Origin of the sequence: Streptomyces blattellae, from assembly GCF_009709555.1 — a bacterium.
Lineage (GTDB): Bacteria > Actinomycetota > Actinomycetes > Streptomycetales > Streptomycetaceae > Streptomyces > Streptomyces blattellae.
The window spans coordinates 1-57,671 of the sequence record NZ_WJBG01000154.1 but is presented as its reverse complement, the minus strand read 5'-3'; the positions used below and the strand labels follow the sequence as shown (position 1 = coordinate 57,671).

Genomic DNA, 57,671 nt, shown 5'->3' with positions numbered 1-57,671 from the left:
CCCCAGGCACCGCTCGCCGCCAAACACACCCGGCGTCCCCCGACCCGCGATCGCGTTCCCCAACCCCGACCCACCGCCCGAGCGACCCGAGAGGTCGGCCCACCTGGGCCCCGCTTTCCTCCCGGCCGCTCGCTCGCTCCCCTCGCGTGCTGGAGCGAGCCGAGTCAAGGGTGGCCCGGAGGGCCATCGCCGAAGGCGACGCGCAGCGCCCTTTACTCGGCTCGCGGAAGCACGACACTGGTGAAGAAGCGAGTGGCCGACGGTCACCTTGTCATCGCCGTCAACCGTGCCCGGACCGTCTTGCCGACGTCCGCGCGCAGGAACCACTCCAGCTCGGCGGCGAGTTGGGCCACGACCAGCAGCCCCCGGCCGCCCTCCCCGTCGGGCTCCTCACGGATCTCCGGAAACGCGCGCACCGGGTCCGACACGTCGATAACCAACCCGCCATCCTCCAACACAGCCAGCCGCAGCCACAGTTGATGCCCTACGACCTTGGCGTGCCGTGCGGCGTTGGCGACGAGTTCGGAGGTGACGAGGACGGCGTCGCCGATGTCACCGGGCCAGTTCCACATCGTCAGCAGACGGCGGACGTGGAGGCGGGCGAGGCGGACGCTGGGGAGGGTCATGGGGTAACCCATGGACCAGTCGTGCATGGGGGTGCCTTCCGTGGGACGGGCTTCTCAATCACGGTGACGACACTGCAAATCGAGCTGCAATCGAAACTGCTCAGAAATTTCTGAGCAGTCAGAAATGGACTATGCCCGCATCTGCACAAGCAGCTGCACGGGTCGTACACGCCGTGTCACACTCGGCACGCAAGGTCAAACGACACGTACAACAGCACGCGGACGGTGCACATGGCAGCAAAGCGCGGGCGGACCGGCCAGCGGCTCGAACTTGGCCTTCAACTGCGCCAGTTGCGGGAGAGCTGCGGCCTCGGTGATCGCGGAGGCGGGCTCACCCGGAAGCAGGCGGTACAAGGGCTGCGCGTCTCCGAAGCCACGCTGCTGAGGATCGAGACCGGGGCGTTGAACTTCCGGAACGTCGGTGATCTGCGCAAGTTGTTGGACAAGTACGGCGTCAACGACGAGGACGTCATCGAGTCGCTGATCAACCTCAATCGGGAGTCCGGCCATCAGGACTGGCTGACGCAGTTCCGTGGCCTCATGCCGACCGGGATGCCGTCGTTCGTGGGCCTTGAGCCGGAGGCTCGCAGCATGCGGGCGTATCACCCCACCCTGGTGTATGGCCTGCTTCAGACGCAGCGCTATGCCCATGCCCTCCTTGAAGCGCACAAGCCCGTCGAGGAGCACACCTCCGAGTTCGTCCGCAGTAGCGTGGAGCTACGAATGAAGCGCCAGGAAGTGCTCACCAGGGAGGACCCCGTCAAGCTCCGAGTGATCCTGGGAGAGGCAGCACTCCGGTATCCGGTCGGAGGCGCCGAGGTGATGCACGAGCAGTTCGAGAAACTCGTGACGATGTCGTCCTGGGACCACGTCACCGTCCAGGTGCTGCCTTTCCGGCCCGGTTACCGCTCCGCCAACGACTTTGCGATCCTCGACCTCGGCGACGATCTCCCGCCGCGTGTCCAGATCGACAGCGCCTGGGGCGCGACGCACACCTCGGACAAGCGCCGTGAAGTCGACCGCTTCGTCCGCCGGTTCGACGCCATGACAGCATCGGCGCTGCCACCTGAGGACACGCCCGGCTTCCTGCACCGACTAGAACGAGAGCTGTAGCCATGCCCACGCATCCCACTGCCCCCGAACTCGCGCCGGACTACGCCTGGTTCAAGTCGTCGTACAGCGACGGCACCGGCCAGAACTGCGTCGAAGTCGCCCACCTCGCCCCCGCCATCGCCATCCGCGACTCCAAGAACCCCACCGGCCCCGCCCTCTTTCTCCCCCTCACGGCGTGGACCGCGTTCATCACCAACCTCCGCGCCTGACTTCCGGCTCCGCGCGCCAATTGGCAGGTTTGAGCCAGCCTCCCGTGCCCCCTTGCTGGGAGCCCGTGGCCCAAACGTGCCAATCACTCACGCTCGCACGGTTCAGACCTTCTTCAGCACCAGCTCCGCGTTCCGGTCCCCCGGCTCCCCCGCCTGGGTCGTGCTGGCGCCCGGGGCGTTGAAGGAGAGTTCGCGGTAGAGCGCGGCCAGGCCGGTCTGGGAGAGGTCGGTGAAGTCCGTGCGGTGCGGGGCCGCGGATTCGATGAGGGTGGTGAACAGGGACAGTGTGCCGTCCTTGTTGTCCACCACCTCGACGACCCGGGCGAGTTGGGGGAAGTCCACGTGGGAGGCGGTGGAGATCTCCCAGAAGGAGTGGCCGCCCGATGCGGTGTGCGGGGTGATGACGTTCCGGTGGATGTGGCCGTTCACCCAGGCGACGACGTTGGTGTGGCGGCCGAGTACGGCGAGGACGTCCTCGCCGCCGTGCCGGCGGTCGTTCGGGCGGGCCGGATCGGGGCGCAGGTTGGTCATCGTGCCGCTGGTGTGGTGGCTGAAGACGAGCGCGTAGGAACCCTTGTTCTGCCGCAGCGTCCGCTCCAGCCACCTCAACTGGCTCGCTCCGACGGACCCGTTGTAGTGGCCGCCCGCGTCGGTGGTGTCGAGGCTGATGCCGATGACGTCGTCGGAGATGCGGAAGCTGTAGTACTGGGTGCCCGCCTCGACGTTCGCCGCGGAGTAGCCGTGCCCGGCCGGGCCCACGCCCTGGTACGCCGGGTCCAGGTGGGCCTCGACGTACTCGGCGGCGGTGAACGGGGCGCGGTTGTCGTCCGGGGTGACCGAGCGCAGGTCGCGGGAGTGCGCCCGCAGCAGATCGCGGAACCAGGTCCCCTTGGGGTCCGTGTCGCCCTTGAGCGTGTCCTGGAGCTTCTTCGCCTCGGACGCCGACAGGCTCATCAGCTTCTTGCCGCCGACGGCGAACTCGGCGAGGTAGGAGTCGCCGTGGCCGTATGTGCCCAGCGGCATGGCGTCGTGGTTGCCGACGGTGGAGTACCAGGGGATGGTGAGGCCGGGGCTGTTCATCTCGCGGATCGCGGCGGCCAGAAAGCCCTCGATGTGCGGGAAGCCGAGCTGCTTGTCGGCGTCGCGGGCGGTGGAGTCCGGCTGCCAGTACTGCTTGAGGCCGCTGTTCTGGACGCCCTCGTAGTGCCGCGGGTCACCGGAGTCGGGGGTGACCCGGCCGCCGCTCATGATCGTCAGGAACCACTCCAGCTCGGACTTGGCATTGTTGTCCGTGTTGTCGCCGGTGGTCATGGCGAAGTGCAGCGGGGAGCCGGTGACGGGGGCTCCCCGCAGCGCGTTGACCCGCTCCACCAGCGAGATCGCCCCCGGCACGGTCAGCGCCTCCTGCGGCCGCCAGGCGTGCACGTCCGTCGAGCGGAGGAACTCCAGGCGCAGCGGGTGCTGGCTGTCGATCAGATGCAGATCGGTGAGCTGTACGAACGCGGCAAGCGCGGTACGGCGGCCCGCGCGCCCCGACTTCGGCGCGGCCAGCTCGCTGCGGACGACCCGCTGCCAGCCGGGGCCGGACCCCAGTCGCCGGTAGCCGGAGGAGGTGCGGGGGGCGGCGACCTGGGCGAGCGTGGTGCCGTGCGTGTAGGGCGCCAGGGGTGCGGCGGTGACCGGCTCGCCGGCGGTGGCGCGCGCTTCGGCGGTGGTGGCGGGGGCGGTGGCGGTGGCGGTGGCGGTGGCGGCCTGGCTGTCGGTGGGCCGCAGGGCGTAGCCGAGACCCGCGGACAGGGACACCGCCCCGGTGGCGGCGAGCAGCGTACGACGGTGGACCCCCAGCGCGGAGCTGGCGACAGAGCGTATCCGCGACATGCGCGTGTCTCCCCGAGTGCGAACGCGTCGACAGTGGTCACGGACCGTCGCTGACGCGAACTGTCCGCTCGTACTGGATCGTTGGCAGCAGGGGTGACCTGCACGTGAACGAGACCGCAACGCGCGGCGCCGATCGCCGTACGTCGATCTTGGACTACCCCGCGCGTACTCGTCCGCTCGGCGAACGGCCGGGACGCGGTCACTCAGCGTTCATCTTCGGGGGTACTGAGCTGGTCCCGGTCCTGCGGAACCCGCCCCGCCACCGGCCGCTCCCGCCACAGCCGCAGGCCGATGTCGACGAGGCCGACGCGGGTCAGGTCGGATACGGCGGCCAGGTCGTGCCAGGCGGCCAGGTCCGTGGAGCCGCCGATCTCGGGGCGCAGTTCGCCGCCGATGACACGGCCCTCGTAGACGAGGCGGACGCCGTGGTGGTCCACGGAGCGGCCGAGGCGGCGGGGGATGGTGGCGTGCCGGGAGTGCACGCCGAGCAGTCCGGTGACCTCGATCCGGTATCCGGTCTCCTCCTCGACCTCCCGCAGGACCGTGTCGTAGGGATCCTCGCCGTGCCACATGCCGCCGCCGGGCAGGGTCCACTCGGGTATGCCGTCCCCTTCGCGTTTGCCGCAGGCGAGCAGGAGCCGTCCGTCGCGAACGCACATGGCGTAGGCCGCCACCCTCAACCTCTCGCGCATGCAGGGACATTAGTCGTCGGGAAGGAGGGCTGAGGGGCAGCAGCCCGAACAGGGGGTGACATCGCCGCGTTCGGGAGGTATGACCCTAAAGATCATCGCGGGTTTTCCCCACACATGCATATCGTTTCGGTCAACACTCCCCGAACAACAGTCCCTTGCGTAAAGCTGTGCGATCGTCCGGGTTCGCATTCCGGACCGACGTGACCGGGGTTGATCGGCCCGGTCGCGCCACAACCGTTCCTTTAGCTACAAGGGATGCCGATGACCCTCACCCCCCAGCGCGATCCGATATCGGGTGCAAGGCGTATGGCCCGAACAGCCGTGACCGCGGGTCTCGTCGCCGCGCTCTCCGCGGCCGGGCCGATACCCATGGCCATGTCCGCCGACCAGGCCGCGCCCGCGGCCGACGCCACCGTCAAGTCCGCTCACGACAAGCTCGGTTCGGACGACGCCGATCTGCTCGCCGAGGCGAAGGCCGACGGCGACAAGACCGTCACCATGATGGTGGCCACGGCCCCCGGCAGGACCGAGCAGGTCGCCGAGCAGCTCGACTCCGTCAAGGGCGGCCTGGTGGGCCGTACGTACGACAAGCTCGGCTACGTCCGTGCCACCGTCCCCACCGCGAAGGCCGACTCGGCCATCGCCGACGCCACGAAGCTGTCCTCCGTGCACGGCATCGACCTGCGCGAGGAGATACCGCTCGACGACCCGACGCCCAGCGCGGACACCGCCAAGGGCGGGACGGCCACGGGCACTTACCCGGCCCCCGGCAAGAACACCCCCGCCGAGAACCCGTACAACCCGTCCCACGAGACGGGCGCCGTCGACTTCGTGGACGAGAACCCGGAGGCGGACGGCCGCGGTGTCACCATCGGCGTCCTGGACTCGGGCGTGGACCTGGCCCACCCGGCACTGCAGAAGACCACCACCGGCGAACGCAAGATCACCGACTGGGTGACCGCGACCGACCCGGTCGTGGACGGCGACCGGACCTGGCGCCGGATGGACACCTCGGTGTCCGGGCCGACCTTCACCTACGGCGGCACGACCTGGACGGCGCCCGCGGGTTCGTATCGGATCAGCACGTTCCTGGAGTCGTCCACCACCGGCGGCGACGCGGACGGCGACGCGAACCGGGACGGCGACACGACCGACTCCTGGGGCGTCCTCTACGACGCCGCGGCCGGCACGGTCCGCGTCGACCTGAACAACAATCACGACTTCGGTGACGACGCGCCGATGAAGCCGTACAAGGACGGCTTCCAGATCGGGTACTTCGGCACCGACGACCCGGCCACCGAGGTCGCCGAGCGCCAGCCGTTCGTCGTCGAGATCCGCAAGGACGTCGTCTACAACGGGGCCGGCGCGAAGGCCGACTTCGTCAACATCGGCGTCATCGAGTCCGAGCACGGCACGCACGTCGCCGGCATCACCGCCGCCAACGGCCTGTTCGGCGGCGAGATGGACGGTGCCGCCCCCGGCGCGCAGATCGTCTCCTCCCGCGCCTGCACCTGGTCCGGCACCTGCACCAACATCGCGCTCACCGAGGGCATGATCGACCTGGTCACCCGGCGCGGCGTCGACATCGTCAACATGTCGATCGGCGGCCTGCCCTCCCTCAACGACGGCAACAACGCGCGCGCCGAGCTGTACACGCGGCTCATCGACGAGTACGGCGTGCAGCTGGTGATCTCCGCGGGCAACTCCGGCCCCGGCGCGAACACCATCGGCGACCCGGGCCTGGCCGACAAGGTCATCTCGGTCGGCGCGACCATCTCCAGGGAGACCTGGGCCGCCAACTACGGCTCGCAGGTGCGGAAGTCGTACGCGATGATGCCGTTCTCCTCCCGCGGCCCGCGTGAGGACGGCGGCTTCACCCCGACGCTCTCCGCGCCCGGCGCCGCGATCAACACCATCCAGACCTGGCTGCCGGGCACCCCGGTCGCCGAGGCGGGCTACTCACTGCCGGCCGGCTACGGCATGCTCCAGGGCACCTCGATGGCGTCCCCGCAGGCGGCGGGCGCGTCCGCGCTGCTGCTCAGCGCCGCCGGGCAGGAGGGCATCGACCTCACCCCGGCGAAGCTGCGCACCGCCCTGACCTCGACCGCCGACCACATCCCCGGTGTGCAGGCGTACGAGGAGGGCGCGGGCCTGATCAACGTCGTGGACGCGTGGGAGGCCATCGAGGACGGCGCCACCGCGCACGACTACACGATCAAGGCGCCGGTCGACACCGCGATCGACTTCGCGCTGGAGACCCCCGGCTTCGGCACCGGCCTGTACGACCGTGAGGGCGGCCTGAAGGCCGGGCAGAGGAAGACGTACGACGTCACCGTCACCCGTACGTCCGGCGCGAACCGGGCGCTGCCGCACGAGCTGTCCTTCGAGAACAACGCGGGCGGCACGTTCAGGATCGTCGGCTCCGACGTCGTCAGGCTGCCGCTGAACCAGCCGGTGACCGTCAAGGTCCAGGCCGCGCCGAAGTCCGCGGGCATCAAGAGCGCGATCCTGGAGATCGACGACCCGCGCACCGAGGGCGTCGACAAGCAGGCCATGAGCACCGTCGTGGTCTCGGCGCCGCTGAAGTACAGCTACTCCGCGTCCGGTTCCGTGCAGCGCAACAGCACCACGTCGTACTTCGTGACCGTGCCCGAGGGCGCGAGGTCGCTGGAGGTCGCGATCGGCGGGCTGAAGGGCAAGAGCCAGACCCGGTTCATCGCGATCCACCCGTACGGCGTTCCGGTCGACAACACCTCCACGCCGTTCTGCTACAACAACTACCTCGACGGCAACGGCTGCAAGCCCGACGTGCGCTCGTACGCCGACCCGCAGGCCGGTGTCTGGGAGATCGAGGTCGAGTCGCGCCGTACGTCGCCGCTGCTCGACAACCCGTACACGCTCGACGTCGCCGTCTACGGCGCGGCCTTCGACCCCGAGGTCGTGACCGTGCCCGAGGCCGAGGTCGGCACCCCGGTCGAGGCGTCCTGGACGGCGACCAACAACCTCGCCGCCCTGGACGGCACGCTGGCCGGCGGCCCGCTCGGCTCGTCGAAGACGGCCCGCCCGACCATCGCGGACGGCGTGACCCAGACCAGCACGGTCGAGGTGCCCGAGGGCGCCACGGCGCTGGACGTGGCCATCGGCAACGTCTCCGACACGGCCGCCGACCTGGACCTGGTGGTCCTCGACGCCGACGGCAACGAGGTCGGCAGCTCCGCCGACGGCGACTCGGAGGAGGCCGTCTCGGTGCCGGACCCGGCCGCCGGTACGTACACCGTCCTGGTCATCGGCTACGCGGTGCCGTCCGGCTCCACGGCGTACGACTACCAGGACGTGTTCTTCTCCACCGCCCTCGGCAGCGTCACCGTCGACGAGACGCCGGTGAAGCTCGGTACGGGCGACTCGGCGACCGTCTCCGCGAGCGTCACCGCCGCGGCGGCCGCTCCGGAGGGCCGTGAGTTCTTCGGCCAGGTCCAGCTGGTCAACGCACGCGGCACGGTCGCGGGCGTCGGCAGCGTGAAGATCGAGAAGGTCACGCCGTAGTGCGGTAGCCAGATAGTGCGGTGGTGCGGTACGTGTGACCGGGGCGGGCGGCCTTGATGCTTGGGCGCCCGCCCCTTTCTCATTCGCAGGTGAGGGTGCGGGACTCGGGCAGGGCCCGGGTGATCCAGGCGCGTTCGCGTGCGACGGCCTTCTCCCCGACCGTCCATATGTCGGGCGAGGCGGCATCGCGCGGGATGCCGATCAGGGTGTGGTCGCCCTTGCTCAGGCGGGGGTCGACGTCCTCGCTCATGACGAAGACGATCTCGTCCTCGCCCCTGGCGGGCTTGTAGTAGCGGGTGACGTCCAGGGTCACCCGGTCCTGTGCGGTGCCGGGGACCGGCTCCACGGCGGTGACCGTGCCCTCGACGACGAGACGGGCGCAGGCGAGGTATCCGGCGCCGCTCTGCGACGCGCTCTCCGCCTTCCCCGACGCCTTCCCCGCGTCTTCCGAGGCAGCGCTGTCGCTGCCGGCGCCGCTGTCGCTCGCACTGCCCCCGGACTGCACGACAAGCCACCCCATCCCCGCGAACAGCGCGGCGGCACACGCCACCGCGAGCCCGCCCAGCGCGACCCTGAGCGTCCCGCGCCCCCGGTGCCGTACCGGGGCGGGTTTCCCGGTCCGCTGCTTCGCCGGCTCGGCGGCCAGCGTGTCCCCGATGAACCCCAACTGCTCGCGCAGCAGCGCCAGATCGGCGAGAGCCGACTCGTGCTCGGTCAGGAAGGCGGCGTCCGCGCGGGCCTCGTCCGTGAGCGGCTCGCCGGTGAGCGCCGCCATCAGCGCGTCGGCGCCGTTGTGTTCGGCGGTCATGTCACACCACCTCGTCCTCGTGCAGGCGGGCGCGCAGAGCCCGTACCGCCGTGTGCAGCCTGCTCTTGACCGTGCCTTCCGGGATGCCGAGTTCGTCGGCTATCGAGCGGACGGACAGATCGGCGTAGAAGCGCAGGACCACGACCTGGCGCTGGGAGTCGGGCAGCTCGTCCAGTCCCTGGGCGACGGCGAGGGAGAGCACGCTGGTGTCCTCGCCGGAGGGGTGCGAAGGCTGGCGCAGCGAGGCCAGGCGCTCGCCGAGCCGTTCCTGGCGGCGCTTGGCGCGGTGCCAGTCCATGGCGAGGTTGGAGGCGACGACGGCCGCCCACGCGGAGACGTCGCGCGGCGCCTCGTACCCCTTCGCCGCCCGCTCCAGGAGCCGCAGCCGGACCTGCTGAACCCCGTCCGGCAGGTCCGTCTGCGGCACGCCGCCCAGTGCGAGCACCGCTCGCACCCGGCGTTCCTGAGCCGCGTCCAGAGGATCATCGTGCCCCTGGTCACGGCGGGCCTTTCTGCGCAGCACAAGCCACCCCCCTCACCGCGTTTCCTCTACGACGCCGCAGCGCACGGAAACGTTCGGCGGATCCCCGGGGAAATCGTCCGGGAAATCGTCCGAGGTGTACGTCACACTGCCCGGTGTTCCATTCCTCGGGCATGGAGCGCAAAGAATTGGACAGGCGGACCGGGGTCGGCCGCATGATGGAGACGCCGCAGACACGCAGGTACACGCAGAGGGAGTCGCCGTGAGGGTCGGAATCGTCGGAGCCACCGGGCAGGTCGGCACGGTCATGCGCAGGATCCTCACGGAGCGTGCCTTCCCGGTCACCGAGCTGCGCCTGTTCGCCTCGGCCCGCTCGGCGGGGACGGCCCTGGACGGCGTGACGGTGGAGGACGCGGCGACCGCCGACTACAGCGGCCTGGACATCGTGCTGTTCTCCGCGGGCGGCGCGACCTCCAGGGCGCTGGCCGAGAAGGTCGCCTCCCAGGGCGCGGTCGTGATCGACAACTCCTCGGCCTGGCGCAAGGACCCGGACGTACCACTGGTGGTGTCCGAGGTGAACCCGCACGCGATCGCGGACCGGCCCAAGGGCATCATCGCCAACCCGAACTGCACCACGATGGCCGCGATGCCGGTGCTCAAGCCGCTGCACGCGGAGGCAGGCCTGGAGGCGCTGGTCGTCGCCACCTACCAGGCCGTGTCCGGCTCCGGCCTGGCCGGCGTGGCGGAGCTGCACGGGCAGGCGCAGAAGGTGATCGCCGACGCGGACAAGCTGACGCATGACGGCGGCGCGGTCGACTTCCCGGAGCCCGGTGTCTACAAGCGCCCCATCGCCTTCAACGTGCTGCCCTTCGCCGGCAACCTCGTCGACGACGGTCTGAACGAGACCGACGAGGAGCAGAAGCTGCGCAACGAGTCCCGCAAGATCCTGGAGATCCCCGGGCTCAAGGTCTCCGGCACCTGCGTGCGCGTCCCGGTCTTCTCCGGCCACTCCCTCCAGGTCAACGCCCGTTTCGCCCGCCCGATCAGCGTCGAGCGCGCCACCGAGCTGCTGGCCGACGCCCCCGGCGTGGAGCTCTCCGACATCCCGACCCCCCTCCAGGCGGCCGGCCGGGACCCGTCGTACGTCGGCCGCATCCGCACCGACGAGACCGTCGACAACGGCCTCTCCCTCTTCGTCTCCAGCGACAACCTCCGCAAGGGCGCGGCCCTGAACGCGGTGCAGATCGCGGAGCTGGTGGCGGCGGAGCTGGGCGGCCAGTAACAGCCGCCGGTAAGCCAGCAACACCTGCGCCTGGAGCCCGCGCCTCGGGCCGGTCACCCACGAGCGCCCGGCCCCTTCGCATACGCGAGCACCGGGGCCGTCCGGGACGGGCGCGTGCGGATGACCGGCGGGACTTGGACACGGCGTTCGCCCCGTCCAGCCCGTCCGGCGTTTGAGGACAAGGCCCTTCAGGGCCGAAGCGGGGGCTCGGGGCGCCGCCCCCAGAGACGCGAGCGCGACGGACCCGCGGGGCCCCTGCCGAACCGTCGGAGACATGCGCGCAGGTCCCATGGAAGGATGGCCGAACCGCCGAAGCCACACATATCGAGGAGATGACCGCGTGCCTGGCACAAACCTGACTCGCGAAGAGGCGCAGCAGCGAGCCAAGCTGCTCACCGTTGACTCGTACGAGATCGATCTCGACCTCTCCGGCGCGCAGGAGGGCGGTACCTACCGGTCCGTGACCACGGTGCGCTTCGACGTCACCGAGACCGGCGCGGAGTCCTTCATCGACCTGGTCGCCCCAACCGTCCACGAGGTGACCCTCAACGGCGACCCGCTCGACCCCGCGGAGGTCTTCGCCGACTCCCGGATCGCCCTGCCGGGGCTGCTGGCGGGCCGCAACATCCTCCGTGTGGTCGCCGACTGCGCGTACACCAACACCGGAGAGGGCCTGCACCGGTTCGTCGATCCCGTCGACAACCAGGCCTACCTCTACACCCAGTTCGAGGTGCCGGACGCCCGCCGGGTCTTCGCCTCCTTCGAGCAGCCGGACCTGAAGGCCGTGTTCCAGTTCACCGTCAAGGCGCCGACCGGCTGGACCGTCGTCTCCAACTCTCCGACGCCGGAGCCCAAGGACGACACCTGGGTCTTCGAGCCGACGCCGCGGATCTCGACGTACATCACCGCGCTCGTCGTCGGGCCGTACCACTCCGTCCACAGCGTGTACGAGAAGAACGGGCAGTCCGTCCCGCTCGGCATCTACTGCCGGCCCTCGCTCGCCGAGTTCCTCGACTCGGACGCGATCTTCGAGGTGACCCGGCAGGGCTTCGACTGGTTCCAGGAGAAGTTCGACTACGCGTACCCGTTCAAGAAGTACGACCAGTTGTTCGTGCCGGAGTTCAACGCGGGCGCGATGGAGAACGCGGGCGCGGTGACCATCCGCGACCAGTACGTGTTCCGGTCCAAGGTCACCGACGCCGCGTACGAGATGCGGGCCGAGACGATCCTGCACGAGCTGGCCCACATGTGGTTCGGCGACCTGGTCACCATGGAGTGGTGGAACGACCTGTGGCTGAACGAGTCGTTCGCCACGTACACCTCCATCGCCTGCCAGGCCTACGCGCCCGACTCGCGCTGGCCGCACTCCTGGACGACCTTCGCCAACTCCATGAAGACGTGGGCGTACCGCCAGGACCAGCTGCCCTCGACGCACCCGATCATGGCCGAGATCCGCGACCTCGACGACGTGCTCGTCAACTTCGACGGCATCACGTACGCGAAGGGCGCGAGCGTCCTCAAGCAGCTCGTCGCGTACGTCGGCATGGACGAGTTCTTCCGGGGCGTACAGGCGTACTTCAAGGCGCACGCGTACGGCAACACGCGCCTGTCGGACCTCCTCGGCGCGCTGGAGGAGACCTCCGGGCGCGACCTGAAGACCTGGTCGAAGCTGTGGCTGGAGACGGCCGGCATCAACGTCCTGCGCCCGGAGATCGAGACCGACGCGAACGGCGTCATCACCTCCTTCGCCATCCGCCAGGAGGCCCCGGTGCTCCCGGCGGGCGCCAAGGGCACGCCGGCGCTGCGCCCGCACCGCATCGCCGTCGGCCTGTACGACCTGGACGACGACAGCGGCAAGCTGCTGCGTGACGACCGCGTCGAGCTGGACGTCGACGGCGAACTGACCGCCGTACCGCAGCTGGTGGGCAAGCGCCGCCCGGCCGTGATCCTGCTCAACGACGACGACCTGTCGTACGCGAAGGTCCGGCTGGACGAGCGGTCCCTGTCCTTCGTCACGGACCACCTCGGCGACTTCGAGGCGTCGCTGCCGCGTGCCCTGTGCTGGGCGTCGGCGTGGGACATGACCCGGGACGCGGAACTCGCCACCCGCGACTACCTCTCCCTCGTGCTGTCCGGCATCGGCAAGGAGTCCGACATCGGTGTGGTGCAGTCGCTGCAGCGCCAGGTGAAGCTGGCGATCGACCTGTACGCCGACCCGGCCGCCCGCGAGGCCCTGCTCACCCGCTGGACCGACGCCGCGCTGGCCCATCTGCGGTCGGCGGCGCCGGGCGGCGACCACCAGCTGGCGTGGGCGCGGGCGTTCGCGGCGACGGCTCGTACGCCGGAGCAGCTGGACCTGCTTCAGGCGCTGCTGGACGGTTCGCAGACGATCGAGGGCCTGGCCGTCGACACCGAGCTGCGCTGGGCGTTCGTCCAGCGGCTCGCGGCCGTCGGCCGGTTCGACGAGGCGGAGATCGCCGGCGAGTACGAGCGGGACAAGACGGCGGCGGGCGAGCGGCACGCGGCCACGGCGCGCGCGGCCCGGCCCACCCCGGAGGCGAAGGCGGACGCCTGGGCGTCGGTCATCGACTCCGACAAGCTGCCCAACGCCGTCCAGGAAGCGGTCATCTCCGGCTTCGTCCAGACCGACCAGCGCGAGCTGCTGGCGCCGTACACCGACACGTTCTTCGAGGTCGTGAAGGACATCTGGGAGTCCCGCTCCCACGAGATCGCCCAGCAGATCGCCGTCGGCCTCTACCCGACCCTCCAGGTCTCCGAGGAAACCCTGGCCAAGACGGACACCTGGCTGACCTCCGCCGGGCCGAACGCGGCCCTGCGCCGGCTGATCTCGGAGTCGCGCTCCGGTGTCGAGCGCGCGCTGAGGGCCCAGGCGGCGGACGCGGCGCAGTAGTTCGTACGTAAGCCCTTCTCACATCAACACGGGCGCCCGGCGCTATGCCGGGCGCCCCCTTTCGTACGATCCACCCGTCAGGCGGGCGCCGAGCAGAGGTGTCGACGGCACCGAGCCCCGCCGCCGCGGAACGCGAAAGGGCACCGGCCTCGCCCACGTACGGCTGTCGCGCGCACGTATGGCGGGGTCGGCGCCCCTCGAATCAGGCGTCGGCTTCGGTGGCGTCGGCCTCGGAGACCTCAGACCTTGGCTTCCGCCGTGGTCCCGCTCTTCCCCTTGGCCACGGCCTTGGACTTCGGCTGACGGTCCTTGGACCGGTCGAGGACCATCACCAGGCCCGCGATGACCGCGAAGAGGGCCAGCGGGGCCGCGACGAACAGACCCAGCGTCTCGATGACGCTCAGGCCCGTGCCGGGGTCGTCGCCGTCGTCGCGGGTGAGCGCGAGCGCGGGGGACGACATGAGCAGCATCATCAGCGTCGTACCGGCGGCCAGGGCGCCGGCGCGCAGGGCGTTCTTTTTGTCCACGGAGCCAAAGTATCCAACGTCGGGTGGCGACGCGCGTCCGGGGGTGCCGTAAGAGCCCCCGGGGCCTCACCGGACGCCCCGCCCCGGGCCCCCGCCCTCACGGCCACCGCCCACCCGACGCGCGTACCACCTCGACCAGCGCATGCAGCCGCGCCGACCCCGCCACCTCCTCCAGTGTCACCGGCCTGCCCTCCGCGTCCGCCACCGGAAGCCGCCAGTTCGGGTACTGGTCCCACGTACCCGGCAGGTTCTGCGGGCGGCGGTCGCCGACCCCGTCCGGCAGCCAGATGCCGATCATGCGGGCCGGGGTGCGGAGCAGATAGCGGTGGACGGCCTGGACCTCGGCCTCCTCGGCGGACGAGCCACGGCCTCCGCTCGTCCCCTGCAGCAGACCCAGCCGGGCGAGCAGCGCCAGCCACTCCCCCGTATCGGCGGCCGCCTCCGCCCGCTCCTCCTTCAGGGCACGGGTCAACAGACCGAGGCGGTCGCGGAGTTCGACGTGTTCGCCGGTGAGACGGGCGGCGGTCGGGGGCAGGTCGTGGGTGGTGACGGTGGCGAGGCAGTCGGCACGCCACCGGTCGGGAGGCAGGGGGCGGCCGTCGCCCTCCCAGTCCCGTTCGAACCACAGGACCGACGTGCCGAGCACCCCGCGCTCCCGCAGCGTCTCGCGGACTCCGGGCTCTACGGTGCCCAGGTCCTCGCCGATCACCACGGCCCCGGCGCGGGAGGCCTCCAGCACGAGGACGGCGAGCATGGCCTCGGCGTCGTAACGGACGTACGTCCCTTCCGTCGGCGGCAGCCCCTCCGGCACCCACCAGAGCCGGAACAGGCCCATGACGTGGTCGACGCGCAGGGCGCCGGCGTAGCGGAACAGGGCCTTCAGCAGCATGCGGAAGGGGGCGTAGCCCGAGTCGGCGAGCCGGTCCGGTCTCCAGGGCGGCAGCCCCCAGTCCTGGCCGCGGGCGTTGAAGGCGTCCGGTGGCGCTCCGACCGACATGCCGGCCGCGAAGTACCGCTGCTGGGCCCAGGCGTCCGCGCCCTCCGGGTGCACCCCGACCGCCAGATCGTGCACGATCCCGACCGGCATGCCCGCCTCACGCGCGGCGCGCTGCGCGGCGGTGAGCTGGGCGTCGGTGAGCCAGGCGAGCCAGGAGTAGAAGTCGACGCGGTCCATCAACTCGCGCCGGGCGCGGGCGGTTTCCGCCGAGCGGGGGTCGCGCAGACCGGCCGGCCAGCGGCGCCGGTCCGGGCCGTGCACCTCGGCCAGCGCGTACCAGGTGGCGTGGTCCTCCAGGGCCTCGCCCTGCCCGGCGAGGAAGTCGGCGTACGCGGCCCGGCGCCCCGGCCCGAGCGGCACGTCCCGCACCAGCTCAAGCGCCTCGCGCTTCAGCGCCCACACCGCGTCCCGGTCGATCAACTCCCCCTTTTCCAGCACCGATTCCCGCAGCCGCGCCGCCCGCTCCAGCAGCCCGCGCACCCGCTCCCGCCCGTCGGCATACGCGAACTCGGGGATGTCCTCGACCCGCAGATGCACCGGGTCGGGGAAGCGGCGTGAGGAGGGCCGGTAGGGGGAGGGGTCGGTGGGCGTGCCGGGCACGGCCACATGGAGCGGGTTGACCTGCACGAATCCGGCGCCGAGCGTCCGCCCGGCCCAGGCGGCCAGCTCTGCGAGGTCACCGAGGTCGCCCATGCCCCAGGAGCGCCGGGAGAGCAGGGAGTAGAGCTGGACGAGGAGGCCGTACGAGCGTCCGGGCGGCGTGGGCAGCCGGGGCGGGGCGACGACCAGGTGGACGCGGGCGGTGCGGCCGTCGGGGGCGGTCGCGGTCAACCGGTGGACTCCCGGCGGGAGTTGCTCGGCGGCGGCGCGGGTCTCGCCCTGCTCGGTCTCGACGCGCAGCCGGGTGCCCGCCGGGAGGGCGGCGAGCGCGGCGGGCGCACTGCCGCTCCAGCACACCACGGTCGGCGGCAGCAGCCGTTCGCTCAGCTCCCGTTGCCGGGCGGCGAGCGCGGCGCGGACGCCTTGGGGGCTGCTCGTGTCGACACCGAGTGCGGCCAGCGTCCGGGTGAGCGCGGCGGCCGGCGCGGTGACCGTACGGTCGGACGACGGGCTGTAGGACGTGGCGACGCCGTGCAGCTCGGCGAGCCGGGAGAGGTCCTCGTCGGGGGCCGCGGCCGCCCGGGGTGCTGTCATCTGCGGCTCCGGGCGGGAAGGGTCCGAAGGATTCGAAGGGATCGAAGGGATCGAAGGGGCCGAAGGGATCGAAGGGGCCGAAGGGATCGAAGGGGCCAAGGGGGCCGAAGCATCGGAAATGTCCGGTTGGACATCTACCACCCCGGGTGGAAAGTGTCCGAGCAGGTATCGAGCCCGCCCGCCGACGTGTCCGGGCAGGCATCGGACTCGCTGGTCAGCGGGGCGGCGTCGGCGAGCGGCGGCTCGCTGGTCAGGGGTTCCGCGTCCGGCAGCGGAGGTTCGCTGGTCAGCGGCGCCTCGGCGCAGGCGCCCTCCGCGCTGAAGACGCAGCTGTGCAGATCGGGGGCGGCGGACGGCTCCGCCTCCTGTTTGGAGAGGGCCGAGAGCAGAAGATGTGCCGATGCGGCCACGGGGGCCTCCTTGTCGTGTACGGCGACCTACGGCCTGTCCGGCGGATTCGCGCCGGGCAGGCCCTTGCGGGTTATCGCAGCCCTACCCAGCGGGCGCGGCGGCAGACGTACCAAGGGACAACGTGCTTCTGCTCACGTCCCTTTCTCGCACTTTCGCACCAGAATGAGGTGATGACGATGCGTTGGCCACCCGTGCCGACCGCCCCGCCGAGGGCCTGACCGGACGGGAGGCCGACGGGGGCCGACGGGGAGCCCGCGTCACTCCGTCTCGTACCCGGTGAGAAGGGCCGTGTAGGCGGCCTCGGCGGCGCGTCCCGGGGCCGCTCCGAGGGGGGTGTGGGCGAGGAACGCCTCAGTCGAACCGGTCTGGAGGACCTTGCCGCCGTACAGCACGGTGACGTGATCGGCCTCCTCGGCGAGGTCGGCGACGTCGTGCGTGGACATGAGCACGTCGACGTCGCCCGACAGGCCGCGCAGGAGGTCGCGGAACACCCGCCGCTGGCGGGGGTCCATCCCCGCGGTCGGTTCGTCGAGGAGCAGCACGCGGCACTCGTGGACCAGGGCCGAGGCCACCCCGACCCGCCGCAGCTGGCCGCCGGAGAGCGTGGACGCCTTGGTGTCCGCGTGCTCGCGGAGGTTGACCAGCGTGAGCGTCTCCAGGGCGCGGTCCCAGGCCTCGGTGCGGTTCATCCCCTTCAGCCACCCGACGTAGGCGACCTGCTCCCTGGCGGTCAGGCCGGCCATGGCGGGCACGTTCTGGGGCATCCAGGAGACATGCCGGCGGTAGGCGCGCGAGCGCGAGCTGTGCCTGCCGTAGTCGACGCGGCCCGACTGGGGCTGGTCGACCGAGGCCGCCAGCTTCAGAAGGGTGGACTTGCCCGCTCCGTTGGGGCCGAGGAGGATCGTCAGCCCTCCGGGCAGCCGGTAGGAGAAGTCGTCGAGCACCGGGCGCAGCTTGCGGCCGTAGCGGTAGGTGCAGTCTTGGAAGGTGAGACTCACAGCGCTGTCCTTGAGGTGTATTGGTTCACGGAGAGCCCGATGACGAAGGTCGCCGCGGCCAGGGCGGCGGCGTACGGATCGGAGGCTTCCTGCCCGGTGAGGGCCCAGCTGTGGTAGGCGGTGCCGCTGCTGCGTCCGAAGAACACCACGGCGAACACCCAGGCCAGGGGCAGCACGACCGACGCCCGGCCGAAGAAGCCCCGGCCGAGCAGGATCATGCCCGTGAGCAAGACCGTGTTGCGGCCGGCCTGCACCGCCGCCCCCGAGTCCAGCGCCCAGCCCGCCGCCCCGGATCCCGCCAGGACGACACCCACGGCAGCCAGGACCAGACCGGTGTCCATCCATCCGACGGGGCGCAGTCCGGTCCGCTCGGCCGAGGGCAGCCGCGAGTCCAGGCACTGGCCGATCGCACCGACGACGATCAAGGGAGTGAAGAAGGACAGCACCACGCTGTTGCCCGCGTTGACGGAGAACGAGGGCAGCACGACGGCGTTGTCGCGGAAGGCGAACGTCAGGAGGGTGAACGTGCCGACCGCCGCCGTGAGCACGGGGTGCACCCGGCGGACCTTCAGCCACCAGATCACGGCGCCGCCCCCTCGCAGCCGTCCTTGAGCATCTGCCGGTACCAGGCCCGCTGCTCGTCGACCGGCTTGCGCGAGACCTCGTCCACCGCCTTCGCGATCTTGTCGTGCTGGGAGCGCGTGTAGAAGGGGTTGCCGGACGCGATGCTCTCGAAGCTGATGGCGCGTCCCAGCCTGCCCGCCAGCCACATGTTCACCGTGATGATCGCCTCCGGGGTCGCGTCACAGCCGAACTTGGGCGTCCCGTCGACAATGGTCGCCACCACGGCGTCGTTCTTGTGCGCGAGCGACAGCGGTATGTAGGCGGTCGTGGTCGAGGGCTTCGGCTCGAACCGGCCGTAGATGATGGAGTCCCGCACCGTGTCCGGTACGTCCTTCACCACGCCGTAGGTCTTCAGCTGCGCGTAGGTCGTCCGCACCTCGGCGGAGACGACCGCGAGGTCATCGCCGGCCTGTTCGGGCATGCAGACCTCCGGAGCCTTTCCGGAGCACACCACCGTGACCTGTCCCGCGTTCAGGCTCGGGTTGAAGTTCCAGTTCGCGGTGATGGCGTAGGCCCCGGTGACGGAGGCCAGTGCCAGCGCCGTGCCGAGCCCGGCGCGCACCGCGATGTGCCAGCGGCCGATCCAGATCAGCGCGACCGCCACCGCCACGCCGCCCGTGGGCAACAGCTGGGCGACCATGGAGACGAAAGTCGCGGTCTCGCCGAAGCCGAGCTGGGCGGAGTACTCGCCCATGATGTGCCGCAGCCACGGCGGGTTCATCGAATGCGGGAACGCCACGATGACGAACACCAGGCACATCAGCGTCGGTGCGGCGATGATCGGCCGGATCCAGCGGCCGATGCTGAATCCGATCAGGGCGTGCGCGCAGCACAGCGCCATGCCCAGCAGCAGCGGCGGAAGGCTGTCCAGGGTGGGCCAGGTCGGGATCTGGACGAACGCCATCACGACCGGGGTGATGAACATCAGCCAGCCCAGGGCGACGACGGGCACGAGCGCGAGGGCGATGATCTGCCACGCGGGCCGGAAGGGGGCAGCTTGCCACACGCCGGCCTCCTTCAGCCGGGCGCCCTGCCAGGCGGCGGCGGCCGAGACCACGGCGTAGGTGACCGCGTACATCAGCTCGATCGGCTGCTGCACCAGCGTCGGCGCGTACGGGTAGGGCCAGAAGGCGATCTGCTCGCTGGTCCCGGAGCTGTAGTACAGGATCACGAGAACGAGGGCCAGCGGCAGGGCCGGCAAGGCACTCGACGTCCTGACAAGGGTACGCAGTCGCACTCGATCTCCAGAGAAATGGGGTTGAACGAGCCGGCGCACGAGCGATGCCCGTGCGCCGGCCCCGTCGAGAGTCCTGCTCGGATCAGTCGGCCTGGGAGGTGTCCACGTACACCTCGGAGACGAACAGCAGGCAGCAAGAACCGCCGTTGCCGACCTTGTCAGCGCGGAAGTACAGCGTGTTGGTTCCGGAGGGGACGTCGGTCCACTCGCCGTTGCTCCATGAGTTGGTGCCGTTGAAGCAGTTGGTGAAGGTCTTGGAGTCGAGGGTCTTGTCCGGAGACAGGCTGATGTCGACCCGCTCCGTCAGCGTGACCGCCTGGGTGGTCGCGTACTGAGCGAAGCAGTCCCGGAACTGAACCTGGGAGTAGCTGCCCTGGTCCTCCCAGCGCCGCGACTCGTCGCCGTCGGTCCAGCTGGTGATGTAGCTGGACCAGTTGGCGGAGGCCGTGGGCGCGTTGATCAGACTGAGGGACGCCACGGCTGCCGTGACATACGCCGCACGGCGTATGGTGGAAGCGGAACGCATATCTGTTTCTCCTAGCCAGGTTGCGGATGATGCGGTCTGGAGGCGTACGCCTCCGGGTTCCTCCAGACCCGGCCAGGGGTGTGGAGGAACCCTAAAGATCACTTAAGTTCGCCGCACTGTCAACGACCTTCTTTTACCCGGCAGTTGCCCTTTCTCATACGGAATTCATCGTTCCGGGCATACCGGCCAAGTGACTCGGGGTGACAAGGTCACGCTCCCGGTCGAAGGTCGTCACTGAGGTCGTCACCGAGGTCGCGTTGCGCGAATCCGCCGCTGGGCACACGCCTCCGCCCCGGGGGTCCACGTCCCCCGGGGCCGGTTCAGCCCACGCATGCCGGGTATGCGAAGGCCCGGATCGTCAGGCGGAAATAGCGCCGTCGATCCGGGCCAGGGCATCGTCCGCGCCGTACGGCTGCAAGTAGGGCAGCCAGCGCGGATCCCTATGGCCGGTCCCGATGATGCGCCAGGCCAGGCCGGTGGGCGGAGCGGGTTTGTGGCGCAGCCGCCAGCCGATCTCGAAGAGATGCCGGTCGGCCTTCACGTGGTTGCAGCGGCGGCAGGACGCCACCACGTTGTCCCAGACGTGCTTGCCCCCGCGGCTGCGCGGGATGACGTGGTCGACGCTGGTTGCGACGCCACCGCAGTACATGCACCGGCCCCCGTCGCGCGCGAAGAGCGCCCGCCGGGTAAGAGGAACGGGTCCCCGATAGGGAACCCGGACGAATCGCTTGAGCCGGACCACGCTTGGTGCGGGGACTGTGACGGTTGCGCTGCGCATAAAGGCGCCGGACTCCTCAAGGCATACGGCCTTGTTCTCGAGGACGAGGATGAGCGCGCGGCGCAGCGGTACGACGCCGAGCGGCTCGTACGACGCGTTGAGGACCAGGACATGCGGCACGGATGCCTCCTTGGGCGTCGGCGGCGCGTGGCTCGCGCCGGGACGATCTGTAGTCAGTCTCCCCTCATGCCTGGTGGAAGCGCCACCATGTCCAGGTAACGGGCTGGGAGTGTTTTCGACCACACCTTGATTCATCCCCAGGATCGCGGGCGGTTCATCCCACCAGTTCATCCGGGCCGAGGGCTTCTCCTCCCAAGAACATCGCAACGATCCACACACAATGCCCCGATAGTGTGGTGGGCCTGCCCGTCCGGTGACCTTCTCGTGATCTTTACTGACTGCCGACGGGCGGACCGCTGCACCTGGAGGTACCCGCCGTGTCCCTGTCCGCCGTCCTATTGGCCGCCGGGTCGTCCCCGTCGCCGTCTCCGTCCCCCTCGGAGACGCCCACGGCTCCGACGGTCCCTTCTCTCCAGGACGCCCAGGAGAGCGCGACCGACGCCGCCGGCTGGGTCGAGGAGAACTGGTCCACCTGGCTCGCTATCGGCCTCAGAGTGCTGCTGATCCTGGTGATCGCGGCGGTGCTGAGAGTGATCGTGCGCCGGGCGATCACCAAGCTGATAGACCGCATGAACCGTACGGCCCAGGCGGTCGACGGCACGTCGCTGGGCGGTCTGCTGGTCAATGTGGAGCGCCGCCGTCAGCGCTCGCAGGCGATCGGCTCGGTGCTGCGGTCGGTGGCCAGCTTCCTGATCATGGGCACCGCGGGCCTGATGATCCTCTCCGCTTTCGAGATCAACCTCGCCCCGCTGCTGGCCTCCGCCGGCGTCGCGGGCGTCGCCATCGGCTTCGGCGCCCGCAACCTCGTCACGGACTTCCTCTCCGGCGTCTTCATGATCCTTGAGGACCAGTACGGCGTCGGCGACACCGTCGACGCGGGCGTCGCCTCCGGCGAGGTCATCGAGGTCGGCCTGCGCGTCACCAAGCTGCGCGGCGACAACGGCGAGATCTGGTACGTCCGCAACGGCGAGGTCAAGCGCATCGGCAACCTGTCCCAGGGCTGGGCCACGGCCGGCGTCGACGTCACCGTCCGGCCGTCGGAGGACCTGGACCAGCTCAAGGCGGTCCTCGCCCGGGTCGGCGAGGAGATGAGCAAGGAAGACCCCTGGAACGAGATGCTCTGGGGCCCGGTCGAGATCCTTGGCCTGGACAGCGTCCTGCTGGACTCGATGGTCGTCCGCGTCTCCGCCAAGACCATGCCCGGCAAGGCCCTCACCGTCGAACGCGAACTCCGCTGGCGCATCAAGCGCGCCTTCGACGCCGAGGGCATCCGCATCGTCGGCGGCGTACCGCCCCAGCCGGAGGGCGAGACGTCCGAAGACCCGGCCGCCGGCATCTCGCCCCCGTCCGTCTTCTCGAACACGTCGTCACCGCAGGCTTCGGCGGCCACCCCGCTCACTCCGCCGAGCGGGGCGAAGTAGGCAGTCCCTCCAGTCGTCCTAGGGCGTGCCAGGCGTCGCGGGGCAGGGGGGACTTTCGAAACACGCCCTAGTCGTCGCTGGAGCTGGAGCCCGAGTTCCCGCTTCTGCCGTTGCTGCGCACCAGAAAGCGCACGACCTCGCCCGTCCCCAGCGTGACGGCGGCCACCGCGCGCACCCAGCGCGGGCCTCCGCGCCGCGCCCATACGACGCAGGCGCACCCGCCGATGACGAGCACGAGGACGACGAACAACACGAGTACGGCCACGCGCCGCCCCTCCTTCTGTAGTGGTCACGCCATCCTGCCAGGAGCCGGTCGGGCGACCCGTCTCACCGCCCCACCGGTTACGACTCTGTTGCCCGGGGGCGGTCTCTCTTGACGCCTCCTTCGCGTTGGGCTTACCTTCCTGGACACCGCGATAGGAAACTTTCCTAACAGTACTGGCGGAGGGCTCCTTCAGTGCCCCTCGATGGACTTCCCTCCCCCGGCACTGAGAAGCTGGGCGGCTGAGAAAGGCAGGTGGACACACATGGCAGGCATCGCCGGTACGCCGGGCACCCCGCGCGTCCTGCGCGCCATGAACGACCGTGCCGCCCTGGACCTCCTGCTGGCCCACGGCCCCCTGTCCCGCACGAAGATCGGCAAGCTCACCGGCCTCTCCAAGCCGACCGCCTCCCAGCTCCTGGCCCGCCTGGAGGCCGCCGGACTCGTCCTCGTCACCGGCACCAGCGAGGGCCGCCCGGGGCCGGGCGCCCAGCTGTACGCGGTCAACCCGACCGCCGCGTACGCCGCCGGGCTCGACGTCACCCCCGAACGCATCCGCGCCGCCGTCGCCGACATCACCGGCCGCACGGTGGGCACGTACGAACTGCGGACCCCCGGCCGGCGACCCAGCGGCCCCGTCGTCCAGCAGGTCACCGACGCCCTCGACGGCGCCGTGAAGGCGGCCGGGCTCGCCCGTGCCGACCTCCGCCGGCTCGTCATCGGCACCCCCGGCGCCTTCGACCCGGGCACCGGCCGACTGCGCTACGCCTCCCACCTCCCCGGCTGGCACACCCCGGCACTCCTCGACGAGATCGCCGCCGCCCTGCCGATGCCGGTCGAGTACGAGAACGACGTCAATCTGGTCGCCGTCGCCGAGCAGCGGCTGGGGGCGGCCCGGGGGCACGACGACTTCGTGCTGCTGTGGAACGAAGGGGGCCTGGGTGCCGCGCTCGTCCTCGGCGGCCGGCTGCACCGCGGCTGGACCGGCGGTGCGGGGGAGGTAGGTTTCCTGCCGGTTCCCGGAGCGCCTCTGGTGCGGCAGGTCACCAAAGCCAACAGTGGCGGCTATCAGGAGCTCGCGGGCTCCCAGGCCGTCCCCCACCTCGCCCGTGAGCTCGGCATGTCGGACATCCCCTCGGGGCCGTACGCCGAGGTCGCCGCCGCCCTCGTCGCGCGGGCCGCCGCGGAGGACACCGTCCTGCACCGGCTGCTCCTGGAGACGTACGCGACCCGCCTCGCCACCGGTCTCGCCTCGCTCGTCTCCGTCCTCGACCCCGAACTCGTCGTCCTCAGCGGCGCCTCGCTCACCGCCGGCGGCGACACCCTGCGCGCCCTCGTCCAGGCCGAGCTGGAGGAACTGGCAGCCTCCCGGCCCCGGCTGGTCGTCGGCGACGTCCGTGAACACCCCGTGCTGCGCGGCGCGCTGGAGAGCGCGCTGGCGGCCACCCGCGACGAGGTCTTCGACACCTCACGCTGACCCACGCACCCCCCTCAACCTCACTCTCACCTCACCGCTCGTCCCCCAGGGAGACTCCGTCATGCGCACAGCCATGCCCTCATCCGCCCGGAAAGCGGCCTTTGCCCTGACCGTGTCCGCCGTGCTCGTCACCACCGCCTGTACCGGCCAGACCTCCTCCGGCGCCGACGACGACGCGTCGAAGGAGACGACCATCAACTTCTGGCACGCCTGGAGCGCGGACTCCGAGGTGGAGGCCGTGAAGTCACTGGTCGCCGGTTTCGAGAAGGCGTACCCCAACATCCACGTCAACGTCGTCGGCAACATGACGGACGACAAGATCAACCAGGCGCTGCGCGGGGGCGGCGACAAGGCCCCGGACGTCATCTCGTCGTTCACCACCAACAGCGTGGGCAGGTTCTGCTCCTCGGACGCGCTGGTCGACCTCAACCCCTTCTTCACGAAGTCGGGGATCGACCCGGACACGACCTTCCCGGCCGCGATGAACGAGTACACCCAGTTCGACGGCGACCGCTGTGCCGCGCCGCTGCTGGGCGACGCGTACGGGCTCTACTACAACAAGACGGCGTTCGAGAAGGCCGGCATCACCTCGCCGCCCAGGACGTGGTCCGAGTTCGAAGCCGCCGCCAAGAAGCTGACGATCACCCAGGGCAGCACCTACAAGCAGCTCGGCTTCATGCCGAACTACCACGGCTGGGAGACCACGACCGAGCACTACATGGGCCAGTTCTCGCCCACCTACTTCGACGAGTCGGGCAAGTCCACGATCGCCACCGACCCGGCCGTCACCGAAGCCTTCACCCTCCAGAAGCAGCTCGTCGACGAACTCGGCGGCTACCGGAAGCTGGAGAAGTACCGCGCAGGACTCGGCGACGAGTGGGGACCCAAGCACCCCTTCCAGACCGGGCAGGTCGCCATGCAACTCGACGGTGAGTGGCGCCTGGGCATGGCCATGGACGCCAAGCCCGGCTTCGAAATCGGCGTCGCCCCGCTGCCCGTCCCCGACGACCAGGCGGACCAGTACGGCAAGGGCTACATCACCGGCACCGTCGCCGGCATCGCCGCCAACAGCACCAAGCAGAACGCGGCCTGGGAGTTCCTGCGGTACATCACCACCGACACGGACGCGGTGGTCGGCTTCTCCAACGCCATCCACAACGTGCCCTCGACGCTCGCGGCCCTGAAGTCCCCGAAGCTGACGTACGACCCGCGCTTCAAGACCTTCCTCGACATCGCCGCGAACCCGAACTCGACGACCGCCCCGTCCTCGGTCAACGGCGGCGTGTACCTCGCGACGATCCAGCAGCTCGGCTACGACTACGAGAGCGGCAAGGTCACCGACCTGACGACGGGCCTCGCCGACGCGGCCGAGCAGATCGACACAGACATCGCGCAGGCGAAGTAGCGATGAGCACCATCACACTGGCGTCGAAGCGCCGCCGGTCTGGCCTCGCTGCGAAGCAGCGGAAACAGGCACTGCGCACGATCGCCTTCATGTCGCCCTGGCTGATCGGCTTCTCGGTCTTCTTCGCCTATCCGCTGGCCTCGACGGTCTACTTCTCGTTCATGCACTACGACGGCTTCAAGCCGCCGACCTGGAGCGGGACGCAGAACTGGACCTACGTCTTCGAGCACTACCCCTTCTTCTGGCCGGCCCTGCGCAACACCCTGTGGCTGGTCATGGTGATGGTCTCGCTGCGGGTCGCCTTCGGACTCGGGGTCGGCCTGCTCATCACGAAGATCAAGACGGGGACGGGGATCTTCCGGACGCTGTTCTACCTCCCCTACCTGGCCCCGCCCGTGGCGGCCACCATGGCCTTCGCGTTCCTGCTCAACCCGGGTACCGGACCGGTGAACTCGGTGCTGGAGAAGGTCGGCCTCCCGGCGCCCGGCTGGTTCAACGACCCCGCCTGGTCCAAGCCCGCCCTCACCCTGCTCGCCCTGTGGGGCATCGGCGACCTGATGGTCATCTTCATGGCGGCGCTGCTCGACGTGCCCCAGGAGCAGTACGAGGCGGCCGAGCTGGACGGGGCGTCTGCCTGGCAGCGGTTCCGGTATGTAACCCTTCCCAACATTTCGCCGATCGTGATGTTCGCGGTGGTCACCGGCGTGATCCAGACCATGCAGTACTACACGCAGCCACTCGTCGCCGGGAAAGTCGCCTCCGGCGTGATCCAGGGCGCGGGCACACAGTTCGAGCCCGGCTACCCGGACAAGTCCACCCTCACCATCCCCCAGCTCGTCTACAACCTCGGCTTCCAGCGCTTCGACTACGGCTCCGCGTGTGTCGTCGCCCTCGTCCTCTTCGCCCTGTCGATGATGTTCACCGCGTTCCTGATGCGGCGTCGGGGCGGTCTCATCCAGGCAGGTGACTGATGACGCAAGTGCTGGACACACCCGTGGAGTTGAGGGCGCCGGTCTCGCCCGCCGATCGCACGGCCCGCCGCAGGGCACTCCTGGAGTGGGTCGCGGTCCACGCGCTGGGCGTCGCCGCCGCCCTGTTCTTCGTGCTCCCCTTCGTGTTCGTCTTCCTTACCTCGCTGATGAGCGACAGCCAGGCGCTCAGCCGCGATCTGACCCCGAACACCTGGGAGTGGGGCAACTACCAGAAGGTCTTCGACACACCGGGCTTCCTGACCTGGTGGCGGAACACGCTGCTCTACGCCGGACTGGGAACAGTCCTTACAGTCGTGTCGTCCCTCCCGGTCGCTTACGCACTGGCGAAGTTCCGCTTCCGGGGCCGCAATCTGTCCCTGATGCTGGTGATCTCGATGATGATGCTGCCGCCGCAGGTGGTCATCATCCCGATGTACCTCTTCTGGGCGAAACAGCTGGGCCTGTCCGGCACGCTCTGGCCGCTGATCATCCCGATGGCCTTCGGCGACGCGTTCTCGATCTTCCTGCTGCGCCAGTTCCTGATGACGGTCCCGAACGAGTACCTGGACGCGGCGAAGGTCGACGGCTGCGGAGAGCTGCGGACACTGCTGAAGGTCGTCCTGCCGATGGCGAAGCCGGGCATCGCCGCCGTGGCCCTGTTCCAGTTCTTCTACGCCTGGAACGACTACTTCGGCCCGCAGATCTACGCATCCGAGAACCCCGGAGCCTGGACACTGAGTTATGGGCTGGAATCCTTCAAGGGCGCCCACCACACCGACTGGAACCTGACCATGGCCGCGACCGTGCTGGTCATGGCCCCCGTGATCCTCGTGTTCTTCTTCGCGCAGAAGGCGTTCGTCGAGGGCGTCACCCTCACCGGAGTGAAGGGTTGAACCGTTCATGAAACTCACCGTGGTCGGCGGCGGCTCGACCTACACACCCGAACTCATCGACGGATTCGCACGATTGAGAAAGACCCTGCCGATCGAGGAACTCGTGCTCGTCGACCCGGCGGCCGAACGCCTGGAGCTGGTGGGCGGACTGGCCCGGCGTATCTTCGCCAGGCAGGGCCACGCCGGCAGGATCGTCACGACCTCCGACCTGGACGCGGGGGTCGACGGCGCCGACGCCGTCCTCCTCCAGCTCCGCGTCGGCGGTCAGGCGGCCCGCGAACAGGACGAGACCTGGCCCCTGGAGTGCGGCTGCGTCGGCCAGGAGACGACGGGCGCGGGCGGCCTCGCCAAGGCGCTGCGCACGGTGCCGGTCGTCCTCGACATCGCGGAACGGGTCCGTCGTACGAACCCGAACGCCTGGATCATCGACTTCACCAACCCGGTCGGCATCGTCACCCGCGCCCTGCTCCAGGCAGGTCACAAGGCGATCGGCCTGTGCAACGTGGCCATCGGCTTCCAGCGGAAGTTCGCCGGAATGCTGGGCGTCACCCCCTCGGACGTCCACCTGGACCACGTGGGCCTCAACCACCTCACGTGGGAGACAGGCGTACGGCTGGGCGGCCCGGAAGGCGAGAACGTCCTGCCCAAGCTCCTCGCGGAGTACGGCGACCCGATCGCCGCCGACCTGCATCTGCCCCGCCCGCTCCTGGACCGCCTGGGCGTCGTCCCGTCGTACTACCTGCGCTACTACTACGCGCACGACGAGGTCGTACGAGAGCTGCGCACCAAGCCCTCCCGCGCCGCCGAAGTGGCCGAAATGGAACGGCAGTTGCTGACGATGTACGGCGACCCGGCCCTGGACGAGAAACCGGAACTGCTCGCCAAGCGGGGCGGCGCCTACTACTCGGAGGCCGCGGTGGACCTGGCGGCGGCGCTGCTGGGTCACGGCTGCGGGCCCGCAGGGCCCTCGTTTGAGGGCGGTGGTGGGCGACGGGCGGGCGGGGGCAGCCCGTACCAGGTGGTGAACACCAGCAACCGGGGCACGCTGCCCTTCCTTCCCGACGACGCGGTGATCGAGGTACAGGCGGCGGTGGGGCCCCAGGGTCCGGCGCCGCTGCCCGTACCGGCCGTGGACCCGCTGTACGCGGGGCTGATGGCACAGGTCACGGCATACGAGGACCTGGCGCTGGAAGCGGCCGTGCACGGCGGCCGTGACCGGGTCTTCCGTGCCCTGCTGAGCCACCCCCTGATCGGGCAGTACGCATACGCGGAAACCCTCACCGACCGACTGATCGCACACAACCGGGAGCATCTCGCGTGGGCATGACCGCATCCGTCCTCGCCGTCGACGCGGGCAACAGCAAGACCGATGTGGCGGTGGTGGCGGCGGACGGGCAGGTCCTGGCCACGGCGCGCGGGGGCGGATTCAGGCCACCGGCGGTGGGCGTGGAGGCGGCGGTCGACGTGGTCGCCGAGGCGGTGACGCGGGCCTTCACCGACGCGGGGGTCAGCTCCGCCGGCCATGTCTCCGCCTGCCTGGCCAACGCCGACTTTCCCGTGGAGGAGGAGCGGTTGGCAAACGCGCTGCACGCGCGCGCGTGGGGTACGACCGTCGAGGTCCGCAACGACACGTTCGCGATCCTGCGGGCCGGGGTCACCGAGCCGCGCGGGGTCGCCGTCGTCTGCGGCGCCGGCATCAACTGCGTCGGCATGCGCCCCGACGGCCGTACCGCCCGCTTCCCCGCGATCGGCCGTATCTCCGGTGACTGGGGCGGCGGTTGGGGGCTGGCGGAGGAGGCGCTGTGGTTCGCGGCCCGCGCGGAGGACGGCAGGGGCGAACCCACGGCACTGGCGCATGCCCTGCCCGCGCACTTCGGCCTCGACTCCATGTACGCCCTGATCGAGGCCCTGCACCTGGAGCACATCGAGCCGCTGCGCCGCCACGAACTGACGCCGGTCCTCTTCACCACCGCGGCGGACGGTGACCCGCTGGCCCGGGCGATCGTGGACCGGCTGGCCGACGAGGTGGTGACGATGGCGACGGTGGCCCTGACCCGTCTGGGACTGCTGGAGGAGGAGACTCCGGTGGTGCTGGGGGGCGGGGTACTGGCTGCGGGCCATGCGCAACTGGACGGCAAGGTACGGGACTTGCTGGCGTACCGGGCTCCCAAGGCGGTGGCACGGGTGGTGCGGGAACGACCGGTGCTGGGGGCTGTGTTGCTGGGGCTTGACCGGGTGGGCGCGGGGGCCGGAGCGCAGGAGCGGGTGCGTACGCAGTATGTGACATAGCACCGTGCCGTATATGACATAGTACCGCCGCGCACATGACATAGCACCCTCGCGTATGTGACATAGCACCCCCGCACCCCCGGACACGACACCACCGAGCTCCCACCCGCCCCCCGATGGAACCGAACCGATTCCCCCGGCGTATTCATGGGCAGGGGAGGGTGCGGAGCGCCACGTCATGCCCCAAACTCGGGCTACACCGCTGCGATCCGATCAAGATCCAGTGAAGGCCGGTGCGGAATGTCAGTCCCGGCAGCGATACTTGCGGCGACGGATGACCATGGGGGAGGTCAGCAGTGACAGACTCGCCGAAAAGCAGCACGGCGCCACCGGCAGGCGTCGGCGTGCCCACGATGCCATCACTACCGCCGCAATCGGGCGGACCCGGCGCACCCCTTCCCCTCGCATCACAGGGATCTGCCGCCCCGGACCCCACCGAGCCACCCCGCCGTACCGCGTTCGCCGAGGGCGCCGACCGCCTCCGCTCGGCGGCCACCACCGAGCCCGGCCGCCTGCGCATCATCGGCGCGGTCCTCGCCCTGCTGGTCGTCGCCTTCGGCGCGGTGACGGCCTGGCAGACGACCGAGCGGGCCGGCGCGGCAGACGACGTGCTGCACAGCAGCCAGCCGCTCAGCTCGGACGCGGCCGACATCTACCGCTCGCTCGCCGACGCCAACACGGCGGCCTCCAGCGGCTTCCTGGCCGGCGGCCAGGAGACGGCAGCGACGCGCGAGCGGTACGAGAAGGACATCCGTACCGCCGCGGCCAAACTCGTCAACGCCGCCGCGAACTCGGAGCCCGACTCCCCCTCCGCGGCCACCATCGCCCGGCTCAACCGGCTGCTGCCGGAGTACAAGGGCCTGGTCGAGCGCGCCCGGACGTACAACCGGCAGGGCTTCCCGGTCGGCGGCGCGTATCTGCGGTACGCGAACGAGAAGATGCAGACCCAGATGCTCCCCGCCGCCGAGGATCTCTACAAGAAGGAGAACCAGCGGCTGCGCGACGACTACGACGCCGCGACGCCGTACCCCTGGGCCGCGATCGCCCTGGGCGTCCTCGCGCTCTCCGCGCTGGCCTGGGCCCAGCACCGCAACTACCGGCGCACCAACCGCGTGCTCAACCACGGCCTGGTCGCCGCGACCGCGACGGCGACGGTCGTGCTGCTCTGGCTGGTCGTCGGCCACAGCGTCGCCCGCGCGGGCCTCAACGACTCGTACGACCACGGCGTCCGCTCGCTGAACGTGCTGAACGACGCCCGGATCGCCTCCTTGAAAGCACGCGGCAACGAGAACCTGACCCTGGTCGCCCGCGGCGCCGAGACGGTCGAGGTGGGCGGCGAGGTGGTCGACGCCTACGACAACGACTTCCGCAAGGACATGGACACCCTCGCCAAGGGTCTGGCCGCGGCCGAGGATCTCGCCGACGACGACTCCGGCGAGGAGCCCGTCACGGCGGCCGTGGGCAACATGGAGGAGTGGCACGAGCGCCACACCTCCGCCCGCGCGGAGGACGACAACGGCAACTACCAGCAGGCGCTGGACAAGGTGATCGGCGACGAGGGTGCGACCGGCGAGTGCTTCGACAACGTCGACGAGAACCTCGCCAAGGCGCTCGACCACGAGCAGACCGAGTTCAAGCAGGCCGCCGGTGACGGCCTCGACGCGATGACCGGGCTGTCGGTGGGCGCCGCCGTCCTCGCGGTGCTCGGTGCCGCCGGCGCGGTGCTGGGCATCGGGCGCAGGCTGTCGGAGTACCGATGAAAGGGGGCGTGACGATGCATGCACGACGTCTGCGGGCCGGCCTGAGGGGCTGGGGCGGTGTCGGGGCGATGGCGGTCGTGTGCGCCCTGGCACTGGCGTTCGCGCTGCTGCTGCCGCTCACCCAGTCCGCCGAGGAGAGCAGGGGCGGCCGGGGCGACGGAGGTACCACCCACGTCGACCAGGCGCGGGCCGAGGAGTGCACCGACCCGGAGCGGCAGACCCTGTCCCCGTCCGGCGCGGACGGCTCCACCATCGACGCGATCAAGGCCCGTGAGGGCGAGAAGCGCAAACTGATCGTCGGCGTCGACCAGAACAGCTACCGCTGGGGCTACCGCAACCCCAACAGCGCCGGCACGGCCGAGCTTGAGGGCTTCGACATCGACCTGGTCCACCGGATCGCCCAGGACATCCTCGGCGACCCGGACGCGGTCCAGTTCAAGGCCATCCCCACCAACCAGCGCATCCCGGCCATCCAGGAAGGCCGCGTCGACATGATCGTCCGCACGATGACGATCAACTGCAGCCGCCTGGAGGACGTCGCGTTCTCCGCACCGTACTTCAAGACCGGCCAGCAGCTCCTGGCCCCCAAGTCCTCGACGATCACCGGCTACGACGACTCGCTCGCCGGCAAGAAGATCTGCACGGCCGAGGGTTCCACCGCGTACACCAAGCTGGACGAGGACCAGAAGGCGAGCGAGCTGGTCTCCTCCGCCGACATATCCCTCACCGTCCCCAACCAGCTCGACTGCCTGGTGCGGCTCCAACTCGGCGAGGCCGACGCCGTGGTGACCGACGGCGCGCTCGCCGCCAGCCAGGCCGCGCAGGACCCGACGGTCGAACTGAAGGGCGCTCCCTTCACCACGGAGTACTACGGCGTGGCGATGCAGAAGGACGCCGACGACCTGGTACGCCGGGTCAACCAGATCCTCGTGGACTACCGCGAGGACACCGCGAACGGCTGGCAGGCGTCGTACGAAAAGTGGCTGTCGGCCACACTGGGTGAGGACTCGACCAAGTCGGAACCGCCCGCACCGCAGTATCTGCGCAAGAGCTGAACCGCCGTCAACATCAGTTCCACGTCAACCACATAGGAACACACACAGCAGCGAGAGGTGATCGATGGGCGTCACGGGACCCCCCGGGCCGGTGATGGACCGGGACGAGGTGGACCGTGCGCTGGCGCGGCTCGGCGCGGAACACGAGGCGATCGAGACCTCGCTCCTCGCCCTGCAGGACCACGCGGGCCGCAGACTCCTCGAAGGCGCCGAGCTCACCGGCGTCACCGAGGAGCGCTGGACGGCGGCCGAGGCGTCGATCACCCTGCTGTGGGCGTACTTCGACGCGTACACGGACGCGTTGCGCGCCGCCCGCGAGATCCGCGCCCGGCGCCGCTGGTCCAGCCGTGAGGACCTGGCGGAGCTGACCGAGCTGCTGCGCGGCGGGGCCGTCACGGTCGCGGGTTCCGCCGGCGCCACGGCCGGCACGCCGACACTGCACGGCGGCTCGGGCAAGCTCAGCGAGCAGTTCACGCTGACCACGCTCGTCGACCGGATGAACGAGCTGTACGCGACCTCGCTGGACATGGTCGTCGCCGCCGACGCGGTCTGGTCGGCGCTGCCCGCCCGGATCGATTTACTCGCCGCGGAGCTCCAGCGCACCCGCAAGCTCGCGCACTCCGTCGGCGTGCGCCCCGGCGAGCACCCGGCCGGCGACGACCTGGAGCGCATCACCCGTACGCTGGCCGGCCTGCGCGAGCAGGTCGTCTCCGACCCGCTGGCCTTCTGGACGCCCACACCCGGGAGTTCGGCCCCCGGCGGCGGCCGTCCGGACACCACGGTCTACGACCGTGAGGCGCGCGCCCTGGAGGACGTACGCCGTGAGATCGACGCCGTACTGACGGTCCGTCAGGATGCTGAGCAGCGCCTGGTCAAACTGCGCGACGTGCTCTCCCGCGCGGACCGTACGCTCGCCGAGGCCCGCACCGCGCGCGGCGAGGTCCTGGCGAAGATCGCGGCCACGGAGGTGCCGGTCGTCAGCGGCCCGCCGACCGTGCTGCAGGAGCAGCTGGCCACGGCCGCCGAGTACCGCAGACACGCCCAGTGGCACCGGCTGTCCCCGCTTCTGGAGTCCCTGGAGCAGAAGGCGGAGGACGAACTGCTGCGCGCGCGCGAGTCGTTGACCGCGGTCACCCAGCCGCTGGCGGTCCGCGCCGAGCTGCGCGGCCGCCTCGACGCTTACAAGGCGAAGGTCGCCCGGCACGGCTTGGCGGAGGACCCGTTCCTGATCGAGCGGTACGACGCGGCGCGGCGGATGCTGTGGAGCGCGCCCTGCGACCTGCGCGTCGCCGAACAGGCCGTATGGCGCTACCAGCAGTTGGCGGCCGAACTGCTGGGCGGCCCGCGCGTCCCGGGGCAGGGCGGGCCGGAGGATCGGAGGGGGGAGCACTCGTCATGAGTCAGGCAGGGCAGAAGTGCCAGCGCCCGGGTTGCGAGGGCGCTTACGAGGACATGGGCGGCGGCGAACTGTACTGCGACACCTGCGGTCTCGCCCCGGTCGTCTCGGGTGGGAGTCCCCCCTCCGGGGGAGGCATGGTCGGCTCACCGCCCACCGGCATCAGCCGCGGCGGCAAGGGCTCGTCCGGCACCGGAAGCTCACGCTCCAGCTCCCGCGGCAGCTCTCGTACGACATCGCAGTCGTCGAAGTCGCGGCGCTCGGTGTCGGGACGCCTCTCGCGCTCCCTGTCGGGCCGTTCCACGGGCCGCTCGGTGTCGGTGCGCAGCTCCGGCGCCAACACCGGTACCGGCACCCGCGGCCGGCTCGGCGCCGGGCTCGTCCAGGTGCCGGACGTGCCGCGGCCGGAACCGCGCGAGATGGTCCTGGAGAAGGCGGAGGTCCCGGCGCGCAAGCGGTTCTGCTCCCGCTCCGACTGCGGGGCACCGGTCGGCCGGGCGCGCGGCGAGCGTCCGGGCCGTACGGAGGGCTTCTGCACCAAGTGCGGTCACCCGTATTCGTTCATCCCGAAGCTGAAGGCCGGCGACGTCGTCCACGGCCAGTACGAGGTCGTGGGCTGCCTGGCGCACGGCGGCCTGGGCTGGATCTACCTCGCGGTGGACCGCGCGGTGTCGGACCGGTGGGTCGTGCTGAAGGGCCTGCTCGACACCGGCGACCAGGACGCGATGGCCGCCGCGATCTCCGAGCGGCGCTTCCTCGCGGAGATCGAGCACGCCAACATCGTGCGGATCTACAACTTCGTGGAGCACCTCGACCAGCGGACGGGCTCGCTGGACGGGTACATCGTGATGGAGTACGTCGGAGGCAAGTCGCTGAAGGAGATCGCCAACGAGCGCCGTACACCGGCGGGCAAGCGGGATCCGCTGCCGGTGGAGCAGGCGTGCGCGTACGGCATCGAGGCGCTGGAGGCCCTGGGCCATCTGCACAGCCGCAATCTCCTCTACTGCGACTTCAAGGTCGACAACGCCATCCAGACCGAGGACCAGCTCAAGCTGATCGACATGGGTGCGGTCCGCAGGATGGACGACGAGGAGTCGGCCATCTACGGCACGGTGGGCTATCAGGCGCCGGAGGTCGCGGACGTCGGCCCCTCGATCGCATCCGACCTCTACACCGTCGCACGCACCCTCGCCGTCCTCACCTTCGACTTCCAGGGCTATACGAACGTGTTCGTGGACTCCCTGCCCGACCCGGACAACATCGAGGTCTTCCGGCAGTACGAGTCCTTCTACCGGCTCCTGGTCCGCGCCACCGACCCGGATCCGGCCCGCCGCTTCGCCTCCGCACAGGAGATGGCCGAGCAGCTCACGGGCGTCCTGCGCGAGGTCGTCTCCCTGCAGACGGGCTTCGCCCGGCCGTCGCTGTCGACGCTGTTCGGACCCGAAGTGAAGGTGACGGACACCGAGTTGTTCCCCAAGCTGGAGGGGGATGTGTCGCGACTGGGGGCGCGGGTGGTGGCCCCCCGGCGACGAGTTCCCGGTACCGGTGCCGCCGAGCTGCCGGTGGGCGGTACCGTCAACGGACAGGGCTCCCAGGGCCTCGTCAAACACATCAACGCCCCCGCAGCCGCGCTCGCCCTGCCCGTGCCGCACGTCGACCCGAGCGACCCGAACGCCGGGTTCCTGGCGGGTCTGATCGCCTCCGCGCCGGGCGAGTTGACCAGTGCGCTCGCGGCGGCGCCGACCGCGTCGACCGAGACGCGGCTCCGGCAGATCAGGGCCTGGCTGGAGACCGGCGACTCCGACACCGCGCTGGGGACCCTGGGGCAGTTGGAGGCCGGCCATCCGGACGACTGGCGGGTCGTCTGGTACCGGGGCGTGGCCGCGCTGGTGACCGGCGATCACGAAGGCGCCGCGCTCTCCTTCGACGCGATCTACGACGCCTTCCCCGGCGAGCCCGCGCCCAAGCTGGCGCTCGGCCTCTGCGCCGAGGTGCTGAACCAGCTCGACAACGCCGCCGAGTACTACCGCCTGGTGTGGTCGACCGACCCGAGCTTTGTGTCAGCGGCGTTCGGCCTGGCCCGCGTCCGGCTCGCGACGGGCGATCGCGGAAGTGCCGTACGGACACTGGAGTCGGTTCCCGAGTCGTCCATCCACTACACGGCCGCGCGCGTGGCCGCCGTACGGGCGCGACTGCGTCAGCGCACGGCCGCCGCCACCGACGTACCCTTCCTGGAGGACCTGACCGCGGCCGCCGGGCAGGTCGAGAGCCTGGACATGTACGGTCTGGACCCCGCGCGACGCGAGCAGTTGTCGGCGGAAGTTCTCGGCAGCGCGCTGGACTGGATACTCTCCGGTGGCCAGGATTCCGTGCCCCCCGCCGCCGGGGGACGGGTACTGCTCGGCAACGGCCTGGACGAGCAGGGACTGCGTTTCGGCCTGGAGCGTTCGTACCGCACGCTGGCCAGGCTCGCGCGGGGCGGCGAAGAGAGGATCGACCTGGTGGAACGTGCCAATCGTTACCGCCCCCGGACGTGGGTGTAGTTGATGTCGCAGATGCCCCAGCAGACCGCCCTGTCCCGGTGCCCGAGCTGCGAGGAACCCCTTGAGTCGGGTGACCGTTTCTGCGGTGCGTGCGGATACGACCTGTCCGCCGTCCCCGCACGACCGGAGGACGAACCGACGATCATCATGAACGGCGCGGCCCCGCCCCCGCCGGCCGGTGCCGCCGGTGTGGACTGGCCCGTCGCCCCCGGCCGGCCCGCCGCCACGCATCTGCCGACCGACCTCCAGGGCATGGACTCGGGCGGCCACGCGATCCCTCCGCAGGCACCGATGGATTCCCCCGTCTCCCCCGCCTCCGGTGTCCGCTTCGACCGCCGGCCGGAGCCCGACGAGTACCCGCTCCAGGCGCCCGACCCGCGCATCGCCGACCTCGCGTCCCCTCCGGAGGGCACCACCGTGTGCGTCGCCTGTCGTTCGGGCCGCGTCGACAACGACGGCTACTGCGAGAACTGCGGGCACGCCCAGCCCCGCGAACGCGACCACATGGAGCAGGAGGCGGGCCCGGCCGCCGCCGTCAGCGACCGCGGTCTGCGCCACCACCGCAACGAGGACGCGTTCGCCATCGGCTGCACCGCGCTGCCCGACGGCGCCCCCGCGACGGTGGCGATCGTCTGTGACGGCGTCTCCTCCGCGACCCGTCCGGACGCCGCCTCCCTCGCCGCCTCCCGGGCCGCGAGCGAGTCGCTGCTGGGCGCTCTGGAGCGCGGCACGCACCCGCAGCAGGCGATGCACGAGGCGATCGTCTCCGCCTCACGCGCCGTCAACTCCCTGGCCGGCGAACCCGCCACGGCCCGCGAACACGCCCCGCACCAGAACGCTCCCGCCTGCACTCTGGTCGGCGCGGTCGTGACCGCCGGGCTGCTGGTCGTCGGCTGGGTCGGCGACAGCCGTGCCTACTGGGTGCCGGTGGACCGCAGTTCGCACCCCGCCCGGCTCACCGAGGACGACTCCTGGGCCGCGCAGATGGTGTCCGCGGGCCTGATGAGCGAGGCCGAGGCGTACGCCGACGAGCGCGCCCACGCGATCACCGGCTGGCTCGGCGCCGACGCCTACGAACTGGAGCCGCACACCGCTTCCTTCAAGCCGGACCGTGCGGGTGTAGTGGTGGTGTGCACCGACGGACTGTGGAACTACGCCGAGGCGGCCGAGGAGATGGCCGAGGTCGTCCCCCTCGACGCCGCCGTGCGCCCCCTGCACAGCGCCCAGGTCCTGGTCGGTCACGCCCTCGACGGTGGGGGCCACGACAACGTAACAGTGGCCGTCGTGCCGTTCCCCGCCCCGCCGCAGGGGGCAGGATCGGCCTGAGGCCACAGCGCGAAACGGGCTGGAGGGGACCGGTCCGGACACAGTCGTCACCCCGCGCCCGCGGGGGCTTGCGAGGGGGATCTGAGAAAGCATGGCCAATTTCTCGAAGTCGAACGTGCCGCAGTTCTCGGTGGACGTCTATCAGAACGAGTACCTGCCGGAGGGCGGTCGCGAGGTCAACGCGATCGTCACGGTGACCGCGACCGGCGGGGGCACTGTCGGAAGCGCGGTCGCCGCACCCCACCTCTACTCGCCGGGGCAGGGCCCGGACGCGGCGGTGGCGATCATGGTCGACTGCTCCGGCTCGATGGACTACCCGCCGACCAAGATGCGCAACGCCCGGGACGCCACGGCCGCCGCGATCGACACCCTGCGCGACGGTGTGCACTTCGCGGTGGTCGGCGGCACCCACGTCGCCAAGGAGGTCTACCCGGGCGGCGGGCGCCTGGCGATCGCCGACGCCACCACCCGCGACCAGGCCAAGCAGGCGCTGCGCAAGCTCAGCGCGGGTGGCGGTACGGCCATCGGGACCTGGCTGCGCCTCGCCGACGGCCTGCTGTCCTCGGCGGACGTCGCCATCCGGCACGGCATCCTGCTCACCGACGGCCGCAATGAGCACGAGTCGTCCCAGGCCCTGAAGTCGGCACTCGACTCCTGCGCCGGAGGCTTCACCTGCGACGCCCGTGGCGTGGGCACCGACTGGGAAGTGAAAGAAGTCACAGGGATCGCCTCCGCCCTGCTCGGCAGCGCCGACATCGTCGCCGACCCGGCCGGTCTCGCCGCCGACTTCACGCAGATGATGGAGTCGGCCATGGGCAAGGAGGTCGCGGACGTCGCCCTACGGCTGTGGACCCCGGTGGGCACCACGGTGAAATTCGTCAAGCAAGTCGCGCCGCGTGTCGAGGAGTTGACCGAGCGCCGCACCGAGTCCGGCCCGCGCGCCGGGGACTACCCCACCGGCTCGTGGGGAGACGAGTCCCGTGACTACCACGTCTGCGTCGAGGTTCCGGCCGCCAACCTCGGCCAGGAGATGCTCGCCGCCCGGGTCTCCCTGGTGATCCCGCAGCCCGACGGAACCGCCCAGAACCTGAAGGCACAGGGCCTCGTACGGGCCGTGTGGACCGATGACATGGTCGCCTCGACGTCGATCAACCCCCAAGTCGCGCACTACACCGGCCAGGCCGAACTGGCACAAGCCATTCAGCAAGGGCTCGATCTACGCAAAGCGGGCGATATCGATGGAGCAACGGCCAAACTGGGCCGCGCCGTTCAGCTCGCCAGCGACTCCGGAAATGCCGATACCGCGAAACTCCTTGCGAAGGTGGTGGACGTGGTCGACGCCGCGACAGGTACTGTGCGACTGAAGGCGAAGGTCGCGGAGGCCGATGAGATGACTCTTGAGACCCGGTCCACAAAGACTGTTCGTGTAAAGAAGTGACCTGAGACAGACGCGAGCCTGACCCCCTTGGGGTTGGAGAAATCCGGCCATCGCGGTCGGAAAGGAGAGGGGGAAGCGCCGACATGCCGACCTGCCCCAACGGACACCAGTCGGGTTCCGACGACTGGTGTGAGGTCTGCGGTCACCGCATGGCCGGTGCCGTACCCCCGCCCCCTCCGCCACCACCCCCGGCCGCCGGGTACGGCTACCCGCCGCCCGGCCCGGCCCAGGCCCCGCCGCCCGTCGGCCAGCCCGGGCCCCACCCCGGCGCTCATCCTGGTGCTCATCCTGGTGCTCATCCCGGCGCTCAGCCCGGGGGGCGTCCACACCTGTCCGCCGTACCGGACCCCCAGCCGGAGCTCTGCCCGCAGTGCCGCACGCCGCGTGAGGGCGGGGCGCCGTTCTGCGAGGAGTGCCGGTGGAACTTCCTGACGAACACGGCGACCTCGTACACCCCCGCCGCCCCGCGCCCGCCGGCGCCCGGCCCGGCCGTGCGCTTCCAGCAGCAGCCGCCCGGTCCGTCCTACGGCGGCGGAGAGTCGTACGACTACCAGAGCTCGCGTCCGTCTCAGATGAACCGGCCTGCCGAGCCGATCCCGCCGTTCGGCACGGACCCATCGGCGCCGTCCGGCCCGCCCGGTCCCCCCGGCCCGCCTGGCGGTCCTGGCGGTCCTGGTGGTCCTGGTGGTCGGCCTGGTCCTGGTGGCCCGCCCGGCCCCGGTGGCCCGCCTGGACCCGGTGGTCGGCCCGGCTTCGGTGGCGATCCGTCGCGGCCGGTTCCGCCGCCGCACGCGCCGACTCCCGGCGGCCCAGGCAGTCCCGGTGGTCCCATGGGCCCCGGGGGTCCCAACGGTCCCGGTGCGCCGGGTGGTCCTGGCGGGCCAGGTGGTCTGGGTGGGCCAGGTAGCGGTCCCGGGGGTGGGCCCGGTGGTGGGCCCGGGCATCCCGCACAGGCGTTCCAGCAGTCCGGACCGCCGGCCCCGCCCGCGTTCCCGCAGGAGACGAACAGGCCGCAGCAGCCCGGCGGTCAGCCCTTCGGCGGAGGTAACGACGACTGGCTGATCTCCCCGCCCGGCTCGACCGCACCCGGCGGCCCTGGCGGCCCCGGCCCCGGCGGCCCCGGTCCCGGTCAGGGCGGCTACGGCTACCCTCAGCCCGGCGCGACCCAGGCCCCGCCCTCGCCACCGCCCGGCCCGGCCTACCCGCAGCAGCCGGCGACCTGGATGGCGACGATCGGTCCGGACCGTGAGTACTTCATGGCGATGATGCAGCGCTCCGGCCCCGAGGCGGCGGGCCTCAACCTGCCCGCCTACTCGCCCGAGCAGCAGCGCACGCTCGCCGGCAACCAGATCACCATCGGCCGCCGCCGCCACTCCACCGGTGACACCCCCGACATCGACCTCTCGGTACCGCCGGAGGACCCGGGCGTCTCGCACCAGCACGCGGTGCTGGTCCAGCAGCCGGACGGCAGCTGGGCGATCGTCGACCAGAACTCGACGAACGGTACGACGGTGAACGGCGCCGAGGAGCCCATCCAGCCGTTCGTGCCGGTGCCGCTGCAGGACGGGGACCGGGTACACGTGGGCGCGTGGACGACGATCACGATCCGCCGGGGCTAGTCACTTCTGCTCACTCGGTGGCTCTGCTCACTCGGTCAGCAGGTGCGGCCGGTCGTTCGGGAGGGGCCAGGCATACGGCCCCTCCGGATCGTCCAGCCACGCCCACTCGCGCTCGCCGCTGACCGTCACGCCGTAGCGCTCGCGCTGCGGCTGCCCCTCGCGCTCCCACAGCGCGTACGCCTCCTGCGGTTCCAGGCCGCCCCGGCTCAGGGCCAGCAGGAAGCCGAACAGCTCGTGCTCCCGGGCCCGGCGCGGTACGCCGCCGAGGTGTGCCGGTTCCGAGTCGGGCCGGGCAGAGCCGCGCAGCGGCACGAAGTAGGCGGGTGTGTGCAGGAACCGCCCCTCGGCGTGCTCGGCGTCCTGCACCTCCAGCGCGATCAGGCCGGTGGCCAGCGGTGTCAGGATGCGGGCCCCGGGATTGCACTGGGCGAGCCAGGCGCACGGGATCGAGGTCAGTCTGCAGGTCGCGATGATCCGGTCGAAGGGGCCGCGTTCCGGCACCCCGCGCGCTCCGTCGCCGGTGACGACGGTCGGGTGGTAGCCGGCGGCGGCCAGGTGCCGGCGGGCCGACTCGGTGATCTCCGGTTCCAGATCGACGGTGGTGACGAGGTTGTCGTCGCCGAGCCGGTGTGCCAGCAGGGCGGCGTTGTATCCGGTGCCCGCGCCGATCTCCAGGACCCGGTTGGCGTCCTCCACCCGTAGCTCCACCAGCATGATCGCCATGAGCGAGGGCTGGCTGCTGGAGGAGACCAGCTCGCCATCGCGCAGCCGGGTGGCCAGCGGGGCATCGGCGTACGCCCCGCGCATCCAGCGCTCGCGGGCACCCGGATCGGTGCTCTCGCCCCACCGGCGTTCATAGCCGCCGACGACGCCGACGTAGTAGTACGGCAGGAAAAGGTGGCGGGGCACCGCCTCGAACGCCTCCCGCCACACCGGATCCCCTGCCCAGGCCCCGCTCAGCTCGATCTCGCGCACCAACGCCGCCCGCGCCGACGCGGCGAGGTCGTCGAGTCCGTTGTCGAGAGCGTGTGCGGCCATACGTCCACTTTGCTGCGGGACGGCCCGAGAGGCGAGCGCCCATACCGGCCGCACCGGAATGGACCAGTCAGCACGGAGGTCCATCAGCCGGGAGGGTGGTCCTAAGCCTTGAGTCCTGGTCCTCCCCGTCTGAGACCATGGGTGATGTGAAAGAGATTCGGCGCGGCACGCTTCAGGAGCAGACCTTCTATGAGCAGGTCGGTGGGGAGGAGACCTTCCGTCGGCTCGTCCACCGTTTCTACGAGGGAGTCGCCGAGGACCCGATCCTGCGGCCGATGTATCCCGAGGAGGACCTGGGCCCGGCCGAGGAGCGCCTCACCCTGTTCCTGATCCAGTACTGGGGCGGTCCGACGACATACAGCGACAACCGCGGCCACCCGCGTCTGCGCATGCGCCACGTCCCCTTCACCGTCGACCGCGCGGCGCACGACGCCTGGCTGAAGCACATGCGCGACGCCGTCGACGACCTCGGCCTCTCCGAGGAACACGAGCGCACGCTGTGGAACTACCTGACCTACGCGGCGGCCTCGATGGTGAACACCCCGGGCTGACCGGCCTCCGGCCTGCCCCGGCCTCCGGCACGCCCCCGTCTCTGGCCTGCCCCGGCTTCCGTCGTGACCGATCTCTAGCGGGACACGCTGACGTCCAGCGCCCCAAGACCCGCCCTGCGTACGGCGATCGACCCGTACGGCGTACGCAGCCTGAGCCAGGCCCCCGACGAGAACAGCGCGAGCTGCGCCTCGTCGGGCGCGTGCGGGTCCTGTCGTAGGCGAAGAAAGCCCAGTGACTGGGCCGCGTGCACGGCCCGCACGGGCAGATGCGTGTCCCCGACCGACCGGGACCAGATCTCCCGCCCGATCCGGTCGAGTTCGGCCCGCGTACGCTCCTCCTGCGTCAACTCCTGCGTACGGGACCGGAATTCAGCGACCCCCGCCCGGACCATGGCCCGCAGGGCGTCCGGTGCCGGCAGCCCGGGCTCGGGCCGCCACCCGCCGCGCGGCGGCAGCACCCCGGCCCACGGGGGCCCGGTGACCTCGGCCGGGACGGCAGCCGTGGCCGCCGACTCGTCCAGGGCCTCCAGCAGCTCACCCGCGGAGACGGTCACGTCCAGCATGACGTCGAGGCCGTTCTCGTACGGCTTGGCGAGCCGCACCGCACGGATCGCCAGCACCTCGAAGGACGGCGGCCGGCCGAAGACGGCGAGCGCGGTCCCGGCCGCCTGCAGGCGCACCGCGGCTGAACGGTCGTAGTGGAGCAGCCGGGAGAGGAAGGCCGCGAGGTCCGCCGCCTCCCCCTCGTCGGCGAGGTGGAGCACCGTCATGCGGCGACGGCCTCCTCCTCGTCCGTATCCCTGTACTCCGCGAGGAACTCCCGTTCCTCCGCCGTGAGCCGACGCGGACGCTGTGCCTCGAAGTCGAACGGCACTATCACCGTCGAGGCCCGGACATAGACCTGGTCCGGGTCCTTGACCTCGTAGGCGATGGTGAAGGAGGCCGCCCTTATCTGCGTGATCCACAGCTCGATGTCCACGGGCGTGTGCCGGTGGACGAGCTGCCGCTTGTAGTCGATCTCGTGGCGCGCTACCACCGACCCCTGCTTGAAGTCCTTCTCCGGGCGGAACAGGAAGTCGATACGGGCCTCCTCCAGGTAGCGGAGGAAGACCACGTTGTTGACGTGGCCGTACGCGTCCATGTCCGCCCAGCGCAGTGGGCAGCGGTAGATGTGCCGCAAGATCAGCCCCGGGTCAGCTTCTTGTAGGTGGCGCGGTGCGGACGGGCGGCGTCCGGCCCGAGCCGCTCGATCTTGTTCTTCTCGTACGACTCGAAGTTGCCCTCGAACCAGAACCACTTGGAGTCACCCTCGTAGGCGAGGATGTGCGTGGCGACCCGGTCCAGGAACCAACGGTCGTGGGAGACGACGACGGCGCAGCCGGGGAACTCCAGCAGCGCGTTCTCCAGGCTGCTGAGGGTCTCGACGTCGAGGTCGTTGGTCGGCTCGTCGAGGAGCAGCAGGTTGCCGCCCTGCTTGAGGGTGAGGGCGAGGTTCAGCCGGTTGCGCTCACCGCCGGAGAGGACTCCGGCCGGCTTCTGCTGGTCGGGGCCCTTGAAGCCGAAGGCGGAGACGTACGCGCGCGAGGGCATCTCGACCTGGCCCACATTGATGTAGTCCAGCTCGTCGCTCACGACGGCCCACAGCGTCTTCTTCGGGTCGATGTTCTCGCGGCTCTGGTCGACGTACGAGATCTTGACGGTGTCGCCGACCTTGATCGTGCCCGAGTCGGCCGCCTCCAGGCCCTGGATCATCTTGAAGAGCGTGGTCTTGCCGGCGCCGTTCGGGCCGATGACCCCGACGATGCCGTTGCGCGGCAGCGTGAAGGAGAGGTCGTCGATGAGGACCTTGTCCCCGAACGCCTTGCTGAGGTTGTTGACCTCGACGACGATGCTGCCCAGACGCGGGCCCGGCGGAATCTGGATCTCCTCGAAGTCCAGCTTCCGCATCTTCTCGGCCTCGGCGGCCATCTCCTCGTACCGGGCGAGACGCGCCTTGGACTTGGCCTGACGCCCCTTGGCGTTGGACCGCACCCATTCGAGCTCTTCCTTGAGCCGCTTGGCGCGCTTGGCGTCCTTCTGCCCCTCGACCTTGAGACGGGTCTGCTTGGTCTCCAGGTACGTGGAGTAGTTGCCCTCGTACGGGTAGGCACGCCCGCGGTCGAGTTCGAGGATCCACTCGGCGACGTTGTCGAGGAAGTACCGGTCGTGGGTGATGGCCACGACGGTGCCCGCGTACTTGGCGAGGTGCTGCTCCAGCCAGTTCACGGACTCGGCGTCGAGATGGTTGGTGGGCTCGTCCAGCAGCAGCAGGTCGGGCGCCTCCAGGAGCAGCTTGCAGAGCGCGACGCGGCGCTTCTCACCACCGGAGAGGTTGACGACGGGCCAGTCGCCGGGCGGGCACCCGAGCGCGTCCATGGCCTGCTCCAGCTGCGCGTCGAGGTCCCACGCGTTGGCGTGGTCGAGCTCCTCCTGCAGCTTGCCCATCTCGTCGAGCAGCGCGTCGGAGTAATCGGTCGCCATCAGCTCGGCGATCTCGTTGAACCGGTCGAGCTTGCCCTTGACCTCGGCGACACCCTCCTGGACGTTCTCCAGGACCGTCTTCTCCTCGTTCAGCTTCGGCTCCTGCATCAGGATGCCGACGCTGTACCCGGGCGACAGGAACGCGTCACCGTTCGACGGCTGCTCAAGCCCCGCCATGATCTTCAGAACGGTCGACTTACCGGCACCGTTCGGGCCGACGACGCCGATCTTCGCCCCGGGGAGGAAGTTCAGGGTGACGTCATCGAGGATCACCTTGTCGCCGTGCGCCTTGCGCGCCTTGCGCATGGTGTAAATGAACTCAGCCAAGAGAAACCGTCCGGCAGCTTGAATCTGGCAGTGGGCAGATACACCCCATCTTGCCGTATGGCCACCCCCCGGAGAAAACCGCCTGGTGACCATCCCCCCACCAGGCTCAGGGCAGCCGGAGCCGCCCCGAGCAGGGAGTCATCGGCCCATCACTCGCTGTTTAGTTGACAAGGATCCTTGCCGTTCAGCTCTTGGTGGGCGTCTGCTTGTTGCGTACGAGGACCAGGACGCCGCCGCCGATCACGACGAGGGCGATGGCGGTGCCGCCGATCATGGGAGTCGCGCCGGAGCTGCCGGTTTCGGCGAGGTTGGTTTCGGTGGTGGTGCCACCCACCGTGGCGGGGCTCGGCTCGGCGAGGAGCTGGGTCGAGTCGCCGCTGTCGGCGCCCTTCGTCTGGCAGTCGAGGACGCCGGCGAACCGTCTCTGGAAGCCGCCCGGCGCCTCAATGGTGAAGTCGTACGCCTGGTCTTCCTGCAGGGGGATCGTCACCGTCCGGGACTCGTCGGCGGCGATGGTGTGCTCGACCGCCAGCAGTTCGAAGGTGAACTCCTCGTCGCCCTTGTTGGTCGTGGTGAGGTCCACGCCGCCCGCGGCGCAGTTCTTCACCGCGGACAGTGCGGGTATCGCGCCCCGCTCGGCCCAGGTCGCGCTGGCCGTGGCCGAGACCGTGGACTCGCTGGAGCCGGCCAGGATCTGCGTCTGGCTGCGGCTCTCGGAGGCGAAGGCGCGGCCCACCGGCACGGTGGTCGAGGCGTGCACGGTCAGCTCGGCCGACCCGGCCGCGGCGTCCTCGGGGACCTCGAAGAACACCTGGCTGCCGTCGGCCGCGGAGGTGATGGCCTTGCCGTCTCCGTCGACGATCGTCACCCCGCTCGTGGCGGAGTCGGCAGGCGGTGCCACCGTCACGGAGTCCGCGTTGGTGTGCACCGTCACCGGACCGAGCCGCTCGCCGGAGCGGCCGGCGACCGCGGGCGGGTCCAGGGTCAGCGACGCCTTCGGCTCCGCCACGTCACGGGCGTTCCGCTCAAGGTAGTCCGCGAGCTTCTCGGCCTGCGGGTCGACGGCGTCGACGTCCACGTCGTCCGAGTAGCGCCAGATGGCCACCTGGGTGCCGGCCGCCGCGTCCTGCTCGGTGAGGCCGCCCTTGACGCCGGCCTTGGCGGCGAGCGCCGCGAGGTCGTTCACCTGCGGGTAGGAGTTCCGCAGGATCCAGCGGATCCTGCCCGCGTCCTTGTTGGCGCCCAGGGATGTGCCGCTCCAGGGCGTCTCGTGGTACTTGGCGCCCTTCTGCGTGGGGTTGCGAATGTCGACGCAGTACGTCTGCAGGGTGCCGCCGCCCTCGACGGACATCTCGAACAGGCCTGCCGACAGCTCCTGGTCCCCGGCCTCGTCGTGGATCACAGCCGCGCCGTATGCCTTCAGGCCACCTATGGTGGCGGTCGCCCCGCCCTGGTTCTGCGCCGTCCCGTCCGCGACGGCCGTACCGGCGCCGGCCATCACACCGGTGACGGCCACGAGCCCGGACATCAACGTCGCCACGGCGAGGCGGACTGCCCCTCGCTCGCGCGCGGACGGCGCAGAGAACGAAGAAAACACAGAATTCCCCTTCGAGCAGGACCCGTTGATGCGGGGGCGCGGTCCCACCAGCTGAATCAGAAACCCCGAGAGTTATGTTCCGCATCCTAAGGACGTGGCGCACCACGCCTCCCGGGGATACCGGCGGACGGCTGATCCGACTCGGAATCGTTATCGCCAGGGCCGTTTGAGAACAGGGCTTATCGACAAATCCACCGCAGTGACGCGGTGCGCATTCGTCGATAAGCCGTAGTTCAGTCGACTCCGGACGAAGGTGACATCACGTCACCGCCACGGGTTCCGGCTCCCGTTGGGCCTCCATGCCGACCGGGCTACGCGGCGGGGTCTCCCAACTGGGCCCCGATTGCGCGGGCGTGGGACCGGTCGCCTGCGAATCCGGCTTGTTCGGGCGCCGGAAGACCGATGTGCCCCGCGAGAGGTCGTGCCCGATCGCCACCGCGTCGAGATCGGCCGACGTCCAGCTCTGCCCCTCGCGCTCGTCCGAACGCACCTTCAGCCTGCCCTGCACGATGACCGGGTCGCCCACCGACAGCGACGAGGCCACATTCGTGGCGAGCTGCCGATTGGCCCATACCGTGAAGAAGTTGGTGTGCCCGTCGGTCCAGGTGTTCTTCTCGCGGTCCAGGTACCGCGCGGTCACCGCCAGCCGGAACCTCGCCGAACCGCCCGACGCCAGATCCCGGTACACCGGCTGCGTCGCCACGTTTCCCACCGCGCAGACCATCGTCTCGTTCATCACAACCCCTCCCTCGCCCCGAGCGGTTCACCCCGGGCGGATACACCGACGGGCCCGTCCCGTACGGCTGCGTCTGCCGCGACGACCCGGCACACCAGGTACGCCGCCGCCTTGGCGACCACCGCGTCCGCCGCGATCGCCGCAGCACCAGACTGCCTCCGCCGGGCCGAGCCCGCTGAGCGCTGTGGACCACTGCCCACCTGTGGAAAACTCCGTCACCCGAACGAGCGCCCGAACCTCAGCACGCGCACTTCACCACCCGTACTTCAGCACCCGAACCTTCAGCACTCGCCCCCCTCAGCACTCGCCCCCTCAGCACCCCTCACCTCACCTCACCACGGCCTCCGCCCCCAGCACCCGCCCATACTGCTCCCGCACCTCCCGGTACCGCAGCAACTCCGCCGCCACCGGATCCAGCACACGCGCCCGCCCGCATCCGGCGGCGGCCTCCCGCAATCGCCGCTCCGCCTCCAGCCCGTACCGCCGTGCCGGTCCGCGCGCCGCGAACTTGCAACTCCATTCGACGAGCGGGCCACCGACGATGCCGGCGACCATCAGCAGCACCGGCACACCCAGGTTCGGCGCCATGAGCTGAAAGATCTGCCCCGCCAGCCAGATTCCGCCGACGACCTGAAGGATCGTCATGGCGGCCTGCGCCAGCACGGCCACCGGCCACCAGCCCGGTCGCGGCGGGCGCCCCGGAGGCAGCCCGGCCCGCGCGGCCAGCTCGTCCAGCGCCTCGGGCAGCCCTTGCGCCCCACGTACGGCCGCCTCCCGCACCGCCAGCGCCCAGGGCGCTGGCAACCCCGCCGAGGCACGGTCGGACACCGCCCGCACCGCCTGCTCGACGCGCTGGCGGGCCGTGGCCTCCTCATCGGTATGCGTACGCGACGACAGCCGTCCGGTGGGCGGTTCGCGCCGGTCGTTGAACAACCCCCACAGTCGCAGCCAGGGCGTGCCGCACGCACGGCCCGCGTTGCGCAGCCACGCGCGTTCGGCGGCCTCACCAGCGGCGGTCGCCCCCACCGCGTCCGCGAGCCGCGCGGAGAACTCCTCCCGCGCGTCCTCGCTGAGCCCGCTGCGCCGCCCCGTGGCGTAGACGGGCCGCAACTGCCACGCCGCGGCGTCCACATCGGCCGAGATCCGGCGTGCCGCGGCCCCGCGTTCCGCCACGAACTCACCGAGCACCTCGCGCAGTTCCCCGACCCCGTCGCCGGTGAGCGCGGACAGCGCGAGCACGGTCGCGCCCGGCTCGCCGTACTCCCCCAGAGCGATCCCGTCCTCGTCGAGTAGCCGCCGCAGGTCGTCGAGGACCTGGTCGGTGGCCTCGCCGGGAAGCCGGTCGATCTGGTTGAGGACCACGAACATGATCTCCGCGTGCCCCGCCATAGGCCGCAGATAGCGCTCATGCAGCACGGCGTCGGCGTACTTCTCGGGATCGACCACCCAGATGACCGCGTCGACGAGCGCCAGGACCCGCTCCACCTGCTCGCGGTGCTGTACGGCGGCCGAGTCGTGGTCGGGCAGGTCGACCAGGACGAGCCCGCGCAGTTCGGCCTCCGTGTCCGAGTTCTGGACCGGGCGCCGCCGCAGCCGGCCCGGAATGCCGAGCCGGTCGATGAGCGCCGAGCCGCCGTCGCTCCAGCTGCACGCGATGGGGGCGGCGGTGGTCGGCCGGCGCACCCCGGTCTCCGAGATGTTCACCCCGGCGAGCACGTTGAACAGCTGCGACTTTCCGCTGCCGGTGGCGCCTGCGATCGCCACGACGGTGTGCTGCCCGGAGAGCCTGCGCCGGGCCGCCGCCTCGTCGAGGACCCGCCCCGCCTCGGCGAGCGTCTTGCTGTCGAGCCGCGTACGGGACAGCCCGACCAGTTCGCGCAGCGCGTCCAGCCGCGACCGCAGCGGCCCGTCGTACGCCAGCGGCGCCACCGTCTGCGGTACGGAACGCCGGCTCTCCACGACCGCGACCGGCTCCGCGGGGGCTGTCTCGTCGACCCGCCGCGCAATCAGCCCGTCGTCCCAGGGGCTGACGGATTCGGCACCGCCGGCTTCCGTACGGCCGGATTCGGGGCCGGACTCCGTACGACCCGGCTCCGTACGGCCCGACTCCGTACGGCCCGATTCAGCATGCCCGCAGTCGGCACGGCCGGAGTCAACACGGCCGGAGTCCAGTCGACCCGAGTCTTCCCGCCCGGCCTCCGTGCCCCCGGCCGCCCCGTCCTCTCCGCGCCCTTCCTCCCCGCGCCCGGCGTCTCCGCGCCGGTCCTCGCCGCGCCCGGCCTCCTCCGTACGCCCGAATCCGCTGCCCCTGTCTCCCACGCGCGTGTGCTCGTCGCGGTCGCCTTCTGCATCAAAGAATCCGCCGCCCACGGATGCACTCTCCCCGTCAGAACCCTTCCCGCGGTCGCCGTACGTGCTCTCCCTCTCAGACCTTTCCCCAGGGATGCCGTTTTCGGAATCGTGCTCTTCAGGGAACTCGATATCGACGCGGGCGCCCTCGGGAGCCACGCCCTGAGGGCGCTGGGCGTGCTCGGTGTGCTCGGTGTGGTCCCGGTCAGTGATGGCGGTCACCGGTCACCTCTCCTTCTGCAGTACGGACAGCGCGGCGATGAGTTCGGCCTGAGGTTCGGGGTGTACGTCGAGTGCGTCGAGCGGGGCGAGACGGCGCTCGCGTTCGGTGTGCATGACCCGGTCCAGATAGTCGGCGAGCAGCCGTCCGCCCCGGTCGCGCAGCCGCAACGCCCCGTGCGCGCCGATCCGCTCGGCGAGCGCCTCACCACCGGACCGCGCCCGGCGGCCACCGAGCAGGGTGGTGGCGGCGAGGGCGGCGATCACCTCGGGATCGAGCACGACGCTCCGGTCGAGGTCGCGTACCTCTTCCTCGGCGTACTCCTCGATCTCCCGCCGCCACCGTCGTACGGCCATCCCGATCCGGTGCTCGGCACTCTCCAGCGACGCATCGCGGTCGGCGAGCCCGGGGGCGGCGGAGGCGGGTTCGCGCCGCCAGGCGTCGTCGATGCGCTCGTCGGCGGCGGTGACGGCACAGAGCAGCAGGGCGGCGAGGCTCTCCACGAGGGCGTCGAGCAGTTCGCCCGCGGAGCAGTCGAGCGGGAACGCACGCCACCGCTTCAGGGCGTCGCCTGCCAGCACGGCGCCCGACTGCAATCGCCCCCGCACGCGCGCGTACTCGCTGTCATAGGCCGAGTCGACGGCGGCGGTGAGGCGCAGGGCGGCGGCGTACTGGGCGGCGGCGGCGCCGGCCAGCTCGGGCATCCGGGACCGCAGCGATTCCAGGAGGCCGTACGCCGTACGAGCCATCGAGTGCTGTCGGGCGGCGGGCTCCTGCGCCTGCTGGACGAGCCAGGTCCGCAGCGGCGCCACAGCGGTGGCCGGCAGCAGCCCGCCGCCCCAGGCCGACTCGGGCAGCTCGGGCACCGTGAACCGGGGTACGTCGCCGAGTCCGGCCTTGGTGAGCAGCGCCGCGTATTGCCGGGACACCTCGGACACGACCTGGTGGGGCACCCGGTCCAGGACGGTGACCAGGGTGACGTCGTACTCCTTGGCGGTGCGCAGCAGGTGCCAGGGCACGGCGTCGGCGTACCGGGCCGCCGTCGTGACCATGAGCCAGATGTCAGCCGCGCAGATCAGCTCCGCGGCGAGGACCCGGTTGTCGGCCACCAGGGAGTCGATGTCGGGCGCGTCGAGGAGGGCGAGCCCGCGCGGCAGGGTGTCGGCGGTCTCGATCCGCAGCACGCGCGCGGGGTTCTCGCCCGGCAGCAGAGGTTCGTCGCCGGCGTCCTGCTGGGGTACCCACGCGCGCGTGAGGCCGGGCAGCACCCGCATACCGCTGAACCAATGATGGTCCTCCGGGTTGCACACCAGCACCGGAGTCCGCGTCGTCGGCCGCAGCACCCCCGCCTCGCTGACCCGACGCCCCACAAGGGAGTTGACCAGCGTCGACTTCCCGGCCCCGGTGGAACCCCCCACCACGGCCAGCAACGGCGCCTCCGGCTCTCTCAGCCGGGGCACCAGGTAGTCGTCGAGTTGAGCGAGTAGTTCGTCGCGGTTGGCACGCGCGCGCGAGGCTCCCGCCAGGGGCAGCGGGAAGCGTGCGGCGGCGACACGGTCGCGCAGGGCAGAGAGTGCGTCGAGCAGCTGAGGCCGTACGTCCAAGGTCACCACATGCGAAGAATGCCCAATTTCAGGGGATATCTGAAGCATATGAGCATGTCTGCGCGCCGACAGGACACAAGGGATGGAAGGGACGAGTGGGGCGAGGGCAAAGTCCAGGCATAACGAGTGCACAACACCCGAGGTGCGAGACGCCAAAAGCGCTGCACGATTCGTACCTGCCTGCGATTATCAGGACCGCTTCACCGAACCTCCACATCGAGCCACGGAGGCGAAGCGACAGGGACACGGATCCGGGAGTTCTATCCTTGTCCCCGGCAACGTCACGGATCAGCCCACACCCGGGCACCATGACAGAAGCCACCACCGGCCCCCGTAGCTCAGTGGATAGAGCAGGCGCCTTCTAAGCGCTTGGCCGCAGGTTCGAGTCCTGCCGGGGGCGCCACAGATGCTCTGACCTGGGGTTATGGGTCAGTTGGATCATTGAAAGCCGCGTGACTTACCTACCAGACTCGGTTAGGTAAGGCGCCTAGCGGACTGCACCTTGCCTAGCCCGGACACCAGGGAGTCACCCCGTGTCGGCACAGGCCAGGAAGTCACCTCTCAGGGCATCTCAGGGAAGCGCGCGGAGCGCAGCACTCCGAGTCATCCCCACTGACCCTGACACGTCAGAGGTCAGGCAGACGACAGCTCAGGACTACGCCACGCATCTTCGAGCGACCAACAACAAGCACGGTCGGCCGTACCAGGAGAAGACCGTCACGGCGTACTGCAAGGCGGTCCGTGCGCTTGACCAGTGGATGACGGCACAGGCGTTCGAAGAGGACTTCACCTCAGTCGACACAGCCACCCTGAACCGCTTCTTCCGTGCCTACTTCCAGGAGCACGAACAGGGCGGGACCAACACCGTTCAGCGGAACCTACGCCCGTTCTTCACTTGGCTGGAAGAGGAGTACGACGTTCCCAACCCGTACCGGGACAAGAAGCTTCAGAGGTACGCACCCCCCAAGGCAGGCAAGCCGCAGACCCTCTCTGCGGACTTCATCGCTGATCTGTTGAAGGCGACGGGGAACGGACATCCCCGAGTCAGGGAGTTCGAGAAGGTCAGGGATCACGCGATCGTGCGCGTACTCACGGAAGGACTGAGGGCAGAGGAGCTGCTGACGCTCCGTCTGGATTCTCTGGACCTTGAACAGGGCTTGGCACAGGTTGTTCCCCTGAAGGATGCGCGGAGCACGGGAGAGGGCAGGGTCATTCCCCTTCAGCCCCGTACGGTCATCGCTCTGACCCGGTACATCAGGGCCAGGGAGACTCACAAGCTCAGCAAGGGTCAGGATCTCTGGCTTGGTACGCGGAACAGGTCTCGGCTCACCTACTCCGGTCTCTATCGGATGCTGAAGCGCAGGGCGCAGGAAGCCGGTTACGAGGGTTGCCACCCCCATCAGTTCCGGCACACGGCCACAGACGACATGCTGACTGCCGGAATGAGCGGAGAGGACGTCATGACCATTCAGGGATGGAAAGACCCCACCATGTTGCGACGCTATGCCGCTGACATGGCCACCAGTAGGGCCCTGAAGGCCGCTAAACGACTCGGAGACCGGTACTGACGCAGGATGCAGAGCGAACCCCTGGACGTAGCGTCTGGGGGTTTTCTCATGCCTGTGATCAATCCTGGGATAATTCGAGGTGAGGGGAAGGGGCCAGGAAGAACACGAGACAGGAGATTGAACATGGATACAGGTCCGTACATCCCAGACATGGACGCGATTGACGCAATGGCAGCAACGGCTACAGCGAACGCCGGACAGGCAGACCAGATGCTCGGGAACCTTCAACAGGGGTTCCTGAACTCAGGAAGTATTGGCCGTACGGCAAGCTTTGGGCAGGGAGCAATCGAGGGGCGCGCAGCACCCGCTATTAGCACTGGAGTAGCCGCTAGAGCCATTCCATAAGACGTGAGATCGATCACGTAATAACCGAATACCGAACGCCGCAAGCGTGGGGGTTTGCGGCATGTAGCGGAAAGGGCTACAGCTATCAACACAGAGTGATAGTTGTGGCCCTTTTCGCTGCACTGGCGCAGTGCTGCTAATCCGAAGGTTGAATGAATTCATGCGATAATGTCTATAGGAAGGTGAGGCCGTAGAAGAACCAGACGACCAAACCTGAGGAAACGTAATGAACAAAGTATCGAGCCTGCCTATCTGGCGCGCGTCCGTATCCCTACCGGCAAAGCTCACGTATGTGGCTTGGCATGTCGGGTTGCCAATCACTGATGATTCGCTGCGCCGCACTCTCGTAAAGCTTGGACAGTCACACGAAGCGTCCCTGAGTGACTGCGTTCGTGAGCTTACGGCTTCCGGCTGGATCTCATAGGGGTACGGAGATGAGCACGAGCATTGGGGACATCAGTCCCGACGCATTCACGGTGCTACACGTCATCAGGGCACATCAGGAACGCCATGAGTGCGTTTCTGCGGGAGTGCTGGCACACGAGACAAGCATGAGCGCAGACCGAGTAAGACAGTGCCTCAGAGAGCTATCTGAATGGCCCGAGAGAGCGACAGTCGCTTAGTGAAAGGAAGACATGACAGCAGACACAGTAGAGACACCGGTCTATCTGCTCAATGAAACATCGATCGGACCCCGAGCACAGTTCCTTTGGATCTATCTGAAGGCTCACGACGGACAGACCCGGTTTACCCAGGAACACCTAGCAAAAGCAATCGGAGTAGGAAAAGACCGCAGTGACCTCAGAGTGGCTGTTAGCCAACTTGAGAGTCACGGATGGTTGCGTGTGGATCGCTCGGTTAAGCCGCATTGCTATGTACTACTAAAGAAAGACGCAGAGGAGTCAACACTATGGTGAACACGAAAGCATTTCAGTTCGGAATCCAGGAGCGCAGCTATTGGGAGCGCATTCTAGACCCTGAGTATCAGGCGCAGCGCGCTGCGGAGAAGCAAGCCAAGGAAACTGAGCAGCGCAGAATGGTGGAGCAGTACAAGGAGCAGCAGCGCAGAGAAGCAATCCTCTCGCAGAGCGGTCCTGCAATCGTTGAAATCGTCAAGGGCTTTGATGCCTACGAGAGACCAACACCAGCAAAGACCAGTGAGGTAGAGCGACAGTTCCAAGAGGCTTTCCCTACGGCTGCACCTGGTGAGTTCCGTAACGCGCTCGAAGAGCTAAAGGGTATGGGCGTGATTCACGAGGTTACGTCTTCAATCGGTTTCATGGGAGCACGTGAAACAAACCTTCACTACATGGGGGGATGAGAGGAACGGATGAAAGAACTAGAAAGCCTGAGCTTTCCTGCGCAGGCTGTCTATTCCGAGCTAAAACGTACTGGTGAACTCATGAGGCGAGAGCAATTCTTGGAAGAATTCGAAGACGACTACGAAGCAATCATAGAAGAATTGAAGAATGCGGGTCTGCTGCCTGAGCGGGATTCGAGTTCTTGGGGAAACCCAGGTGGGGTTCTCTTCAAGAATAGGACCACCCGCTACGCCCTGGAAGTTCATCAATGGCAAGAATACCTGTAGGAACACAAAAGACCCCGCTACTCCGTATTGGAATAGCGGGGTCTCAGGTGGAGCGAACACGAAAAGGCCATTCAGTGCCGAATGATGAACCAGAACCAGCAATCGAACCCAAACCCAAGCGAGAGATTGCCGTAAACCTTCGGTATTGACCGTCCAGATACATTTACCGTCTAGAACAGGATACACCAAATGACAGACAAACTAGTTCCTCAGACCCTGGCTCCCAACGCGTTGATCCTGGGAGAGCTGAAGCCCAGTGTTTTTATGCGCTGGATTGACCTAGCCATGGATCTAGGATCGCTCGACTACAATGCTTACCAATGGGAGGAGCTTCAGGAGAGATGGGGTATCGGCAAAAAGCCGGTACAGACGATGGTCAGAACTCTGGAAGCCGCAGGGTGGCTCTCCAGCGAGAAAACCAGAGACGGAGTCCGTATCTACCTCTTCCCGACCAACGATGCCGCAGAGAGCCATCTGAAGCGCATCAAAGCGCAGACAGAGGATGCGTGGAAGCGCAATACCGGGAAGCGTCTGAATACGGCCGTAGACAAGCAGCCGTACCGCAATCAGTACATGGTGGATAAAGGAAACTTCACCAAGGTTCCAGAGACCATCCTCAAAGACGGCCGTTTCAGCCTGAATGAGCTAGCCACTTACGTAGTGATCCGATGCACCACCAACGCTAGTAGCTTCTGGGGAACCAGGAAACTAGCAACCGCAGCAGGAGTAAGCCAACCAACGCTTACTAAGGCTCTCAAGACACTCAAGGAGTCGGGTTACCTGGTCTATGACGGAGTCCAGAGGGTATCCAACCGCTACGACTTCAACGACATGCCGGAATCTCTATTTAGTCAGATGGAATCCGTATTTAGTCAGTCGGAACCTGTATTTAGTCAGAGGGAATCTCTATTTAGTCCTATCAATACTGAATACAACACTGAAGAGAGAATACTGACTACAACAACTGACCAGGGCAGCGAAGCTGCAAAGAGAGAGGAACCAGAGGGAAGCCCTGGTCTACTTGATTCTCCCTCTGGTGAACTAGATAAGGAACTAGAAGAGGTCAGTAAGGATCTCCCCTTGGTTGACGTAGTCGACGCTAACGCGTCTCCTACTCCTGGTGAGACTAATACCCCTGGTTACTCATTCTCTCCTAGAAGTAAGAAGGGACCCTCTAAGAAGAGTGAGCCGAGTGCAACGAGTGCGAACGTACCCGCACCTCGTAATAGAACTGGGGAACATCACGCACGCTTGGATAAACAAGCCGCCGCACATCGTGCGGAACAGATGGCCAAGCAGGAGCTTGTACAGGCCCGTACAGCGCAGTTCCGCGCCGAACTGGCGGAGTTGTACGGGGAACCCGTGGAAGAGTCGCAGACGGCCGTACGGCACTTGAGGGCGCAGCAATAGCGCGCTGAATGAGCACCCCTGGACATTACCCCTCCCACCCTGTATGATCACTCCGTCCACGGGGAGGGGGGTAAGGGGGGTGGGGTAGTCGTTAGGGAATTATTTCATAGATGGATATCGAGTAAAACTGAATACATGAATCCAGTAACCTCATTCGGTTACTGGATTTCTTAATGGATAACCAGAGCTATATGGGTATTCACCTATTCCTGGCAATTTCTATCAAATCAACTAAATATGGAATGACTAATGGGGCTACTGAATGCGAATTCAAAGGGGAAAATAGCCGTATGACCTAGTTTCCGTGGCCTCAACCCTTTGAAGTAGTTACTCGTCTCCAAGAGCACCAACTATGAATGCCAACACTTCCGAGTTTCGGAGTGCTGGCATTTTCTCAATGGAGTTACTTGTTTTCCGGGTAGTGCATTGCCATAACGCGTTCAGTTTTCACAACCATCGTTGGCGACTTGTACAGCTTGAGAATCAGGCACTTCCTCCCCACTTGGTTTATTGCTGGTTCAATCGACAGAATCTCAGTCGTCTTGCCATTCCACAGTTTCAGATGGTCCCCCGTCTTAAGCTTCCTCGCTGGCTTGCGTACTGGTTGGTTGATGCTTCCTCCTGGTCTCTCGTATCGGACTTCCCTCAACTCCTCCCATCATCTCAGCCACCGCTGACAAACAGACATCAGTCATTCCGCTTGCGGATACAGGTAAGCGCCCGACCCCAGAGGGAGCCGAGCGCCTGTCTGCGGGTACTTATTGCGCCCCGAGTACCTTCACGTCACATGTCCATTCCTCGGTGTTCGTGAGAGAGCCATGGACAGTGAACGTGATGGTCTTACTCGGAGCAATGCCGTCCGTGGTCATCTTGATTCCGCGTGCCTGTCTCCCCGTGGCGTCGAACCAGTAGAGCTGGAGTACGTAGGCCGTGGGGTCCTGGAAGGTGTCCATTCACGGGGGGGTCAGGCGACTGTGGGTGGGAGCCATGGGGTGCCGGTGAGTGCGT

The 57,671-nt window shown here is 69.0% G+C and carries 46 protein-coding genes and 1 tRNA gene; 25 read left to right on the top strand and 22 right to left on the bottom strand.

What is annotated here, in order from left to right; all coding sequences use genetic code 11:
• Positions 1-263: 263 nt before the first annotated feature.
• Positions 264-653 (bottom strand): ATP-binding protein, encoded by a 390-nt coding sequence (locus GFH49_RS18220; RefSeq protein ID WP_155057041.1) that lies wholly within the window; start codon positions 651-653, stop codon positions 264-266.
• A 204-nt stretch (positions 654-857) separates the two neighbouring features.
• Here GFH49_RS18220 and GFH49_RS18215 point away from each other — a divergent pair, with 204 nt between their 5' ends.
• The gene (locus tag GFH49_RS18215; RefSeq protein WP_155057040.1) at positions 858-1,739 is read left to right on the top strand and encodes a helix-turn-helix domain-containing protein; all 882 of its coding nucleotides are present in this window, start codon (positions 858-860) and stop codon (positions 1,737-1,739) included.
• A gap of 2 nt (positions 1,740-1,741) precedes the next feature.
• Positions 1,742-1,948: a DUF397 domain-containing protein gene (locus tag GFH49_RS18210; protein ID WP_155057038.1), complete on the top strand. Its 207-nt coding sequence runs from the start codon at positions 1,742-1,744 to the stop codon at positions 1,946-1,948.
• Between the two features lie 102 nt (positions 1,949-2,050).
• On the opposite strand, the gene GFH49_RS18205 is transcribed toward GFH49_RS18210, so the two are convergent.
• Complete coding sequence (locus GFH49_RS18205) at positions 2,051-3,826, bottom strand: TIGR03767 family metallophosphoesterase (RefSeq protein ID WP_155057036.1); 1,776 nt, start codon at positions 3,824-3,826, stop codon at positions 2,051-2,053.
• A 203-nt stretch (positions 3,827-4,029) separates the two neighbouring features.
• Positions 4,030-4,518 carry an NUDIX hydrolase gene (locus tag GFH49_RS18200; protein ID WP_155057035.1) on the bottom strand — a complete coding sequence of 163 codons (489 nt, stop codon included), beginning with the start codon at positions 4,516-4,518 and terminating at the stop codon, positions 4,030-4,032.
• A gap of 261 nt (positions 4,519-4,779) precedes the next feature.
• Here GFH49_RS18200 and GFH49_RS18195 point away from each other — a divergent pair, with 261 nt between their 5' ends.
• Positions 4,780-8,061, top strand: coding sequence for a S8 family serine peptidase (locus tag GFH49_RS18195; RefSeq protein WP_155057033.1), 3,282 nt, complete (start codon positions 4,780-4,782; stop codon positions 8,059-8,061).
• Between the two features lie 79 nt (positions 8,062-8,140).
• Here GFH49_RS18195 and GFH49_RS18190 read toward each other — a convergent pair whose 3' ends face one another.
• Positions 8,141-8,869 (bottom strand): hypothetical protein, encoded by a 729-nt coding sequence (locus GFH49_RS18190; RefSeq protein ID WP_155057031.1) that lies wholly within the window; start codon positions 8,867-8,869, stop codon positions 8,141-8,143.
• Between the two features lies 1 nt (position 8,870).
• Positions 8,871-9,392: a sigma-70 family RNA polymerase sigma factor gene (locus GFH49_RS18185; protein ID WP_155057029.1), complete on the bottom strand. Its 522-nt coding sequence runs from the start codon at positions 9,390-9,392 to the stop codon at positions 8,871-8,873.
• Positions 9,393-9,612: 220 nt separating this feature from the next.
• On the opposite strand from GFH49_RS18185, the gene GFH49_RS18180 reads away from it, so the two are divergent.
• Positions 9,613-10,632 (top strand): aspartate-semialdehyde dehydrogenase, encoded by a 1,020-nt coding sequence (locus GFH49_RS18180; protein ID WP_155057027.1) that lies wholly within the window; start codon positions 9,613-9,615, stop codon positions 10,630-10,632.
• Positions 10,633-10,972: 340 nt separating this feature from the next.
• Positions 10,973-13,543 carry an aminopeptidase N gene (gene pepN, locus GFH49_RS18175; protein ID WP_155057025.1) on the top strand — a complete coding sequence of 857 codons (2,571 nt, stop codon included), beginning with the start codon at positions 10,973-10,975 and terminating at the stop codon, positions 13,541-13,543.
• Positions 13,544-13,782: 239 nt separating this feature from the next.
• Here the strand turns inward: pepN and GFH49_RS18170 are convergent, their stop codons facing one another.
• The 8 genes from GFH49_RS18170 to GFH49_RS18140 form a co-directional block, all read right to left on the bottom strand.
• Positions 13,783-14,070 carry a hypothetical protein gene (locus GFH49_RS18170; RefSeq protein ID WP_155057023.1) on the bottom strand — a complete coding sequence of 96 codons (288 nt, stop codon included), beginning with the start codon at positions 14,068-14,070 and terminating at the stop codon, positions 13,783-13,785.
• A gap of 97 nt (positions 14,071-14,167) precedes the next feature.
• Positions 14,168-16,261 carry a 4-alpha-glucanotransferase gene (malQ, locus tag GFH49_RS18165; RefSeq protein WP_155057022.1) on the bottom strand — a complete coding sequence of 698 codons (2,094 nt, stop codon included), beginning with the start codon at positions 16,259-16,261 and terminating at the stop codon, positions 14,168-14,170.
• Between the two features lie 134 nt (positions 16,262-16,395).
• Positions 16,396-16,671 (bottom strand): hypothetical protein, encoded by a 276-nt coding sequence (locus tag GFH49_RS18160; RefSeq protein ID WP_155057020.1) that lies wholly within the window; start codon positions 16,669-16,671, stop codon positions 16,396-16,398.
• A gap of 258 nt (positions 16,672-16,929) precedes the next feature.
• A complete protein-coding gene (locus tag GFH49_RS18155; RefSeq protein ID WP_230396359.1) occupies positions 16,930-17,670 on the bottom strand; it encodes an ABC transporter ATP-binding protein in 741 nt (246 codons plus the stop codon).
• Positions 17,667-18,254 carry a hypothetical protein gene (locus GFH49_RS40190; protein WP_230396358.1) on the bottom strand — a complete coding sequence of 196 codons (588 nt, stop codon included), beginning with the start codon at positions 18,252-18,254 and terminating at the stop codon, positions 17,667-17,669. Before GFH49_RS40190 ends, GFH49_RS18155 begins: the two co-directional genes overlap by 4 nt.
• The gene (locus tag GFH49_RS18150; protein WP_155057015.1) at positions 18,251-19,495 is read right to left on the bottom strand and encodes a hypothetical protein; all 1,245 of its coding nucleotides are present in this window, start codon (positions 19,493-19,495) and stop codon (positions 18,251-18,253) included. The genes GFH49_RS40190 and GFH49_RS18150 overlap by 4 nt, the downstream gene beginning before the upstream one ends.
• Positions 19,496-19,613: 118 nt before the next feature.
• Positions 19,614-20,057: a hypothetical protein gene (locus GFH49_RS18145; protein ID WP_155057013.1), complete on the bottom strand. Its 444-nt coding sequence runs from the start codon at positions 20,055-20,057 to the stop codon at positions 19,614-19,616.
• Between the two features lie 358 nt (positions 20,058-20,415).
• Complete coding sequence (locus GFH49_RS18140) at positions 20,416-20,955, bottom strand: HNH endonuclease (RefSeq protein WP_155057011.1); 540 nt, start codon at positions 20,953-20,955, stop codon at positions 20,416-20,418.
• A gap of 317 nt (positions 20,956-21,272) precedes the next feature.
• Here GFH49_RS18140 and GFH49_RS18135 point away from each other — a divergent pair, with 317 nt between their 5' ends.
• Positions 21,273-22,376 carry a mechanosensitive ion channel family protein gene (locus GFH49_RS18135; protein WP_155057009.1) on the top strand — a complete coding sequence of 368 codons (1,104 nt, stop codon included), beginning with the start codon at positions 21,273-21,275 and terminating at the stop codon, positions 22,374-22,376.
• Positions 22,377-22,443: 67 nt separating this feature from the next.
• On the opposite strand, the gene GFH49_RS18130 is transcribed toward GFH49_RS18135, so the two are convergent.
• Positions 22,444-22,641: a hypothetical protein gene (locus tag GFH49_RS18130; protein WP_155057007.1), complete on the bottom strand. Its 198-nt coding sequence runs from the start codon at positions 22,639-22,641 to the stop codon at positions 22,444-22,446.
• Between the two features lie 262 nt (positions 22,642-22,903).
• On the opposite strand from GFH49_RS18130, the gene GFH49_RS18125 reads away from it, so the two are divergent.
• From GFH49_RS18125 to GFH49_RS18065, 13 genes are all read left to right on the top strand, one after another.
• Entirely contained in the window at positions 22,904-24,115 is a 1,212-nt protein-coding gene (locus GFH49_RS18125) for an ROK family transcriptional regulator (protein WP_155057005.1), read from the top strand.
• Positions 24,116-24,176: 61 nt separating this feature from the next.
• Positions 24,177-25,520, top strand: a complete 1,344-nt coding sequence (locus GFH49_RS18120) for an ABC transporter substrate-binding protein (RefSeq protein ID WP_155057003.1) — start codon at positions 24,177-24,179, stop codon at positions 25,518-25,520.
• 2 nt (positions 25,521-25,522) lie between these two features.
• Positions 25,523-26,491: a carbohydrate ABC transporter permease gene (locus tag GFH49_RS18115; RefSeq protein WP_155057001.1), complete on the top strand. Its 969-nt coding sequence runs from the start codon at positions 25,523-25,525 to the stop codon at positions 26,489-26,491.
• A complete protein-coding gene (locus tag GFH49_RS18110) occupies positions 26,491-27,384 on the top strand; it encodes a carbohydrate ABC transporter permease (RefSeq protein WP_155056999.1) in 894 nt (297 codons plus the stop codon). Before GFH49_RS18115 ends, GFH49_RS18110 begins: the two co-directional genes overlap by 1 nt.
• A 7-nt stretch (positions 27,385-27,391) precedes the next feature.
• Entirely contained in the window at positions 27,392-28,711 is a 1,320-nt protein-coding gene (locus GFH49_RS18105) for a 6-phospho-beta-glucosidase (protein ID WP_155056997.1), read from the top strand.
• On the top strand, positions 28,702-29,673 hold the full coding sequence (locus tag GFH49_RS18100; protein WP_155056996.1) for an N-acetylglucosamine kinase: 972 nt from the start codon (positions 28,702-28,704) through the stop codon (positions 29,671-29,673). Before GFH49_RS18105 ends, GFH49_RS18100 begins: the two co-directional genes overlap by 10 nt.
• A gap of 353 nt (positions 29,674-30,026) precedes the next feature.
• Complete coding sequence (locus GFH49_RS18095) at positions 30,027-31,433, top strand: GlnX family signal transduction membrane protein (RefSeq protein WP_155056994.1); 1,407 nt, start codon at positions 30,027-30,029, stop codon at positions 31,431-31,433.
• Positions 31,434-31,447: 14 nt separating this feature from the next.
• The gene (locus GFH49_RS18090) at positions 31,448-32,488 is read left to right on the top strand and encodes a glutamate ABC transporter substrate-binding protein (protein WP_155056992.1); all 1,041 of its coding nucleotides are present in this window, start codon (positions 31,448-31,450) and stop codon (positions 32,486-32,488) included.
• Between the two features lie 64 nt (positions 32,489-32,552).
• Positions 32,553-33,887 (top strand): coiled-coil domain-containing protein, encoded by a 1,335-nt coding sequence (locus GFH49_RS18085; protein WP_155056990.1) that lies wholly within the window; start codon positions 32,553-32,555, stop codon positions 33,885-33,887.
• Entirely contained in the window at positions 33,884-36,427 is a 2,544-nt protein-coding gene (locus tag GFH49_RS18080) for a serine/threonine-protein kinase (protein WP_155056988.1), read from the top strand. Before GFH49_RS18085 ends, GFH49_RS18080 begins: the two co-directional genes overlap by 4 nt.
• On the top strand, positions 36,428-37,753 hold the full coding sequence (locus GFH49_RS18075) for a PP2C family protein-serine/threonine phosphatase (protein WP_196218037.1): 1,326 nt from the start codon (positions 36,428-36,430) through the stop codon (positions 37,751-37,753).
• A 91-nt stretch (positions 37,754-37,844) separates the two neighbouring features.
• Complete coding sequence (locus GFH49_RS18070) at positions 37,845-39,191, top strand: vWA domain-containing protein (protein WP_155056984.1); 1,347 nt, start codon at positions 37,845-37,847, stop codon at positions 39,189-39,191.
• Positions 39,192-39,274: 83 nt separating this feature from the next.
• Positions 39,275-40,810 (top strand): FHA domain-containing protein, encoded by a 1,536-nt coding sequence (locus GFH49_RS18065; protein ID WP_155056982.1) that lies wholly within the window; start codon positions 39,275-39,277, stop codon positions 40,808-40,810.
• Positions 40,811-40,837: 27 nt separating this feature from the next.
• Here GFH49_RS18065 and GFH49_RS18060 read toward each other — a convergent pair whose 3' ends face one another.
• Complete coding sequence (locus GFH49_RS18060) at positions 40,838-41,848, bottom strand: methyltransferase domain-containing protein (protein WP_155056980.1); 1,011 nt, start codon at positions 41,846-41,848, stop codon at positions 40,838-40,840.
• 137 nt (positions 41,849-41,985) lie between these two features.
• On the opposite strand from GFH49_RS18060, the gene GFH49_RS18055 reads away from it, so the two are divergent.
• Positions 41,986-42,399, top strand: coding sequence for a globin (locus GFH49_RS18055; RefSeq protein ID WP_155056979.1), 414 nt, complete (start codon positions 41,986-41,988; stop codon positions 42,397-42,399).
• A gap of 74 nt (positions 42,400-42,473) precedes the next feature.
• Here the strand turns inward: GFH49_RS18055 and GFH49_RS18050 are convergent, their stop codons facing one another.
• From GFH49_RS18050 to GFH49_RS18020, 7 genes are all read right to left on the bottom strand, one after another.
• Positions 42,474-43,169 carry a DUF8185 domain-containing protein gene (locus GFH49_RS18050; protein WP_155056977.1) on the bottom strand — a complete coding sequence of 232 codons (696 nt, stop codon included), beginning with the start codon at positions 43,167-43,169 and terminating at the stop codon, positions 42,474-42,476.
• Entirely contained in the window at positions 43,166-43,579 is a 414-nt protein-coding gene (locus GFH49_RS18045; RefSeq protein ID WP_155056975.1) for an acyl-CoA thioesterase, read from the bottom strand. Before GFH49_RS18045 ends, GFH49_RS18050 begins: the two co-directional genes overlap by 4 nt.
• Before the next feature lie 2 nt (positions 43,580-43,581).
• Positions 43,582-45,246: an energy-dependent translational throttle protein EttA gene (ettA, locus tag GFH49_RS18040; RefSeq protein ID WP_155056973.1), complete on the bottom strand. Its 1,665-nt coding sequence runs from the start codon at positions 45,244-45,246 to the stop codon at positions 43,582-43,584.
• Positions 45,247-45,430: 184 nt separating this feature from the next.
• Positions 45,431-46,843 carry a Cys-Gln thioester bond-forming surface protein gene (locus tag GFH49_RS18035; protein WP_196218036.1) on the bottom strand — a complete coding sequence of 471 codons (1,413 nt, stop codon included), beginning with the start codon at positions 46,841-46,843 and terminating at the stop codon, positions 45,431-45,433.
• A 259-nt stretch (positions 46,844-47,102) separates the two neighbouring features.
• Positions 47,103-47,579, bottom strand: a complete 477-nt coding sequence (locus GFH49_RS18030) for a single-stranded DNA-binding protein (RefSeq protein ID WP_155056969.1) — start codon at positions 47,577-47,579, stop codon at positions 47,103-47,105.
• 327 nt (positions 47,580-47,906) lie between these two features.
• The gene (locus GFH49_RS18025) at positions 47,907-50,150 is read right to left on the bottom strand and encodes a YfjP family GTPase (protein WP_155056967.1); all 2,244 of its coding nucleotides are present in this window, start codon (positions 50,148-50,150) and stop codon (positions 47,907-47,909) included.
• 3 nt (positions 50,151-50,153) lie between these two features.
• Entirely contained in the window at positions 50,154-51,761 is a 1,608-nt protein-coding gene (locus tag GFH49_RS18020; RefSeq protein ID WP_155056966.1) for a dynamin family protein, read from the bottom strand.
• A gap of 318 nt (positions 51,762-52,079) precedes the next feature.
• Here GFH49_RS18020 and GFH49_RS18015 point away from each other — a divergent pair.
• From GFH49_RS18015 to GFH49_RS17995, 5 genes are all read left to right on the top strand, one after another.
• A tRNA-Arg gene (locus GFH49_RS18015) sits at positions 52,080-52,155 on the top strand.
• Between the two features lie 130 nt (positions 52,156-52,285).
• Positions 52,286-53,320 (top strand): tyrosine-type recombinase/integrase, encoded by a 1,035-nt coding sequence (locus GFH49_RS18010; RefSeq protein ID WP_155056964.1) that lies wholly within the window; start codon positions 52,286-52,288, stop codon positions 53,318-53,320.
• A 1,255-nt stretch (positions 53,321-54,575) separates the two neighbouring features.
• Complete coding sequence (locus tag GFH49_RS18005) at positions 54,576-54,986, top strand: hypothetical protein (RefSeq protein ID WP_155056962.1); 411 nt, start codon at positions 54,576-54,578, stop codon at positions 54,984-54,986.
• A gap of 9 nt (positions 54,987-54,995) precedes the next feature.
• A complete protein-coding gene (locus GFH49_RS18000) occupies positions 54,996-55,253 on the top strand; it encodes a hypothetical protein (protein ID WP_155056960.1) in 258 nt (85 codons plus the stop codon).
• Between the two features lie 189 nt (positions 55,254-55,442).
• The gene (locus GFH49_RS17995) at positions 55,443-56,663 is read left to right on the top strand and encodes a helix-turn-helix domain-containing protein (RefSeq protein ID WP_155056958.1); all 1,221 of its coding nucleotides are present in this window, start codon (positions 55,443-55,445) and stop codon (positions 56,661-56,663) included.
• Positions 56,664-57,671 lie beyond the last annotated feature (1,008 nt).

What these genes read in the sequence shown, in the direction of transcription:
- GFH49_RS18050 (WP_155056977.1), bottom strand. Translation starts at nt 43,169, where the DNA reads ATGACGGTGCTCCACCTCGCCGACGAGGGGGAGGCGGCGGACCTCGCG.
- GFH49_RS18200 (WP_155057035.1), bottom strand. Translation starts at nt 4,518, where the DNA reads ATGCGCGAGAGGTTGAGGGTGGCGGCCTACGCCATGTGCGTTCGCGAC.
- GFH49_RS18090 (WP_155056992.1), top strand. Translation starts at nt 31,448, where the DNA reads ATGCATGCACGACGTCTGCGGGCCGGCCTGAGGGGCTGGGGCGGTGTC.
- GFH49_RS18195 (WP_155057033.1), top strand. Translation starts at nt 4,780, where the DNA reads ATGACCCTCACCCCCCAGCGCGATCCGATATCGGGTGCAAGGCGTATG.
- GFH49_RS18110 (WP_155056999.1), top strand. Translation starts at nt 26,491, where the DNA reads ATGACGCAAGTGCTGGACACACCCGTGGAGTTGAGGGCGCCGGTCTCG.
- GFH49_RS18000 (WP_155056960.1), top strand. Translation starts at nt 54,996, where the DNA reads ATGAAAGAACTAGAAAGCCTGAGCTTTCCTGCGCAGGCTGTCTATTCC.
- GFH49_RS18030 (WP_155056969.1), bottom strand. Translation starts at nt 47,579, where the DNA reads ATGAACGAGACGATGGTCTGCGCGGTGGGAAACGTGGCGACGCAGCCG.
- GFH49_RS18145 (WP_155057013.1), bottom strand. Translation starts at nt 20,057, where the DNA reads ATGCGTTCCGCTTCCACCATACGCCGTGCGGCGTATGTCACGGCAGCC.
- GFH49_RS18120 (WP_155057003.1), top strand. Translation starts at nt 24,177, where the DNA reads ATGCGCACAGCCATGCCCTCATCCGCCCGGAAAGCGGCCTTTGCCCTG.
- GFH49_RS18125 (WP_155057005.1), top strand. Translation starts at nt 22,904, where the DNA reads ATGGCAGGCATCGCCGGTACGCCGGGCACCCCGCGCGTCCTGCGCGCC.
- GFH49_RS18080 (WP_155056988.1), top strand. Translation starts at nt 33,884, where the DNA reads ATGAGTCAGGCAGGGCAGAAGTGCCAGCGCCCGGGTTGCGAGGGCGCT.
- GFH49_RS18005 (WP_155056962.1), top strand. Translation starts at nt 54,576, where the DNA reads ATGGTGAACACGAAAGCATTTCAGTTCGGAATCCAGGAGCGCAGCTAT.
- GFH49_RS18095 (WP_155056994.1), top strand. Translation starts at nt 30,027, where the DNA reads ATGCCATCACTACCGCCGCAATCGGGCGGACCCGGCGCACCCCTTCCC.
- GFH49_RS18065 (WP_155056982.1), top strand. Translation starts at nt 39,275, where the DNA reads ATGCCGACCTGCCCCAACGGACACCAGTCGGGTTCCGACGACTGGTGT.
- GFH49_RS18115 (WP_155057001.1), top strand. Translation starts at nt 25,523, where the DNA reads ATGAGCACCATCACACTGGCGTCGAAGCGCCGCCGGTCTGGCCTCGCT.
- GFH49_RS18190 (WP_155057031.1), bottom strand. Translation starts at nt 8,869, where the DNA reads ATGACCGCCGAACACAACGGCGCCGACGCGCTGATGGCGGCGCTCACC.
- GFH49_RS18060 (WP_155056980.1), bottom strand. Translation starts at nt 41,848, where the DNA reads ATGGCCGCACACGCTCTCGACAACGGACTCGACGACCTCGCCGCGTCG.
- malQ (WP_155057022.1), bottom strand. Translation starts at nt 16,261, where the DNA reads ATGACAGCACCCCGGGCGGCCGCGGCCCCCGACGAGGACCTCTCCCGG.
- GFH49_RS18215 (WP_155057040.1), top strand. Translation starts at nt 858, where the DNA reads ATGGCAGCAAAGCGCGGGCGGACCGGCCAGCGGCTCGAACTTGGCCTT.
- GFH49_RS18085 (WP_155056990.1), top strand. Translation starts at nt 32,553, where the DNA reads ATGGGCGTCACGGGACCCCCCGGGCCGGTGATGGACCGGGACGAGGTG.
- GFH49_RS18210 (WP_155057038.1), top strand. Translation starts at nt 1,742, where the DNA reads ATGCCCACGCATCCCACTGCCCCCGAACTCGCGCCGGACTACGCCTGG.
- GFH49_RS18055 (WP_155056979.1), top strand. Translation starts at nt 41,986, where the DNA reads ATGGGTGATGTGAAAGAGATTCGGCGCGGCACGCTTCAGGAGCAGACC.
- GFH49_RS17995 (WP_155056958.1), top strand. Translation starts at nt 55,443, where the DNA reads ATGACAGACAAACTAGTTCCTCAGACCCTGGCTCCCAACGCGTTGATC.
- GFH49_RS18105 (WP_155056997.1), top strand. Translation starts at nt 27,392, where the DNA reads ATGAAACTCACCGTGGTCGGCGGCGGCTCGACCTACACACCCGAACTC.
- GFH49_RS18070 (WP_155056984.1), top strand. Translation starts at nt 37,845, where the DNA reads ATGGCCAATTTCTCGAAGTCGAACGTGCCGCAGTTCTCGGTGGACGTC.
- GFH49_RS18205 (WP_155057036.1), bottom strand. Translation starts at nt 3,826, where the DNA reads ATGTCGCGGATACGCTCTGTCGCCAGCTCCGCGCTGGGGGTCCACCGT.
- GFH49_RS18220 (WP_155057041.1), bottom strand. Translation starts at nt 653, where the DNA reads ATGCACGACTGGTCCATGGGTTACCCCATGACCCTCCCCAGCGTCCGC.